The sequence below is a fragment of the Sorangium sp. So ce726 genome (assembly GCF_051521405.1).
Taxonomy (GTDB): Bacteria; Myxococcota_A; Polyangia; order Polyangiales; family Polyangiaceae; genus Sorangium.
This window is the reverse complement of sequence record NZ_CP150349.1, coordinates 6,506,545-6,564,215: the sequence shown is the minus strand read 5'-3', so window position 1 is coordinate 6,564,215 and position 57,671 is coordinate 6,506,545. Positions and strand designations below refer to the sequence as shown.

Annotated in this window: 44 protein-coding genes (2 of these 44 only partly in view); 14 read left to right on the top strand and 30 right to left on the bottom strand. The window is 72.6% G+C overall.

Annotated features, from left to right (window positions below):
• Positions 1–716: the 5' portion of a glucokinase gene (locus WME79_RS24415; RefSeq protein WP_437539487.1), read on the bottom strand. 376 nt of this gene lie to the left of the window's left edge; 716 of the gene's 1,092 nt are visible here — the first part of the coding sequence; the start codon lies at positions 714–716; its stop codon lies beyond the left edge, outside the window.
• Between the two features lie 153 nt (positions 717–869).
• On the opposite strand from WME79_RS24415, the gene WME79_RS24410 reads away from it, so the two are divergent.
• The 3 genes from WME79_RS24410 to WME79_RS24400 are packed head-to-tail and all read left to right on the top strand — an operon-like array spanning position 870 to position 5,709.
• Positions 870–2,915, top strand: coding sequence for a mechanosensitive ion channel family protein (locus WME79_RS24410; protein WP_437539485.1), 2,046 nt, complete (start codon positions 870–872; stop codon positions 2,913–2,915).
• Positions 2,912–4,249, top strand: coding sequence for a cation:proton antiporter (locus WME79_RS24405; protein ID WP_437539483.1), 1,338 nt, complete (start codon positions 2,912–2,914; stop codon positions 4,247–4,249). Before WME79_RS24410 ends, WME79_RS24405 begins: the two co-directional genes overlap by 4 nt.
• Positions 4,246–5,709 (top strand): cation:proton antiporter, encoded by a 1,464-nt coding sequence (locus tag WME79_RS24400; RefSeq protein ID WP_437539481.1) that lies wholly within the window; start codon positions 4,246–4,248, stop codon positions 5,707–5,709. Before WME79_RS24405 ends, WME79_RS24400 begins: the two co-directional genes overlap by 4 nt.
• A gap of 12 nt (positions 5,710–5,721) precedes the next feature.
• On the opposite strand, the gene WME79_RS24395 is transcribed toward WME79_RS24400, so the two are convergent.
• The 9 genes from WME79_RS24395 to WME79_RS24355 all read right to left on the bottom strand — a co-directional run bounded on the left by WME79_RS24395 (position 5,722) and on the right by WME79_RS24355 (position 21,476).
• Complete coding sequence (locus tag WME79_RS24395; RefSeq protein WP_437539479.1) at positions 5,722–6,372, bottom strand: hypothetical protein; 651 nt, start codon at positions 6,370–6,372, stop codon at positions 5,722–5,724.
• Positions 6,373–6,489: 117 nt separating this feature from the next.
• Entirely contained in the window at positions 6,490–7,395 is a 906-nt protein-coding gene (locus WME79_RS24390) for a TauD/TfdA dioxygenase family protein (RefSeq protein ID WP_437539477.1), read from the bottom strand.
• Between the two features lie 57 nt (positions 7,396–7,452).
• Entirely contained in the window at positions 7,453–8,433 is a 981-nt protein-coding gene (locus tag WME79_RS24385; protein ID WP_437539475.1) for a quinone oxidoreductase family protein, read from the bottom strand.
• Between the two features lie 198 nt (positions 8,434–8,631).
• Positions 8,632–9,900 (bottom strand): endolytic transglycosylase MltG, encoded by a 1,269-nt coding sequence (mltG, locus tag WME79_RS24380; RefSeq protein ID WP_437539473.1) that lies wholly within the window; start codon positions 9,898–9,900, stop codon positions 8,632–8,634.
• Between the two features lie 106 nt (positions 9,901–10,006).
• Positions 10,007–11,575 carry a vWA domain-containing protein gene (locus WME79_RS24375; protein ID WP_437539471.1) on the bottom strand — a complete coding sequence of 523 codons (1,569 nt, stop codon included), beginning with the start codon at positions 11,573–11,575 and terminating at the stop codon, positions 10,007–10,009.
• 45 nt (positions 11,576–11,620) lie between these two features.
• A complete protein-coding gene (locus tag WME79_RS24370; RefSeq protein ID WP_437539469.1) occupies positions 11,621–14,065 on the bottom strand; it encodes an NAD(P)-binding domain-containing protein in 2,445 nt (814 codons plus the stop codon).
• Complete coding sequence (locus WME79_RS24365; RefSeq protein WP_437539467.1) at positions 14,049–15,767, bottom strand: pre-peptidase C-terminal domain-containing protein; 1,719 nt, start codon at positions 15,765–15,767, stop codon at positions 14,049–14,051. The genes WME79_RS24370 and WME79_RS24365 overlap by 17 nt, the downstream gene beginning before the upstream one ends.
• Complete coding sequence (locus WME79_RS24360; RefSeq protein WP_437539465.1) at positions 15,749–18,826, bottom strand: vWA domain-containing protein; 3,078 nt, start codon at positions 18,824–18,826, stop codon at positions 15,749–15,751. The genes WME79_RS24365 and WME79_RS24360 overlap by 19 nt, the downstream gene beginning before the upstream one ends.
• A 292-nt stretch (positions 18,827–19,118) precedes the next feature.
• Positions 19,119–21,476, bottom strand: a complete 2,358-nt coding sequence (locus WME79_RS24355) for a cyclic nucleotide-binding domain-containing protein (RefSeq protein WP_437539464.1) — start codon at positions 21,474–21,476, stop codon at positions 19,119–19,121.
• Positions 21,477–21,955: 479 nt separating this feature from the next.
• On the opposite strand from WME79_RS24355, the gene WME79_RS24350 reads away from it, so the two are divergent.
• Positions 21,956–22,783, top strand: a complete 828-nt coding sequence (locus WME79_RS24350; protein WP_437539462.1) for a hypothetical protein — start codon at positions 21,956–21,958, stop codon at positions 22,781–22,783.
• 213 nt (positions 22,784–22,996) lie between these two features.
• Here WME79_RS24350 and WME79_RS24345 read toward each other — a convergent pair whose 3' ends face one another.
• Together WME79_RS24345 and WME79_RS24340 are read right to left on the bottom strand one after the other, a co-directional pair.
• Entirely contained in the window at positions 22,997–26,230 is a 3,234-nt protein-coding gene (locus WME79_RS24345) for a serine/threonine protein kinase (protein WP_437539460.1), read from the bottom strand.
• Positions 26,227–27,465, bottom strand: a complete 1,239-nt coding sequence (locus WME79_RS24340; RefSeq protein ID WP_437539458.1) for a serine/threonine protein kinase — start codon at positions 27,463–27,465, stop codon at positions 26,227–26,229. The genes WME79_RS24345 and WME79_RS24340 overlap by 4 nt, the downstream gene beginning before the upstream one ends.
• A gap of 230 nt (positions 27,466–27,695) precedes the next feature.
• On the opposite strand from WME79_RS24340, the gene WME79_RS24335 reads away from it, so the two are divergent.
• The 4 genes from WME79_RS24335 (at position 27,696) to WME79_RS24320 (ending at position 30,910) form a co-directional block, all read left to right on the top strand.
• Positions 27,696–28,289 (top strand): hypothetical protein, encoded by a 594-nt coding sequence (locus WME79_RS24335; protein WP_437539457.1) that lies wholly within the window; start codon positions 27,696–27,698, stop codon positions 28,287–28,289.
• Positions 28,290–28,383: 94 nt separating this feature from the next.
• The gene (locus tag WME79_RS24330) at positions 28,384–28,617 is read left to right on the top strand and encodes a hypothetical protein (protein ID WP_437539455.1); all 234 of its coding nucleotides are present in this window, start codon (positions 28,384–28,386) and stop codon (positions 28,615–28,617) included.
• A gap of 748 nt (positions 28,618–29,365) precedes the next feature.
• Positions 29,366–30,088 (top strand): DUF2914 domain-containing protein, encoded by a 723-nt coding sequence (locus tag WME79_RS24325; protein ID WP_437539453.1) that lies wholly within the window; start codon positions 29,366–29,368, stop codon positions 30,086–30,088.
• A 153-nt stretch (positions 30,089–30,241) separates the two neighbouring features.
• Positions 30,242–30,910 carry a hypothetical protein gene (locus tag WME79_RS24320; RefSeq protein ID WP_437539451.1) on the top strand — a complete coding sequence of 223 codons (669 nt, stop codon included), beginning with the start codon at positions 30,242–30,244 and terminating at the stop codon, positions 30,908–30,910.
• Positions 30,911–30,965: 55 nt separating this feature from the next.
• On the opposite strand, the gene WME79_RS24315 is transcribed toward WME79_RS24320, so the two are convergent.
• From WME79_RS24315 to WME79_RS24290, 6 genes are all read right to left on the bottom strand, one after another.
• Positions 30,966–32,009 carry a hypothetical protein gene (locus WME79_RS24315; protein ID WP_437539449.1) on the bottom strand — a complete coding sequence of 348 codons (1,044 nt, stop codon included), beginning with the start codon at positions 32,007–32,009 and terminating at the stop codon, positions 30,966–30,968.
• Positions 32,009–33,049, bottom strand: a complete 1,041-nt coding sequence (locus tag WME79_RS24310) for a hypothetical protein (protein WP_437539448.1) — start codon at positions 33,047–33,049, stop codon at positions 32,009–32,011. The genes WME79_RS24315 and WME79_RS24310 overlap by 1 nt, the downstream gene beginning before the upstream one ends.
• Complete coding sequence (locus WME79_RS24305; RefSeq protein WP_437539446.1) at positions 33,046–34,473, bottom strand: serine/threonine-protein kinase; 1,428 nt, start codon at positions 34,471–34,473, stop codon at positions 33,046–33,048. Before WME79_RS24305 ends, WME79_RS24310 begins: the two co-directional genes overlap by 4 nt.
• A 330-nt stretch (positions 34,474–34,803) precedes the next feature.
• Complete coding sequence (locus WME79_RS24300) at positions 34,804–35,661, bottom strand: 1-acyl-sn-glycerol-3-phosphate acyltransferase (protein ID WP_437539444.1); 858 nt, start codon at positions 35,659–35,661, stop codon at positions 34,804–34,806.
• 258 nt (positions 35,662–35,919) lie between these two features.
• Positions 35,920–36,774, bottom strand: coding sequence for a formylglycine-generating enzyme family protein (locus WME79_RS24295; RefSeq protein WP_437539442.1), 855 nt, complete (start codon positions 36,772–36,774; stop codon positions 35,920–35,922).
• Positions 36,775–37,154: 380 nt separating this feature from the next.
• A complete protein-coding gene (locus WME79_RS24290; RefSeq protein WP_437539440.1) occupies positions 37,155–38,654 on the bottom strand; it encodes a collagen-like triple helix repeat-containing protein in 1,500 nt (499 codons plus the stop codon).
• Between the two features lie 131 nt (positions 38,655–38,785).
• Here WME79_RS24290 and WME79_RS24285 point away from each other — a divergent pair, with 131 nt between their 5' ends.
• Positions 38,786–39,637, top strand: coding sequence for an MBL fold metallo-hydrolase (locus WME79_RS24285; RefSeq protein ID WP_437539438.1), 852 nt, complete (start codon positions 38,786–38,788; stop codon positions 39,635–39,637).
• A gap of 39 nt (positions 39,638–39,676) precedes the next feature.
• Here WME79_RS24285 and WME79_RS24280 read toward each other — a convergent pair whose 3' ends face one another.
• Positions 39,677–40,417: a DUF192 domain-containing protein gene (locus WME79_RS24280; RefSeq protein ID WP_437539436.1), complete on the bottom strand. Its 741-nt coding sequence runs from the start codon at positions 40,415–40,417 to the stop codon at positions 39,677–39,679.
• A 66-nt stretch (positions 40,418–40,483) separates the two neighbouring features.
• On the opposite strand from WME79_RS24280, the gene WME79_RS24275 reads away from it, so the two are divergent.
• A complete protein-coding gene (locus WME79_RS24275) occupies positions 40,484–41,281 on the top strand; it encodes a peptidylprolyl isomerase (protein WP_437539435.1) in 798 nt (265 codons plus the stop codon).
• Between the two features lie 67 nt (positions 41,282–41,348).
• Here WME79_RS24275 and WME79_RS24270 read toward each other — a convergent pair whose 3' ends face one another.
• Entirely contained in the window at positions 41,349–42,329 is a 981-nt protein-coding gene (locus tag WME79_RS24270; protein ID WP_437539433.1) for a lamin tail domain-containing protein, read from the bottom strand.
• A gap of 145 nt (positions 42,330–42,474) precedes the next feature.
• On the opposite strand from WME79_RS24270, the gene WME79_RS24265 reads away from it, so the two are divergent.
• Both WME79_RS24265 and WME79_RS24260 read left to right on the top strand, forming a co-directional pair.
• Complete coding sequence (locus WME79_RS24265; protein WP_437539431.1) at positions 42,475–43,026, top strand: hypothetical protein; 552 nt, start codon at positions 42,475–42,477, stop codon at positions 43,024–43,026.
• A complete protein-coding gene (locus WME79_RS24260) occupies positions 43,017–44,684 on the top strand; it encodes a putative metal-binding motif-containing protein (RefSeq protein ID WP_437539429.1) in 1,668 nt (555 codons plus the stop codon). Before WME79_RS24265 ends, WME79_RS24260 begins: the two co-directional genes overlap by 10 nt.
• Positions 44,685–44,739: 55 nt before the next feature.
• Here the strand turns inward: WME79_RS24260 and WME79_RS24255 are convergent, their stop codons facing one another.
• From WME79_RS24255 to truD, 8 genes are all read right to left on the bottom strand, one after another.
• The gene (locus WME79_RS24255) at positions 44,740–45,726 is read right to left on the bottom strand and encodes a hydroxymethylglutaryl-CoA lyase (RefSeq protein WP_437539428.1); all 987 of its coding nucleotides are present in this window, start codon (positions 45,724–45,726) and stop codon (positions 44,740–44,742) included.
• Positions 45,727–45,758: 32 nt separating this feature from the next.
• Positions 45,759–47,198, bottom strand: coding sequence for an amidophosphoribosyltransferase (purF, locus tag WME79_RS24250; protein WP_437539426.1), 1,440 nt, complete (start codon positions 47,196–47,198; stop codon positions 45,759–45,761).
• A 257-nt stretch (positions 47,199–47,455) separates the two neighbouring features.
• Complete coding sequence (locus WME79_RS24245) at positions 47,456–48,142, bottom strand: hypothetical protein (protein ID WP_437539424.1); 687 nt, start codon at positions 48,140–48,142, stop codon at positions 47,456–47,458.
• Positions 48,143–48,258: 116 nt separating this feature from the next.
• Complete coding sequence (locus WME79_RS24240; RefSeq protein WP_012236950.1) at positions 48,259–48,732, bottom strand: cyclic nucleotide-binding domain-containing protein; 474 nt, start codon at positions 48,730–48,732, stop codon at positions 48,259–48,261.
• 65 nt (positions 48,733–48,797) lie between these two features.
• Positions 48,798–49,817, bottom strand: a complete 1,020-nt coding sequence (locus tag WME79_RS24235; RefSeq protein WP_437539422.1) for an energy transducer TonB — start codon at positions 49,815–49,817, stop codon at positions 48,798–48,800.
• A gap of 19 nt (positions 49,818–49,836) precedes the next feature.
• Positions 49,837–50,340: an ExbD/TolR family protein gene (locus WME79_RS24230; protein WP_437539420.1), complete on the bottom strand. Its 504-nt coding sequence runs from the start codon at positions 50,338–50,340 to the stop codon at positions 49,837–49,839.
• Positions 50,340–51,107, bottom strand: a complete 768-nt coding sequence (locus tag WME79_RS24225; RefSeq protein WP_437539418.1) for a MotA/TolQ/ExbB proton channel family protein — start codon at positions 51,105–51,107, stop codon at positions 50,340–50,342. The genes WME79_RS24230 and WME79_RS24225 overlap by 1 nt, the downstream gene beginning before the upstream one ends.
• A gap of 57 nt (positions 51,108–51,164) precedes the next feature.
• The gene (gene truD / locus WME79_RS24220; RefSeq protein ID WP_437539417.1) at positions 51,165–52,427 is read right to left on the bottom strand and encodes a tRNA pseudouridine(13) synthase TruD; all 1,263 of its coding nucleotides are present in this window, start codon (positions 52,425–52,427) and stop codon (positions 51,165–51,167) included.
• Between the two features lie 12 nt (positions 52,428–52,439).
• Here truD and WME79_RS24215 point away from each other — a divergent pair, with 12 nt between their 5' ends.
• Entirely contained in the window at positions 52,440–53,369 is a 930-nt protein-coding gene (locus WME79_RS24215) for a formylglycine-generating enzyme family protein (protein WP_437539415.1), read from the top strand.
• 43 nt (positions 53,370–53,412) lie between these two features.
• On the opposite strand, the gene WME79_RS24210 is transcribed toward WME79_RS24215, so the two are convergent.
• Together WME79_RS24210 and WME79_RS24205 are read right to left on the bottom strand one after the other, a co-directional pair.
• On the bottom strand, positions 53,413–53,736 hold the full coding sequence (locus tag WME79_RS24210) for a hypothetical protein (protein WP_437539413.1): 324 nt from the start codon (positions 53,734–53,736) through the stop codon (positions 53,413–53,415).
• A 49-nt stretch (positions 53,737–53,785) separates the two neighbouring features.
• A complete protein-coding gene (locus tag WME79_RS24205; protein ID WP_437539411.1) occupies positions 53,786–55,345 on the bottom strand; it encodes an HAD-IG family 5'-nucleotidase in 1,560 nt (519 codons plus the stop codon).
• 511 nt (positions 55,346–55,856) lie between these two features.
• On the opposite strand from WME79_RS24205, the gene WME79_RS24200 reads away from it, so the two are divergent.
• On the top strand, positions 55,857–57,671 hold the 5' portion of the coding sequence (locus WME79_RS24200) for a response regulator (RefSeq protein WP_437539409.1). It continues 45 nt past the right edge of the window; 1,815 of the gene's 1,860 nt are visible here — the first part of the coding sequence; it begins with the start codon at positions 55,857–55,859; the stop codon falls past the right edge of the window.

Genomic DNA, 57,671 nt, shown 5'->3' with positions numbered 1-57,671 from the left:
TCGATCGCGCGCGGCACGCGGGCGGTGCGGGCGAAGAAGTCGAAGAGGGCGCCGAGCCCGTCGCCCGAGAGGACCCGCTCGTAGCTCACGTGGTCCGGGTGGCGCTCGGCGAGGAACTGCCACAGCTCGGCCTCGACCGCGGTGCGCGGGGCAAAGTCGGCGTGACCTCCCTCGGTCGGGAGCGTGACGTGGCGGGCGCCATCCCAGAGGAGCCGCGCCTCGCCGAGCCCCGTTCCGGCGGCGATGACGGCCAGGTTGTTCCCCTTCGGCCGCGGCCTTGGTTCCGTGAGCGGCTCGATCGACGCGCGGGGGACGTGCAGGCAGCCCGTGGCGCCGACGGCCAGGTCGTTCGCCAGGAGCACGCGCGCGATCTTGAGCCGGCGCGACAGCTCGCGCTCTGCGAGGCGCCAGGGCAGGTTCGTGACGGTCGCGACCTGGTCCTTGATGGGACCCGCGACGCCGAGCACGGCGACGGCGGGGTGGGGGGCGTCGCTGCGCACGAGGAAGGGGAGGGCGATCTCCTCGAAGCTCGCGTGCTCGCGGCTGCGGAAGACGGCCTCGGAGAAGGGCCGGCTGCCGGAGGCGCTGTAGAGCGCGAGCCGGGTGTTGGTGCCTCCGATGTCGCCGACGAGCAGCGATGGGGCCACCGATCTCTTGGTCCTTGCCACGCGGGCGCCCTGCCAGCGCCCTGCCTCGGCGGCAAGGCGATCCATCATCGAGCGAGCTCGGAGGGGTCGAGGTTTCCGGGCGGACTCGAGCGCGCGTGATCGCCTGGAGGCGACCACGCGTGGCTCGCGGGCTGTCTGCCGAGGCCGCCTCGCGTCCTGCGCCGCTTGACCGGCGGCCTGCCTCCGGCCGAGAGTGCCTGCGTGCAGCGGCTGTTCCCCGCGCTCCTGGTCGCGCTCGCCGGCCTCATCGCTCCCGCTGGCGCTGCGTTCGCTGGGCCGGCGCAGGCCGCGTCCGTGCCCTCGCAGGCCGCGTCCGCGCCGTCGAAGGCCGCGCTCGTGCCCTCGCAGGCCGCGCCCGCGCCGTCGAAGGCCGCGCCCGCGCCGTCGAAGGCCGCGCCCGCGCCGTCGAAGGCCGCGCCCGCGCCGTCGAAGGCCGCGCCCGCAGCGTCGCAGGCCGCGCCCGCGCCGTCGCAAGCCCCGCCCGCGCCCTCGCAGGTTGCGCCCGCTCCCTCGCAGCTCGCGCCACCGTCGGCCGCGTTCGAGCCCACGCAGCTCGCGCCCCCGCCGGATGCGGTGCAGCCGCCGCTCGTCCAGGTCTTGCCATCGCCCGAAGCGGCCGCGCCGGCGTCCGCGCAGGTCGTGCTGGCGCCCGCCCCGGTTGCGCGGCCTCCCGCGCCGCCGCCTGCGCCGGTCGCGCCGGCGTCCGCGCCGGTCGCGCCGCTGGCCCCGGCCGCTGCCGTTGACCAGCGCGAGCCGGCGGCTCCTGACCCCCAGCCTTCGCCCCCCGTGGTCGAGCAGCCCGAGGCGCGCGTCGAGCTGCTCGGCAGGACGGTCTTCGCCCTCCGCGTGCACCGGGGCAGCCTCTCTCCCCCGGAGCGCGCCCGTGAGGCGGCGCGCGTCCTGGAGGGCGCCGCCCAGGAGAAGGCGGTCCCCGAGGTCCGCATCGACGAGCAGGACGGCGTGGCGGTCGTCTACGTCGGCGATCGCCCGCTCGTCCACCTCGGTCCCGAGGACGCGGCGGCGGCGGGCCACACCACGGTCGCGGCCCACGCCGCCGCGGTCGCCGGCACGGTGCGCGACGTCCTCGCCAAGGAGCAGAGCCGGAGCCGCCTCGCGACGAGCGTCTTCTCGTTCTCGCTGCTCGTCTTTTCCGGGCTGATCGCGCTGCTCCTGCTCCGCAAGGTCGGCGAGCTCGTCGCGCGAGGGCGCGCCTGGGTCGCCGAGCACCCGGAGCGGCTCCCGGCGCTGCACGTCCGCGGCATCGAGATGCTCCGGCCCGCCGCGTCGCAGGGCGCGCTCTCGGTCGCGCTCGGCGCCGCCGGCGTCCTCGTGCGGCTGGGCATCGCCTACATCTGGATCCTCTTCGCGCTCTCTCTGTTCGCCTCCACGCGCGGCACCAGCGAGAAGCTCACCGGCTTCGTGCTCGCGCCCATGTCGGAGCTCATGGGGCGCATCGCGCGGAGCGTCCCGGTGCTCGTGCTCGCGATCCTCGCGACGCTCGCGGTCATCGTCCTCATCCGCTTCGTCGGGCTGTTCTTCGGGAGCGTGGGCCGGGGCGAGACGTCGCTCGGGTGGCTCCCGTCCGATCTCGCGGTCGCCACCGGCGTCCTGGTCCGCTTCGGCATCCTCGTGGCCGCGCTGCTCCTCGCGGCCCCGCTCATCACCGGCACCGACGAGGGGGCGCTCACGCGGATCGGCTTCGTCGTGCTCGCGGCGGCCGGGCTCGCCAGCACGCCGCTCATCGCGTCGGCGGCCGTCGGCCTCTCGGTCATCTACGGGCGGCGCCTGCGCGTCGGCGACATCGCCGACGTGGGCGGCCGCGCCGGGCGGGTCCGCGAGCTGACGCTGATCGAGGCGCGCCTCGAGGACGAGGACGGCTGCGTCGTGCGTGTGCCGCACCTGCTCAGCCTGTTCCACCCGACGCGCATCCGCGGCCGCCCTCCGGTCGTGGCCGTCGAGATCAGCGTCGACCCCGCCGCCGATCTCGATCGGGTGCGCGAGCTGCTCGTGAAGACGGGCTCGGGCCTCGGCAGCCGCGCCCGCGCCGCGCTCGTCGCGATCGACGAGGGGGGCGCTCATTTCCGGGCCACGATGGCCTGCGACGGCGACGACGTGCGCAGCCGCTGGCTCACCGCGGTGGCGCAGGCCCTCGCCGCCGCGGACATCCCGCTCGGGCGCGCGCCGGCGTCCTCCGGCGGCGCGCGGCGCGCCGCGCCCGCGCCGGTCGATCGGAGCGCCGCCTCGTGAACGCCGTCTGGCTCCTGATGGGGCTCCTCGTGCTGTCGTACCTCGGCAGCTCGCTCGTCGGCGGCCGCGTGCTCCGGGGCATCGGCCTCCCTTCCGGCGCCGAGTACGTCGTGCTCGGCTTCGTGCTGGGCCCCTCGGCGCTCGGGCTGCTCGAGCCCTCGTCCCTCGCCGCGTTCGAGCCCGTGGCGGGCGTCGCGCTCGGCTGGCTCGCGCTGGTCGTCGGCCTCGACTTCGGCTTCGTCGGCAGCCGCCGCGTGCGGCCGTCCCGCATGGCGCTCTGCGTGCTCATGAGCCTCCTGACCGGCGGCGCGGTGGCCGCCGCGGTCTGGTTCGCCGCGGCCTACGGCGCTCCCTCGCTCGATCGCGGCGACCGCGTGCTGCTCGCGGCGGGCGTGGGCGCCGTCTCCGCCGAGACGACGCGGCACGCGGTGCTGTGGGTCACGCAGCGCTACAGCGCGAGCGGCAAGCTCTCGGACCTCATCGCCGACATCGCCGACTGCGACGATCTCGGCCCGCTGCTCATGATGGGCGGCGCGTTCGCGCTCGTCCCGCAGGCGACGGCCCAGTGGCCGATCCCGTTCTGGGGGTGGACGGTCGTGACGGCGCTCATCGGCGTGGTGCTCGGGCTCATCGCGGTCGTGCTCCTCGGGAGCGATTTCCGCCTGATCCAGAGCTGGGGCGTGCTGCTCGGCACCTCGCTGCTGACGATGGGCACGAGCGCCCGGGTCGGCCTGTCGCCGCTCTTCGCGGCGTTCGCGATGGGCGTGACGATCGCCGCCATGTCGCGGCACCGCGACGAGATCGTCGCCATGGTCGCGCCGACCGAGCGGCCGGTCATCCTGCCAGCGCTCCTGCTCGCGGGCGCGCACGTGAACCCGAAGGCGGCGCCGTTCCTGCCCTGGATCGTGGCGATCGCGCTCGGGGCGAGGCTCGTGGGCAAGCTCGCGACAGGGCTCGTCTTCCGTGTCGTGTCGCCCGAAGCGCGCGAGACGTCGCCGTGGCTCGGCCTCGGGCTGCTCTCGTCCGGCGCGGTGGCGATGAGCGTCGGGCTCGCCTTCGCGCTGCGCTTTCCGGGCCCGGTCGGGCACACCGTCCTCTTCGCCGCGGCGGCCGCTGCCGTGTTCGGCGAGCTCGTCGGGCCGCAGGCGCTGCGCGCCACGCTCCGCAAGGCCGGCGAGCTCGCCGCGCCCGAGCGGGAGTCGCTCTTCTTCGGCCGCGGCCCGGCCCGCGCCGGGCGCGACGCCGCGCCGGGCGAGGGAGGCGAGAGGGGCGGCCCGCCGTCGCCCGCGGCGCAGCGTGGGGGAGGGATGAGGAATGAAGAGGTGTCACCGTGAGCGCCGCAGCACTCCCTGACGTCGAGCCCGCTTCGCCCGCCGGTCCGGCCGCGCCGGCCGATCCGGTCGCGCCCGCCGAGCAGCACGGCGCATCCTCCGCGCGCCACCACGGGTCGGCCCCCAAGGGGCCGCTGAACCACCTCACGCACGCCGTAGCGCTCGTCATCCTGTTCGGGCTGCTCTACGCCACGACGCGCGCGGTCCCTCACGAACACGGGCCCGCAGGGGCGGTCGCTTCGATCGGCTTCCTCCTGCTCGCGGGCACGCTCGCGAGCGAGCTCGTCGAGCCGCTCCGCCTGCCGCACATCTCGGGCTACATCCTCGCGGGCATCGTCGCCGGCCCGCATGTCCTGGAGCTCGTCGACCACCACGCCGTGGAGGAGATCTCGCGGGTCAACGCGCTGGCGCTGGCGCTCATCGCGCTCGCGGGCGGCGCCGAGCTGCGGATCGACGTCGTCAAGAAGAGCCTGAAGAGCATCCTCCTGCACAACCTCGTCCAGACGGCGCTCGTCTTCGTGGCGATGACGGGCGTCTTCTACGCGGCGCGCTCGCTGGTGCCTTTCGCCGCCGAGCTCTCGACCACGGCGGCGTTCGGCGTGGCCGTCCTGTGGGGCGTCATCGCGGTGACCCGCAGCCCGTCGGCCGTGCTCGGGATCCTCTCCCAGACGCGCGCGACCGGCCCCGTCGCGATGCACACGCTCGCGTTCGTGATGACGTCGGACATCATCGTCATCGTCGTGACGGCGGTCGCGCTCTCCACGGTGCGGCCGCTCCTCGAGCCGGGCACGACGATGTCCATGCACGAGATGGAGCTGCTCGGCCGCGAGATCCTGGGGAGCATCTCGATCGGCACGACGCTCGGCCTCGCGCTCGCCGCCTACATGCGGCTGATCGGCCGCCAGCTCATCCTGGTGTTCGTGGCGCTCGGCTTCGGCGCGACGGAGGTGCTGCGGTACCTCCGCTTCGACGCGCTGCTCGTGTTCGTGGTGGCCGGCTTCGTCGTGGCGAACCTGTCGAAGCAGGGCGAGAAGCTGGTGCACGCGGTCGAGGACGCCGCGAGCGTGGTGTTCGTCCTGTTCTTCGCGACGGCCGGCGCGCACCTCGACCTGCCGCTCTTGCGGCAGATGTGGCCTGTCGCGCTGCTCTTCGGCGCGTCGCGCGCCCTGGTGACGTGGGTCGCGAACCGCATCGGCAACCGGCTGGCGGACGATCCGCCGCTGTTGCGGAGGTGGTCGTGGTGCGGGCTGGTCTCGCAGGCCGGGCTGACGCTCGGGATCAGCCTGACCATCGAGCGCGCGTTCCCGAGCCTCGGCGCCGGCTTCCGCGCCCTCGTCGTCGGGTGCGTGGCGCTGAACGAGGTGTTCGGCCCGATCCTCTTCAAGTACGCGCTCGACCGCGCCGGCGAGACCGCGGTCGAGGCCTCGCGCGGGTCGCTGCCGAACCTCGGGCGCCACGGGTGAGCCGCGGCCCTGTCACGGGGTGAACCGGAGCGAGTAGCTCACCACGGTGGGGCCTTTCCTCGGCTTGAGGAAGTCGATCCGCTCGAAGACGCCGACCACACATTGCGTGAACGCCTTGCCCTTGAGCGCCGTCCGGGGCTTGCGCACCTCGGCCTTGCCGCCGTCCCTCTCGATCCGGAGATCGATGCCGAAGTCGCCGCCCTTGGTCGGGTCCTCGGCGAGCGCGAAGCAGCGGCGGAACTCGTCGAAGTGGGGCGCGACCGAGCGCTTGATCGGCTCCTTGGTGAAGTCGTCGTGCGGGCCGCCGCCGATGTGCATGCCGATGTTGGCGACCTTGACCTTCGGGAGCGGCCCGGCGTCGGCCGGCGCCGCAGGATCGGGCGCGGCGCTCGCGGCCGGGGCCGCGCTGGGAGCGGCCGTCGTCTCGGCGGCGGGCGCGGCGCTGGCGGCCGGAGCCGCGCTGGCGGCGGGGGCAGCGCTGGCGGTGGGAGCGGCGCTCGAGGCCGACGCGGCGGGGTCGGGGGGAGCGGACGGAGCGGTGGTCGCGGAGGCGGCCTGCGTCACTTCGGCCGGGGGCGCGGTGCGGGGCGAGCAGCTGGCGATAGCGGCAGCGAAGGCGAGGGGAGCGGAGAGCGCGAGGAGGAACGGAGCGGGACGGCGCATGATGGCGCGCGAATCTACACCGCGGCGCGCGCAGATCCAGGAAGCGGGGCGCGGCGCGACCAGGACCGAGGCGACGAGCGAGACGACGCGCTGATCTCTCGTGGATCCGAGGGGCGATCAGTAGGGCTGGTCGCCGACGATCCCGGCGCGCTCCATCTTGCGCACCGCAGGCCAGTAATCCTGGACCGCGTAGTGCTGGGTGCAGCGGTTGTCCCAGAGCGCGACGCTGTTCTTCCTCCAGCGGAAGCGGACCTGAACCTCGGGGATCGCCGCCTGGCTGATCAGGTAGCTCAGCAGGTGGCTCGCCCCGGGCGCGAAGTCCTGGCCGACGCGAACGTTGTCCGGCGTGTGGAAGTTGACGAAGTGCGTCGTGAAGCTGTTGACGAACAGGACTTTTTCGCCGGTCTCCGGGTGGGTGCGCACCACCGGGTGCTCCGCGTCGGGGTAGCTGGCCTTGAGCGCGTGGCGCTTCGTCATCGGCACGGCGGCGCCGAAGGTGGCCTCCATGCTGTGCCTGGCGCGCAGCCCGGCGATCTGCCGCTTGATGTGCTCGGGCAGTCGTCGGTACGCCTCGACCATGTTGACCCAGATGGTGTCGCCGCCGACGTCCGGTGTCTCGATGCAGCGCAGGACGCAGCCCATCGGCGGCGCTTCGCGCCATGTAGCGTCGCAATGATAGGAGTTCTCGTAGTGCTCCGGCGGGCTGTTCAGGTCCTTGTAGATGCGAACCAGCCCCGGATGATCGGGATCGCTGCCGGCGACAGGGTGGTCCTCGAGCTCGCCGAAGCGCCTCGCGAACGCGACGTGGTCGGCGCGGGTGATGTCCTGGTCGCGCAGGAACAGGACCCGATGCTTCAACAGCAGCGCCTTGATCTCGGCGAAGAGCGCGTCGTCGCGCGCGGCGTCGGCCAGGCTCACGCCGCGGAGCTCGGCGCCGATGGTGCAGGTGAGCGGCTCGACCTGGATCGATCCGCGCGTCACCGCGCGGGCGGCGCCCGACCCGGCAGTCGCTGATCTTGTCATGTCTGGTCCTCCTCGATGCCCTGGCGTCGGCGCAGCGATCTGCGGCCCAAACACGCGCTACACGACGAAGATCGACGAGCCCGTCGTCTTGCGCGACTCGAGATCCCGGTGCGCCTGCGCCGCGTCCTCCAGCCTGTAGCGCTGGTTGATCTCGATCCGGATCCGCCCCGCGGCGACGTGGCCGAAGAGCTCGCCTGCGAGCGCTCTCTTCTCCTCGGGATCGGCGATGTAGTCGGCGAGCGCGGGGCGCGTGACGAACACCGACCCTTTGGCCCCCAGCTGCGCCACGTCGAGCGGCGGCACGGGGCCCGAGGCCGCGCCCAGGCACACGAGCAGGCCGCGCCGCTTCAGCGAACCGAGCGACCCGGCGAACGTGTCTTTGCCGACGCCGTCATAGGCGACCGACACGCCGGCCCCGCCCGTCAGATCGCGCACGCGCCTGGCCACGTCGCCGCGGCCATAAATGACGATGTGATCGGCGCCGTGGGCGCGCGCGATCTCCCCCTTGGCCTCGGTCGACACCGCGCCGATCACCGTGAGCCCGAGGAGCTTTGCCCACTGCGAGACGATGAGGCCCACGCCGCCCGCCGCCGCGTGCAGCAAGATGCTGTCGCCGGCCTTCAAAGGCCAGATGCGGCGCATCAGGTACGCCGACGTGAGCCCCCGCATGGTCATCGCAGCGGCCGTCTCGTGGCTGATGCCCTCTGGCAGCCGGATCAGCGGTGCCGCGAGGACGATCCGCTCGGCGCAGTACGCCCCGAGCGTGTCCAGGAAGCCGGTGTACGTCACCCGGTCGCCCGGCGCGACGTTCGTGACTCCCTCGCCGACCGCCTCGACCACGCCGGAGGCCTCGACCCCGATGCCGCTGGGAAGCGGGACGGGATAGACCCCGGTGCGAAAGTAGGTATCGGCGAAGTTGAGCCCCACCGCGACGTGCCGGACCCGCGCTTGGCCGGGGCCCGGGCTGCCGACGACGACCTCCTCGGAGCGCAGCACCTCCGGGCCGCCGGTCTCGTGGAATCGGACTGCCTGTCCCATGAAACGTCCCCCCATTCCGCGCCGCCGCGCTCTCTCTCGTCCCCGGCGGCCAGGAACGCAAGGGCACCGCGTGGATGAGCACGGCCGAGGACGCAGCTGCGCTATCCCTCGGACGCGCTCGTCTCGTTCGACGGCTCCGTGTCGGTGCCTGAGGGCGCCGCCTCGCGCAGGCGAGCTCCCGTGTCGCGCCGCCCGCGCCTAGGGCGCCGTCGCGTCGCGGCGCTTTTGCACGGCGTCGTTGTGGTCGTCCAGGCTCTCGCTGAACCGATGGCGGCCGCCGCCCGCGGCCACGAAATAGAGGTACTTCGTCGCCGCGGGCGCCAGCACGGCCGCGATCGACGGCGCCCCGGGGTTGGCGATCGGCCCGGGCGGCAGCCCCGGGTGCGCGTAGGTGCTGTAGCGGTTCTTCGGATCCCGCACCACGGCGGGCGTGGGCTTGCCACCCCAGTCGGCGCACGACGGCGCCTCCTCGGGCCAGGCGACGCAGCCGTAGAGCGCCGTCGCGTCGGACTGCAGCTTGCGAGAGCGGAAGCTCGGATCGAGGAGCCGGTTCAGGAACACGCTCGCGATGAGCGGCCGCTCCTCCTCGACGACCGCCTCCTTCTCGATGATGGAGGCCAGCGTGAGCACCTCGCGGCGACCCCAGCCGAGCGTCGCCTGGAGCGCCGCGAGCCCGTCCTTGCCCTGCGCCGCGAGCGCGCTCCACCGCCGGTCGGACTCGGCGACGAGGCGCCGCGCCACGTCGCGCGCGTCGGAGTCCAGCGCGAGCTCGTACGTCGCCGGGAAGAGGTACCCCTCCGCGCTCTCCGCGCCCACGGCGCCGCCGCGCTCGATGCCGAGCGCGTCGAGGAGCGCGCCGTCGGCGGTGGCCGCGAGGAACGTCTTCCGGCCGGCGATGCGCAGCTTCTCCAGCCGGGCGGCGACGTCGAAGCGGCTGAAGCCCTCGGGGATCGTGAGCTTCGCCGTGGGGCGCCCCTCCGCGCGCGCGAGCAGCTGCCGGAGCTCCCGCGGCGTCGCGCCCTCGAAGAGCAGGTGAGGGCCCGGCACGAACGCCTCGGTGCCGCCCGTCGCGCCGAGGTAGAGCGCCATGGTGCGCTCGCTCTCGACGAGCCCCTCGGCCGCGAGGAGCGCGGCCGCCTCGCCCGCGTCGAGCCCGCCCGGCCAGTTGATCTCCACGACCCGGCCCCGGTCCGGCGCCCTCGCGCGCCCGAAGCCGAACACCAGCGCGAGGAGCGCCGCGCACGCCGCCAGGACCACGCCCGCGAGCCCGAGGAGCAACGCGCGCCCGCGCCCGGCCCGGGGCTGGGCAGGGCGCCGCGACACCGGCGCCCGCTGCCCCGCGCCGCGCGCGCGCCGCGCGGGGGTCGCCTTCCGGGTCGACGGCGGCTCGCGCGGCGCCGAGCCCTGCGCGCCGTCGCCACCCGTCCGGCGGTTTCCCGGCCGGCTCGCCCTAGGTCGAACGCCCACCGCCGGCAGTCAAAACCCGAAAGCTCGACGCGTGTCAACGCCCCGCGTCGCCGCGGGGCGGGGGCCGGAGCGCGCCGTCCGCGTCGTCCGCGCCGAGCGCCGCGCGTCAGCGCGCCAGATCGAAGGCCTCCGCCTCGTTGCGGCGGACGGCGCTCTTGCCCTGGCGGGACTGCGCCGGGGCGGGCCGCGGCGCCGCTGCCGCTGGGGCCTGCGCGAAGCCGCCCGGCTCCGCGGCGGCGGCCGGCGGCGGCGTGGCGAACGCCGGCGGTGTGGCGAAGTCCGTGCCCGCCCGCTCCAGCGCGGCGAGCTGGCCCTCGAAATCGGACGCCACGTCCTTCGCGCGGTTCGCAGGGGCGCTGCGCTTCGCCTTGTCGGCCTCCTTCTTGAGCGACTCCTGCTGCGCGTCGAGCTTGCTGCGCGCCTCGTCGAGCCGCCCCTGCTCGAACAGGAAGTTGGCCTGCTTCAGCGTCGCCGCCGTCTCGCTGCGCTGCACGCGCCCCGCGACGAGCGCGTCGAGCTCGCTCGCGTCGGCGTCGCGGTCCGCGATCGCGACGCCGAGCTTGCCCACGCACCGGGCGTCGGTCCTGGCGACGAGGTCCCTGTAGGTGAGGCCCACATCGGCGACGGGAGAGTCGCCGCGCCCATCGCTGCCGAGGCCGCCGAGGCGCACCTTGAGCAGGACCGTCTTCACCTCCCCCGCCGCGAACGCGCCGAGCGGCACGATGACCTGACCGCCGGCCCGCCGGAACGAGCGATCGAAGACCCGGTCGAGCTCCACGCCGGGCGCGAGGTCGATCGCGAGCTCCGCGCCGCTCGCGACGGACGCCGTGAGCTGCTCGGCCTCCGCCTCGAAGATGCGCGCGAGCGCGGCGTCGTTCTCGACGAAGTAGTGCCGGCCGTTCGAGTCGAGCGCGATCGCCGACAGGATCTTCTCGTTGTAATCGACGTCGACCCCGATGGTCGTGATGGCGACGCCGCGATCGCGCGCCCGCTGCGCCATCGCGCGGAAGCCGGGGACGTCGCGGACCCCGTGGTTGGCGTCGCCGTCGCTGAGGACGAGCATCCGGCTCACGCCGCCGCTCGTCTGGCCGAGCAGCGAGAGGCCCTCCTCGATGCCGCACGAGATGCACGTGTCGCCGCCGAGCGAGATGCCGCGGACGCTCGCGAGGATGCGGCCGCGCGTCTCCGGCCCGACGGTGGTGGGCGGCACGACCACGCTGGTCCTCGTGTCGAAGGTGACCACCGACACGACGTCGCCGTCGTTCAAGCGGCTCACGGCGGTCGTCGCCGCCTGCACGGCGTTGGTGAGGCGGGTGCCCTTCATCGAGCCGGAGCGATCGATGACGAGCGAGAGGTTCGCCTGCGCCTGCGACCTCGCGGGCGCCCCGTCACCGCGGACCTCGAACATCAGGAACGTCTCTTGCGCCGACCGAGGCAGGCGGGCGTGACCGACGCGCCCCTCCAGCATCAGCCTCGATCCGGTGGTGAAGCGGCTCGGATCGATCGCCGCCACGGCGCCGCCCGCCACCTCGGGGACCCGGCGGGGCGGCTCGGTGATCACCTCCGGGACCGCCGTCACGGAGCTCCCCCCGCCGGACGGGGCCAGGGAGTAGACGGAGAGACTCGTGAACATCATGCCGAGGGCGGAGAACAGGGCGACGTGGGTCGGCTTCATGGCTCCTCCAAAGAACGGCCTGGGCCCCCCGAGCTTACGATGGACTCACGGCGCGGGGACCGCGGGCGTGGTCCCTTGTACGTCGCCGAGCTCGGAACGATCTGACGGCTCCGCGGTCGGCCGGACACCGGCGGCGCGGAGGGCGCTCCACGGCGGGATGCTCCCGATCAGCACGAGCACGGCATCGCAGGGGTGCGCCCGGGCCCCCGACGGCGACGCGAGGGTCGCCACGAGCGCGCCGCCCGGATCTGCGGTCAGGGCGGAGACGTCGGTCTCGAACAGGAGCGAGAGGCGGGACGCCGCTGCAAGTCTGCGTAACTCCTCGATGTTTCGGGTCTTCCCGCGGCGGAACCCGGCGCCGCGGTAGACGACGGTGACGTCGGTGGCCGGCTGGCGCGACAGCGCGATCGCGGCTTCCATGGCGACATCGCCGAGGCCGACGATCAGCACGCGGCTGCCGGCGAGGCTCCGGGCGTCGGCGAGGTGGTAGTACACCCGACCTTCCACCTCGGCGGATAGCTCGAACGGAAGCCTGCGCGGCGAGCCGCGCTGGCCGATGGCGAGCAGCACGCGCCGCGCATGGCGCTCGGTTCGCGGTCCGCCGTCGCGCGGCTCGGTGACGACGACGAAGCCGGCCGTGGCCTGCGCCTCGGCGGACGCGCCTTTGCCGGCCGCGCGGGCGACCGACACCATGCGGGTGTCCTGCAGGATCGGGAGCCGCTCCTTGCGCACGATGCGGAGCCAGTGGGAGAGCAGCTCCTCCTTGGTCGACTCCTTCAGCCACAGCTTCCCGGTCATCGGCAGGTCGAGCGGCTGATCGAAGACCAGCTTGCCGCGAGGGAAGCTCTGGATGCTCTGCGCCACGCTGCCCTGCTCGATCACCTCGAACGAGAGGCCGAGCTCCTTGGCGCGCAGCGCGGCGCTGATCCCGGCGGGCCCTGCGCCCACGATGATCAGATCGAGCTCCTGACCGCTCGCGCCGCGCGGGCCGGCCTGCTGCAGGTCCTCCGCGATGCGCGTCGCGGCGTGCGCGCCCTGGTGGATGGCGTTCTTGATGAGGGGGAGCCCGGTGACGTCGCCGGCGAGGTGCAGGCCCGGCACGTCGAGGCTGCCGAGGTCGTCGCCGAGGCGCGGGCGATCGGCGATCGGCGCGCCGCCCTCGATAGTGAGCGACCCGTTGGGGCAGCGCTGCTCGCACAGGGTGAGGCCGCAGCACGCCTCCGGGCGGGCCACGACGGCGACGTACTTCTCGATGGCGAGCACGTCGTACGGGCACGCGTCGACGCACGCATAGCAGCCGAGGCAGGTGGTCGTGTCGATCCGGGGCAGGCGCACGCGCGCCGCGGGGCGGAGCATCGCGTCCTCGCCCCCGGCGTCGCGCGCCGCTCGCCGCGCGCGGCGCGCGCGCAGCGCGTGGCCGCCGCGTGCGCCCGCGAACGCGAGGGCGGCGGCGGCGAGGCCTGCGCCCATCCAGAGCAGGGCGGGCGCGCCGGGCGAGGCGCCGGCCTTCACGACGGGCAAGGCCGCGGCGGCGTCGCGCGCCGCGTCCCAGGCGAGGGCGCGGTCCTCGGTGTGCTGGCCGCTGCAGACGCCGGCGGGGCTGGTCTCGCCGCCTGCGCGACCGGCGTTGCGGCCGGCGGCGCGTGTGTCGCCGCCGGCGCGGCCGGTCGCGGCGTCCTCGGGGAGGGCAGGGCGGTGCTCGTCGAAGCAGGTGATCGGACGGGCGTCGCCGAGCGGCGCCTGCGCCGCGACGAGGCAGCGCGCGATGGGATCTCGCGGCGCGGCGAGGTCGTGGCACGGCGCGCAGCTCCCGGCCGTGACGATCGCGACGGTGGCCGGCTGGCCCGGGCGGAAGGCCGATCTCGGGAGCTCGACCTCGGCGCCGGGCGCGAAGCGCACCGGCGGCCTCGCTGGATCGAACACGACACCCTGATCGCCGCGGTGGATGGGGTGGCAGGTGGCGCAGCTCAGCGCACCGCTCGCGAGCAGCTGCCCGTGGCTCCTGCGGGTGGAGCCGTGGGCGCCGTGGCACCCCACGCAGACCTGATCGATGCGGGCGCCTGCAGCGGCTCCGCGCGAGGGCGCGGCTTCCCGGGCGGCGGCCTCTCGAGGCGCGGCGGGCGCCTGCTCGGCGTGGCACGACGCGCACGCGAGCTGCGCGCGCGCGTGGGGCAGCGAGAGCGGCCCCGGCGCCGCGTGCCCCCCTGGCGGCGGGAAGAGCAGCGCCGCTGCGCCCGTCGCGACGGCGCCGGCGAGCGTGGCCGGCAGCACGCCCCGGAAGCGGGTGACGTCGGAGGTCGCCTCGGCGCGGCGCGCGGCGCGCCCCCGCACGACCTCCCGCGGCTGGGCGGCGCGCTGGCGCGGATCGGAGAGATCGGCGCGGTAGAGCGTCCTCGTGGGATCGGGAGGTCGCGCCGCGTCGTCCGCGCCGCCGTCCGGCGGCCCCGCCGTCCGGCGGCCTCCGCCGGTCGGGCTAGAGGAGCGTGACATTCAATCGATAGAAGAAGGTCGCGTCGGGGACGAGCGACGCGGCGCGGACCTTCACATAGTACGTGCCCGCGGCGAGGTCGGTGAGCGACGCGTAGGAGCAATTGCCGACCCCTGAATCGTCGTCGGATGCGAGCACGGTGGTCCCGTCCTCCCCGAGGATCTCGATGTAGCTGTCGAGCTGCCCCTGCCGGCAACCATCGGTGCCGTTGTCGATGACGTTCGCGTGCAGCGTCGAGCGCGGCCCTGGCACGGTCACGGCGACCACGTCGACGTCGCCTGCCGGCGCGATCTCCGCGAGGAACGGGTCCGCATACGCATTGGCCTGCGCGGGGGCGCCGTTGGGCTCTGTCTCGTCGAGCTCGAAGCGGCAGGTGGCGCTGCATCCATCGAGGGGATCCGTGTTTCCGTCGTCGCACTGCTCGCCGGCGCTCATCGTGCCGTCCCCGCAGAGCTCGGAGACGAGCGTCACATCGAGGCGGTACGGGAACGTCTCCGCCAGGGAGCCGAGCACGGACGTGACGCGAACATAGTAGTCGCCCGCCGCGAGCGCCGGCGCGACGGCGCGGGCGCAAAGGCCGTTGTCCCCGCGGTCGCGTCGTACGATCAAGTTGCCGCTCTCATCGAGGATCTCGATGACGCTGTCGAGCCGGCCGGTCAGGCAGTCCGAGCTCGTGACAGCCGCGGTCTCCGCGGTGAGGACCGTCGGCCCGCTCGGCACGGTGACGCGCACGACATCCACGTCGTCGGCCGGATCGATCGCGGCGAAGAACGGCGCGTCGTAGGTGTTGGCGGAGGCGATCTCGCCGTTGTCCTCCTCCTCGGTCGGCTCGAGCTGGCAGCTATCGCTGCAGCCGTCGCCCGGCTGATCGAGGGGGGTGTCGCACTGCTCCGTCGGATCCTGGATGCCGTCGCCGCAGGCGGTCTGTCGACTTCGCACGACGATGTCGAACGCTCCTGCCTGGGTCGCATCCGCGCCGGTGACGACCACGTAGAATGCATCACCCTCGCGGACGGGCACGGTCAGCCGGTTCTCGATCCCCGCGCCGGCGCTGGGCCTGCCGCACTCGCCCACGACCGTGGGGTCGGCGCAGGCGCTGCGCAGCTCGGCGACGAGCTGCGCGTCCGTGCGTGGGGTCAGCACCACGTCGAGGAACCCGGTGGTCGTCGCCGTGAACGTGTAGGCGATGCCCGGGCTCCCCGACCAGCACTCGCTCTCGACAGCCGCGTGGCCAAAGGTATCGCCGGTCGCGGTCCCGGGATCCGGGAGCGCCACAGGCGCGGCGCACATGTCCGCGCAGGCCGCCTCACACTCCAGATCGCCGCAGTCGATGCTGTCGTCTCCGTCGTTGTCCCGCCCGTCCTGGCACGCCTCGACGCCCGAGCAGCTCGACGTGTCGACGGTGCACTCGGGGCTGCACCGGACGTCGCCGTCATCGAAGCCGAGGCTCTGGCAGGTCGTGCCCCTGAGATCGGGTCCGTCGCACGCCTCACCCTGCTCGGCGACCTCGTTCCCACAGTCGCCCGGGGGGGCGCCCCCGCTGCCCGCGCCCCCGTCGCCGCCTCCAGCCGCGCCGGCGCCGCTCGAGGCCGACGGGGGCCTCGGCCGCGACGCATCGTCATCTCCGCTGCACGCCGCGACCACCCCCGCAGCGCAGAGCAGCGCGGCCACCATGGTGCTTCGGCTCACTCGGTATCTGGACATGAATACGTGATCTCCCAGTCCTGCACCTGAACGCCGCCCCCTCCGCTGCTCGTCGGATTGAGCCTCATCCGGACCTCCAGGTACTCTGTTCGAGCGTCCGGCAGCTCTTGCAGCACGTCGAAGAGATCGATCGCGCACGCCGGCATCGAGGTCTCATCGCAGATCCGGGTGTCGGTCGGCACCGCGTGGGCGGTCGCCGCGAGCCTGACCGTCGCCGAGGCGAGGTCGGCGGGGTCATCCGCCGCTCTCACGAAGAACTCGACGCTCGAGTTGCCCGGGGTCGTCGTCCTGTACCTGAGGTATCCCCACTGGGTCTTGGTCCCCGGCGGACAGACGCCGTGGTACTGCTCCCACGCCGTGGTCATGGCCGTGACGCTCGTCGTCGTGCACGGCACGACGGCCCGGACCTTCCCGCCCGGGTTCTCGCGGACGGTGGAGCAGGTCGCCGGACAGAGCTTCACGTTCGTGTTCCCGGAATCGAAGTACCAGCCCCCCGCGCCGCAGCTGCCGACCCCGGCCCGGGGCGTGAGCGTCGTCTCCACGCCGGCGGCGTTCTCGTAAACGACGGACACCGACGCGGGATCCGAGACGCCCGCGATGGGGACGGTGACGTCACAGGGCAGCGCCTCTCCGCGGATCGAGAGCAGCGCATTGAGGAGGGTACCTTCCAGCGCCGAGCCAGCGCTGAGGTTGAACGCCTGTCCTCCGCCTTGGTCCGCGATGAGGTTGATGATCTCCGCGTTCGAGTTGCCGAAGCCCACCGCGTGCACGCGAACGCCGTGGTTCACGAAGGCGTTTCGTGCCAGGTTTCCGATCGCGTTGGGGACGGTGCCGCAGCTCGACGGGATGCCGTCGGTGACGAACACGACCGCGACCTCCTCCTCGGGATGGGTGTCCTTGTAGTTGTTCGCCCAGGCGGTGGCGCCGTCCAGCGCCGGGTACATCGGCGTTTCGCCGTTGGGCGTCGGGAAGTTGATGAAGGCCTGCATGAGCTTGATCTCTTGCTGGTCCCCCATCGCTGCAGACTCCTCGGTCAACCTGTCGGCTGCGGCGCCGTTGAACGGGACGAGCGGCAGCGCGCAGCCGCCGCCGCCGGCAGGCGGACAGGCAGGGGTCTCGTTGCACGGGCCCGGGTTGTCGAGTGGCCAGAACCGGAACGCGACACCGAGCCCCGCCGACGCCGGATCCTGGAAGAAGGACTTGAGCGCGTTCGTCGCCGGAATCCATCGATCCGCGCTCACGTCCACCCCCGACAGCGTCTGCCGCATCGAGGTGGATCGATCGAGCGCCACGAACAGGGTGACCGGCCTGACCAGCGACACGCTCGCCGTGGCAATGCAGGCGGGCGACTCGCACATGGCCGATTGATAGATGCTCCCGTTGTTGCCGCACCGGCACTCGGCGATATGCCCAGCGCCAGGAGGATTGACGATGAGCTCCACCCCGTCGGCGACGCCAGTGCAGCCCGCCACGCTGATGCACTCACCGGGGGCGATCGGCTGCGCTGTCGTGCAGGCGAGGGTGCCGCCGGTCGGGTTGCACGCGTTCAGGACCCGGCTCGGGGCGGACGATGGCAGCTGGTTTGCGGTGGAAGCGTAACGGTGGATGGCGATTCCCGCCGGGGCCGGGGTGGTGCCGCGGTTGCAGACCGGGATCGTCCCGCCGCAGGGCACGCCGATCGTGAGGTCCGGCTGGGTGCACGTGGTGTCCGTCTCGTTCGGCTGGTACGACTTGCAGAGGCCTTTTTGCGGGCAGGTCTCGCCGCAGACGCTCTCCACGAGGTCGACGCAGCTCTGTGACCACTCGCCTCCCGGCGCGCAGCAGCTCGGCGACACATCGCAGACCTGCGACACGCAGGTGTTGCAGCTCGCGTTCAACCGCGCGCCGGTGTAACACTTGTCGTGCGCGCACCCCGGATCGGTGTCGCAGGTGGAGCCGCACAACGACTCGGCCAGGGCGACGCAGCTCGCGTCCCAGCTCGGGGCAGGCGCGGTGCATGTCTTGGGGGCGCACTCCGTGGCGACATAGCCCACGCAGGTCGAGCTCCAGATCCCGGTGCAGCGGCCGCCCGACAGCTGGGTTCCCGCGGGACATATGCCGCCGGGCGCGGTGCAGCGGCCTGGGAAGGCGCAGGTGCTGCCCGCACCGATGATCGCAGTGCACTGCGCCGTCGTGGTGCACGTGATATCGCAGCAGCGCGGATGGTTCGCGCAGATGTTCGCGATGCACGCGTCGCCGCAGGTCGTTGTCATGTTGGTCGCGGCGCCGGGAGCCGCCTGGCAGGCGTCGTGACCGCAGTCGGCCGGGATGGTCGTGAAGGTGCAGCAGCTCGACCTCGCGTTGCAGACCTTCGTGGCGCAGCCGCTGCAGTTCGACAGCAGCGACAGGCCGGTCGCGCACGGGTCGTGAACGCACGCGCCCCTCGCGGGGTTGTCGCAGTACTGGTCGAACTGGCAGTCCTCGCTGGTCGTGCACGGCTGGTGCGTGCCCTCCCGCGCGACGGCCTCGGGCAGCTCGTTGATGTCGCCGACCGACCACGTGTACGTCGGGCCGGTCCCCGCGAGGGTGATGGGCCCCCCGTCCGGCGTCTCCTCGAACGACTGGCACGTCGGATCGCACGGGTTGGTCGCGCACAGGCCGCCGTCGGAGGCGTCGGAGTTGGCGAGCGGGCGGGGATACCCGCTCTCACCGCTCCCTCGCGGCGCCGAGCCGAACGGCGACCTCCGCATCGTCATCGTCCCGTCGCAGCTGCCGTAATGCCCGTCCTCGCAGCGCCGGATCCCGTCTAAGCACGTCAGCACACCTTCGTGCTCGCCGACGGTGACGTGACACTCCACCTCTTCGCCGTCGACGCACGGGTCGCCCGTTCCCGGCCCACCGTCGGGCCAGTCCGTCCCCGGTTGCGGCGGCTCACCGGCGTTGTTGCCTCCATGGCACGATCCGGCGATGAGGGCCGACGCGGTAAGCAACGTCACGAGCAGCAGCGCTCTCGGCGCCCACGCGCTGGCGGAGCCTGATCGGGAGAGCGCTCCCATCCACTTGGTCGAAGGACCAGCCATCGGCTTCTCTACCTTCCACTAGGGTGCTGTCGGGAAAATTGTACCTGGGCGCAGAAGGCAAAGTCCAGGCCTCTCGCCTGCGCGCTGCGTGATGCGCGAAAAGCGGTCGCGGCGAACACGTGCGCGCGTTGACGCGCGCGTCGCCGCGCCGGAGGAGACGCGCGCGGCGCACAAAGAAATGCCGTGCCTCGCAACCATTTCATAGCGAGTCCGGGGCGTGTCGGTGCTCTGTCGCGCGCCGCGGCAGCCGCGGTGTGGGGCGGCGTGCGCGCGCTCCCGGTCCGGCGCGCGCTCATCGAGGCACGCTCGCCGCCGTCATCGCGTGGAGCACGAGCAGCGCCGCGGCGACGCCGAAGGTGATGATGTGCGCCGGCAGCCCTCCGCGGAGCGCGGCGAGGAGCGCGCGCTGGGCCGGGAGCGCGCGCAGCTCCACGGCGAGGCGGATGAGCTCCGCCAGGCCGGCGAGCCGCTCGGCCCCGCGCCCTTCGAGGACCGCGTCGATGCGGGCGCGCAGCGCGCGCTCCTCCTCGCGCAGGCCGCGCCCCGAGGCGAGCAGCGCGAGCGGGCCGAGGGGACTCTGCAGGTAGGGCACGAGGACCTTCTCGACGATCTTCTTGACCAGGTCGCTGCGCCCGCTCACCTCGCGGTAGAAGCGGTCGAGCAGCTCGCGCCGGGCGGCGCTGAAATCCTCGGGCAGCGCTGCGGTGCGCTCGATCCTGGCGAGGCGCCGCGGCGCGAGCTGGTATGCGATCGCCGTGAAGGCGCCGGCCGCCGCGGTGGCCCAGAACACGAGGTGCAGCGCCGCGCCCAGCGTCGGGCGGCCGGACCGGGGCCACGGCGCGTGCGCGAGCGCGAGGCCGGCCGTGACGAGGCCGATCGCGAGGTGCCCGGCCAGCTGCGGGCGGAGCCGGCTCTTCACGGGCGCGGCATCGCCGCCCTCCACGGCCGTGCCGCCGCGCCGCCTGGGCCGCATCCACGCCCATCGCCCGGCGCGCTTGGGGACCGCGTAGAGCAGGAGCAGCGCCATGCCGACCGCGGCGGCGACGCCCGCCGAGAAGGCGGCGCCCTCGCCTGGGCGCGCGCCGCCACGCGCGTGCGCCGACAGCCCCGCCGCGCCGAGCCCGGCCGCCGCGAGCGCGCTGCCTGCGACGAGCGCCGCGCCGCTCCGTGGCGCCGCCGCGCGCTCCTGCTCGCGCCGCGCCCCGCCGAGCAGGTCGCGCACGTCGGCGATCTCCTCCGCCGGGTTGACGCGGAAGATCGAGCCGGTGGGACAGGCCTTCACGCACGCGGGGCCGTCGTAATCGCGGCAGAGATCGCACTTCACGGCGATGTCCGCGAAGTCTGCGCCTCCCGGGCGCGGCGCGGCGGCGGGGCGCGGCGCCATCGCGATGTTCTCCCACGGGCACGCCTTTGCGCAGGCGCCGCAGCCGGTGCAGAGCGCGTCCCGGATGAACACCTCTCCCCCGGTGTCCTTGCCAATGGCGCCGGTGGGGCACTCGATCATGCAGGCGGGGCTCTCGCAGTGCTGGCAGGAGTTTGGCAAGAGCAGGCTGCGCGGCGCCTCCTTCTGCGCGGCCGGCTCCGCGTCGTCCACCCGGGCGCGCACCTTGTCTCCGCGGCGCACGAGCCGTGAGACCCCGTGCACGTCGGCGCACGACCACGCGCAGTGTCCGCAGCGGGCGCACGTCTCGAGATCGATGACCAGGAGCGACCGCGCGACCTGAAGGCGATAGAGGTCCCTGAAGATGTGCGCCGTGTGATTGCGCGCATGGCCGGCGATGACCGCCTCCTGCCTTTCGTGGTGCTCGCCGGTGATGCGCCGGAGTCGGGGGATCAGATCAGGGTGCTTCCGCGCGAGCGCGGCGAACGTCTTCGACGGTACGGACAGGAGCGCCGTGGCGCCGCTGGCCACGGCGCTCGCCGCCCGGCAGCGGCCCTCGTCGAGCTCGACGTCTCCAAAGAAATCACCTCGGGTGAGGTACGCGCGCACATGAATCCGATCTCCGTCCTCGGTCTGAATTTGCACCATCCCCTCGGCGATGAGCCACAGCTCGGCGGCCGGATCGCCTGTGCGGTAGATGGCCTGACCGCGCTCGAAGCGCCGATGACTCACTGCGTCAAGCAGTATTTCGACGTCGTCTGAGTCCAGGTCACGCGTGAAGGCGAGGGTGCTGAGGAGGTCGCGTGTCGCGCTCCTCCGCAGCGCGCGCTCGAGCCTCTCGGCGATCTCGGTCTTGCCGGAGCGGCCGGCGGCGCGGCGGAACAGGTGGACCGGGATCTCGGCGAGCACGCTGGGGGCGAGCGCGACTGCGGTGGTCCTGCGCGACATCCCCACGACCGCCTCCTCGCCGACGACGTCGCCCGCGGCGGCCGTGCGCACCTCGGTATCGCGATCGTCTCCGCGGCGTGTCGCGCGCAGGGCGATGCGCCCGGAAGCGACCACGAAGAAGGCGTCGCCGGCGTCGCCCGCGCGATAGGCGGCCTCGTCCGGCGACAGGGAGCGGAGCCGCCCCGCCCCGGCGATCTCACGCCGGGCGCGCTCGTCGAGCCCTCGCAGCAAGGGGGCGTCGAACACCGCCGGCGGCCACGCCTTGGGGCGGTCAGACCCGGCGTCGCGCGCTCCGCCGTGGGTGTGGTCCGATGAGGGCATCAGCAGGTCTCCTGGTCGAAGGACGCAGCCCGCCGCTCCTCCCGACCCGCCCTCGCCGCGCGATCACGGCCCGAGCCGCCCCGCGGAGCGAGGTCGAAAGGAGCAGGGCAACGCGCGCAAGGCGCGCAAGGAGCACAACCGGCGCGAAGAACGCGGACGTGGATGTGGACGCGGAGCAGACGAGGCCGGCGTGTCATGGCGTCGGATACCGTCGCTCCACACCGTCGCGCATCCGCTGTCTTAAGGGACGACATGGTCTTACTTCACGTTCAAGAAGGTGCAGAAAAAGGACGAGCGTCCCGAAAATGCCTTGACACCCAAGCCGATTACAGTGAATATCCATCCTGCTAGACTCGGCATCTTCGGCGCCAGGGTTCGTTTGAGGGTTCGGCATGAAATGACTAGCATCTGTTCTTGAGTGCACATGCAATGTCATTCCAAATCAACGAGGTAGAAGTATGAGTAGGCGCACGACGAGTTTGGCTGTTGCTTCCCTGGCTGCCGCGTCTTTCATCACGCTCGCTTCGGCTTCCGCGAGCGCGAAGGGCCCCGAGGACTGGGCGCTCGAGTTCATCGACAACGCCGTCAGCAACGAGTGGGGCACGGACCCCGAGTGCTTCCTGAACTGGGACGACGAGGACCCGAACATTGCGTGGACCGGCATGACCAAGGGCGCGTGCTTCTTCACGCTGTCGCTGCAGAAGGCGATGGGGTACACCCAGCAGGACATCTCTTTGATGTGGGGCAAGAGGAGCCCGGGCTCCGATTACTATTACGCCCTCGTCAACGCGAGCCCGGCGGTCGGCGCGATTCCTACGGGGATCGAGACGTACTTCCGCCGCGTCACCCGGGCGATCGACATCCAGAAGGGCGATGTCTTCACCATCGGCGCCGTGGGGGACTGCGCCGCTGAAATGCCCACCAACTGCTACCCCGGCCACACGATGATCATCACCGGCGCGCCGGAGGAGATCCGCCCGCAGATCATGCCCATATACTCGGGGACGAAGCAGTACGCTGTGCCGATCGCGGACTCGACCGGCTCGAACCACGGGTGCACCGCGGGCAAGTACAAGGACAGCCGGTGGAGCGGGGCGTGCATGGGCGGCAAGATGGAGGCGGGCGCCGGGACGGGCTACGTGCGTGTGTACACCGACTCGCTCACGGGCATCCTGCTCGGCTACACGTGGAGCGTCACGGCGTCGACGTCGAGCTACTACTCCCCCTCCACGCGCCCCTACCGGATCGGTAGGCTGTTCAAGCTGCCCGCTCCGGTCCCGACCGATCCGCCCCCGCCTCCTGAATGACGAGCCGCCGCCGCCTCCTCTCTGATCGACGGCGACGCTCTTCTCATGATCACGGCGCGCTGAGCTCGTCAGCGCCTGACCAGCGAAGCCCTTACCCCGCAGGCCGGGGTAGGGGCTTGCCCCTTTTTGTCCGCCGGCGAGACGAGGTACCTGCCTCGTCCGTCGCGGCCATGGCGTCTGTTGCGTCCGTTCCTCCATCGCGGCGACCTCGGTTCAGGGGATCTCGACCTCGGCCCGCGCGAGCTCGACGATCTCGAGGCGTTCGAGCATCGCGTCGGTGACCAGCGGGCCGGTCGGCCGCAGGCCGCGCCGCGCCTGCTCCCGCTCGTACGCGGCGAAGGCGCGGATCAGGAACGGGGGAAACGCCCGGAAGAGCAGCCTCGCCTCGGCCCGGAGCGGGCCGCGCCGCTGGCCGGTGCGGAGATCGTAGGTGTACCGGATCGGCACGCCGGGCGGCACGGAGCGCGTATCGATGATCGCGTCCGGCCCTTTGACGGCGCCGCGGCTCGCGTCCAGCGCGCCGACCGGGAAATAGGTCTCGAGAAAGGCGTTCTGCCCCGACAGGTTCGAGCCGCAAGCGCCGGTGTCGAGGTCGTAATCGCCGTCCGCGAACCGGTCGGCGTGGTGCAGGCCCTGGCCGGGCCCGGCCTGGCAGGTGCCGTCTGCGGCCACGACGCCGATGCATCGGACACAGCGCAGAAAGCCGTTCTGAAAGTTGATGAGCCCCCGCCCCCGGAACGAGGTGCCGCCGAGCCGTGGAGGTGGAGTCCAGAGGGGGACATCAGGCCCGTCGCGCACGTCCGCGCCGAACAACCCGCCTGGAGCGCCTGCCAGCGTGAAGGGGCTGTTCGCGTCTGGATCGGTGGTCACCCGAGCGAACACTTTGTCTCTCAGATCCTCGTCGGCGCGGTCGATCCGGCCGACCTCGTAGACCATACGCCCCTCTCCATCCCTCACCACGAGGTGAACCCAGAACTCGCGCTCCTGGCTGAAGCCGGCCGGCACCTTGTGCCCGGCGCCGGTGTTCTCGATCTCGACGGGGATCTCGACGCGATCCCCGGCCTCGCCGGCGCGGCGCGCGGCGCCGAGCTCGAAGCGGAACGTGTGGCGGAGCAAGAGATCGCGGCGGAGGCGCGCGCCCGCCGGAATGCCGTGTACGTCGAGCGACGGCTCATCGATGAGCGCGTCGGGGAACTCGTCCGACAGCGGCACATCCACGCCGGAGAAGTAATGGGTCGCGACGTCCGCCAGAGCGGTGGAGTGATCCGCGATCCGGCTCCGCGGGCGCACGCCGGGCCTCCGCGGGGCGAAGCGCGTGCCGGGCGGGCACTCGGGATCTCCCGGCGACGCCTGCGCGGCGCCCGCCGCCGGGGCCGCCTCGCAGACGCCCGGGTAGGTGCTCATGTGGCAGTCCTGGCAGGTCGCCGCCGGGCGGCCCGCGCGCTCCTCGGACCTTGCCCAGTCCGACCACTCGCTGTAGGCATTGCGCAGCCGCTTGAAGTGCTCGCCCCGCGCCGCGGCGAGGCTGTCGCTGCCGAAGAGGCGCACGTCGTGGCACGCCCCGCAGAACTCGCTCGAGCGCAGGTACGCCCTCGCGCTCGCCGACGGCCGACCGTGCACCACGGGCTCGACAGCGCCCGCCGATCCCGCCGGCTGGAGCCCGGCGCGCGCGGCCGCGCCCTGACCCGAGGGGAGCAGCAGCTCCTCGGGTCGGAGGTCGTAGCCGCTGTTCGCGATCCCGAACAGGCCGCGGCCGTCCTCGGGGCGCGCAGCGAAGACGGCGCCCGTCACGAAGGACGTCCACGTCGGGTTGCCCTGGTACCCGGCGCGCCCGCGCGGGCCGACCGGGCCGTGCACCTGATGGCAGAAGCTGCAGGAGATCCCCTCCAGGCCGCGCCGGGTGAGCAGGTCGCGCACGGGGAGGCGCGCGCGGGGATCGCCGCCGGCGCGGCCGTCCCACGCGGGCATCGCGGCGTCGAGGTTCTCCGCCGGGCTGTGGCAGTTCACGCACCAGTGCTCGCCGCCCGAGCCGGTGACGGTGACGCCGCTCCGCCCGTTGCGGCAGGCGCGCGCGGGATCGGCCTTGCGCAGGATGCCCGCGCCGTTCGGGCAGTCGACGGTGCGCCCGACCTGCTCCTCGATGAGGCTCTCCAGCGCGTTGAAGAGCGGGCTCTTCACCGAGTGCGCCATCACCGAGCGGCGCCACTCCGCGGCCTGGCGGCCGTGGCACGCCGCGCAGTCCTCCGCCGCCGTCCGCGCCTGCGCGAGCGGCACGACCGGCGCGACGGCGACCGCGCGCGGCGCCGCTGGACCGGGCTCCCCCCGCGAGAGCGCGAGCGCGGCCGACGCGATCAGCGCGCCGGCGCCGAGCGGCGCGATCCGCCACAGCCGCGCCGCGGCGCCGGCTGGGCCGCGCGACGGGCGGCGGTTGCCCGCGTCGCCCGCGTTGCTCGCGTCGCCCAGGCGCGCGCGCTCGCGCGGCGCGGGGCCGGTCCTCACCGAGGTGGCCGCGCCAGCGCGACGGGGGGGCCGGGCGGCGTGCGCCGGAAGCGCCGGCGGGCGCTCGTCGAGGAACCCGCTCAGCGCATCGGCGATCTCCTCGGCGCGCGGCGGCCGCTCCGACGGGTCCGGATGGAGCAGCCGCAGCACGTAGCCCTGCAGGCCCGCGGGGAGCGAGGTCGCGACGCCCTCGATGAACGGCGGCGGCTCCGCGCGAGCGGCCTCGCCGAGCGCGTGCCGCAGGCCAGCGCCCGCGAACGGGTGCTCTCCCGCGAGCAGGCGGTAGAGCACGAGCCCGAGCGCGTACCGGTTCGCCGCGCTGTCCCAGATCGCGCCGTCGGCCTGCGCGGGCGGTGTCCAGAGCGGCGGGATCTCCGAGGACACCCGCGCGCCCTCGGCGCTGGACGCCGTGGCGGCGCCGCGGCTCGCCGACGCCCCGACGAGGGCGGCGACGAGCGCGCTCGCGGGCAGCGTCACGCGGCCCGCGTCGTCCACGAGGACCGCGTCGGGCGAGAGCGGGCCGGGGAACAGGCTGGCTCGCTCGCACGCGGCGAGCGCGCGGGCGACCTGGATGGCGAGCCCGAGCGCCTCCTGGAAGGGGACGGGCCCGCGCCGCGCGCGCATCCAATCCGAGAGGGGCGCGCCCGCGAGCCGCCGCGCGAGCCAGACGCGCGCGCCGTCCGGGCTCGCCGCGGCGGCGCGCTCGCCCTCGGCCGGCGAGGCGATGCCGCCGTCGATGAAGCCGCCGACGCCGGCGCTCCCGAGCGACAGGAGGCGCGCCGCGACGGCCTGGGGCTCGGGCCCTGCCGGAGCGTCCCGGTCCGCCGCGCCGAGCCGCCACAGCTCTTCTCCTGTGGCCGCGCCGCAGCGCCATCGCGCGGCGCAGCCCATGGCCGGGAGGGGCGCGCCTTCCGTGTAGCCCGCCTGTTCCGGCGACGCTCGCCTCACCGCGCCCCCTCCGGGGCGGCCGGCGCCGCGGTGCTGGCGGGCGGCTCCGGCGCGCCGTTCGTCGAGCGCAGCGCGCAGGTCCCGAGGCCCGCGAGCGCCGACAGGGTCGCGATGATCGCGATCGCGAGCCTGGTCGGGACGTCGCGCGGCCGGTCGATCTGCTCGACGAGCGCGATGGTGTCGGCGCGAGGCGCGTCCGCTCCGCCGGTGACGCGCGCGGCGCTGGGCGAGCTCGCGCGATCGTGGTCGTCGGCGCGGTGCGGCACGCTCGCGCGGTCGCGGTCGCGGTCACCGGCGCGGTGCGGTGTGCTCGCGCGGTCGCGGTCGCCGGTGCGTTGCGGCGCGCTCTCGCGGTCGTGATCGCTGGCGCGCTGCGGCGCGGCCGCGCGGAGGCGATCGCCGGTGCGGAGCGGCGCGCTCACCGCGGTCTGGAACGGCTCCAGCCGATCCACGATGTCCTGAGCGAGGTACGGCCGATCCTCGGGCGCCTTCTCGAGCAGCTGGAAGAGCAGCTGCTCGACGCCGCGGGGCAGCCCGCTCCGCACCTCGTCGCTGAGCGGCGGCGGCTCTGCCGTGCACTGCAGGTTGAGCAGCTCCCGCGGCGACGCCGACTGGAACGGCGGGCTGCCGGAGAGCGCCTCGTACAGGATGAGCCCCAGGCAGTAGAGATCCGAGCGGTGATCGATGGATCGCGCGTCGATCTGCTCGGGGCTCATGTACTGCAGGGTGCCGACGCTCTGCGTGTTGGTCTGGTTCATCGCCTCCACGACCTTGGCGATGCCGAAGTCCATCACCTTCACGCCGCCGTCCCGCTGCACCATGATGTTCTCGGGCTTGAGATCGCGGTGGATCACGGGCGGCTGCTGCCCGTGGGCCGCCGCGAGGGCGCTCGCCACGCTGGCCGCGATCCGCACCGCTTCCGGCCAGGGAAGGCGGCCCGCGGCGCCAAGGACGGACCGCAGCGTCTGGCCGTCCAGGTACTCGAGCACCATCACGAGCTCGCCGGAGGCCTCGATGCTGGCGAGGCTCCGGACGATGTTCGGGTGCTCGAGGTGCGCGAGGATCTGCATCTCGTTCAGGAAGAGCCGGCGTCCCTGCTCGCTCCGGGCGAGCTCGGGGCGGAGCACCTTCAGCGCGACGCGCCGGCGCGACAGGCGCTCCTCGCCCTCGTAGACCTTGCCCATCCCGCCCTCGCCGACGAGGCGTCGAACGAGGTACTCGCCGATCTGATCCATGCGCGCCGTCTCCTCTCCCTCTCCCTGGCCGGGGCGTCTCTTCTACGTGCGAGCAGGGCCGATGGCTTACACCTGAGCCCGCGCCCGGATCGCCGGCGGGCCCCGCCAGCGAGCGCAACGTCCCCCGCTCGGGCGCCTCGTCGCCCGAGGAGAGAGGATCGCGGTTCCCTGCCGCGCGGGGTATCGAAATCCTGCGCCTCGATGGAGGGCGCGGTGGTAGAACCGCCCCCATGCTCCCACGCCGGGTGTCGTTCGCTCGAGCAGCGATCGTGGCGCTCGCGATCTCGGCCTGCTCGAGGACCCCGGCGGAGCCGGAGCCGCCGCCGGCCGTCTCCAGCGCGCCAGCCGCCGCGCGGCTCGCGTGGGACGTTCCGGGGAGTTGGGCTGCGCTCGACGTGCCGCGCGCCGACCCGCGCAAGGCCCTCTACAAGGTCCCGAGGGCGGCGAACGACAAGGAGGACGCCGAGGTGCAGGTCCTCTCGTTCGGTCTGGGGAGCAAGGGAGACGTCGACGCGCGCTTCAACGAGTGGTTCGCGCAGTTCGATGGCGACGCCGGGGCGAAGGCCAAACGCGCGTCGTTCGAGGTGCGCGGCATGCCGGTCGAGCTGGTCGAGGTGGCCGGCACCTACAAGATCGCGCTCGGGCCGCAGTCCGGCGCCCGCAAGCGATCGCCTGTGGAGATGGTGAAGGACAACTACCGGCTCGTCGGCGCGGCGGTGAGGACGCCGGATCGCGGAAACTGGTTCTTCAGGATCGTCGGCCCTGACGAGACCGTGCAGTCGGCGCGGTCGGCGTTCCGGAGCATGATCGAGTCCGCACGGTGAGCGAGCGAGAGGCGGAGCGGCTGCGCGGCCGTGCGCGCTGCGAGCGAGGCGCGCGGCGCTCGCAGCGCGCCGAGCACATGATACGTTGCGCGCCATGGACGACCGAAAGCAAGAGGCGCGCACGCCGGCCGAGATCTTCCGTGTCGAGGCGGAGGCCGAGGCGGAGCAGAGCCGGCTCTGCGAGGAGAGCAAGCACCAGCTCGCCAACCGCTGCCCGGAGTGCGGCAGCCTCGGTAGCATGGAGCTGGTCGATGGGCTCATGCGCTGTATCGATTGCGACGAGGTGGTGGCCGCAACCCGCCAGCTTCCCGGCTTCGGCCGCCGCTGAATCCCTGTCGTGTCGCCGCGTGACCTCCCGCTGAAATCCCGATGAAATCCCAATAGATCCCAGTGGAAATGGAAACCGACGCCTGAGCCTCTGCCGGAAAGAACTCACCGGGCGTGGCGCTTTCCAGGTGATTTTCAGTCGAATCCGTGACTATTCTGCGAACATTGGCGTTCTCGCGCCCGGTTCAGTTTTCGCCCCAGACGCGGTGCACGGAAGTCCACGCAGGTCACCCGGCTGGGGCGTGAACAGCAGGACTGAAGTCTTGAAGGAGTTGGAGATGAAGCGGATCGCAGCGGAGAGCTCGGACCACCCGTCGCGGGAGACAAGTCAGGGATCCCGGGCGAGGACGGCACGAGGCGCGAGCGGGGGCCTGCTCATCCTGATGATCGAAGACAGCGCGATCACCAGCTTCGCTACGACGCCAGAGGGCGAGTCGACCAGCGGTCCGCGCCGGTCCCGTCCGAAGCACTGACCCGGAGCGCCGCGAGGCGCCTTGCGGACGTGCGCTCCCGCCGGAGCGCCGGCACATCGCGACGCGGTGCTGCCCCACATCAGGGATTCCCTGATGAAATCTCGGAACCTCGGGGTGGCGGCGCCCCGGACCCCACGTCCAGTGCGCGGCGACGATCTCCCGTGAGCTCGGCGCGAGCCGCGGGGTCGCTGGCTGTCGGGTTGCCGTTTTTTCGCCCCCTCTGCTGAATCGTGGCACCTCGTCGGTGTGGACACCCGGGGAACGACACGGAAGACCATGGTCCTGGCGCTCGTCGCCGCCGCTCTCGGCGGGGCGGGGCTCGGTTGCAGCGATCCGAGCGAGGCGATCGCGCGGATCTCCCGGGAAGAGCTTCCCGCGCTGAGCCGCGCGGCAGAGGGGAAGCCGCGCGGCGGGTCCGAGGGGCAGGCGAGCGCCGCCGCGGCGGGCGAGGCGCGATCGGACGCGGCGGTGCCGGGCCGGGTCGCCGCGAGCGGCGCTGCCGCGGAGGAGGGCCGCAGCGACGCAGAGCGCCTCGACGAGGCGGGCGCGTCGCCCGCCCGCGGCCCGGCGCGGGAGCGTCGCCGCAGGTCGGGTTCGGCTCAGGAGGCGCGTACCGCCGCGGGCGCGGCGCAGGGCGGCGTGGGAGAGGGCGCCGCTCGGGCGCCGGAGCTCCAGGTGGTGCGGCTCGTCGTCTCCAAGGGCATCGCCGGCCGCGAGCCGATCGAGCCGGCGACCTCGTTCGCGAGCGCGGAGATCGATCGCCTCTACGCCTTCGTCGAGCTCTCGAACAAGGACCAGGCCACATCGGAGATCAGCGTCGCCTTCACGCCGCCCGATGGCGGCGCGCCGCTGCGCATCCCCCTCGCGGTCGGCGCGCAGCGGCGTTTCCGTACGTGGGCTGCCACGCGGAAGGCGCGCGCGGCGGGGCTCTGGTCGGTGACGGTCAGCGACGCGGTGGGCAAGGAGCTCGCGCGCGCCTCGTTCACGATCACGAAGTAGGAGGCGCCCGTGGCTCGCATGTTGTGCTCGCGCTCTTCCGCTCTTCAGGGCGCTCGCCGCGCCGCCGTCATCGCCCTCGCGCTCGGTGCGGGAGGTTGCGTCTCCCGAACCGCGTCGGCGCCCGAGCTTGTCGGGACGCCACGCCCTCCTGCGATGGCCCCCGCCGCCGGCGCGCAGGTGGGGTGGTTCGGCTTCCTGGTGCCCGACGGTCCCGCGGCCCGGGTGCTGTCGCTGCACGTCCAGGAGAACGACGAGGTCGAGCCCCCCGACGCCGAGCCCTCCGACGACGAGCCGCCCGCGCGCGCTCCGGCGCCCGGCGCGACGCCGGCGGAGGCCGACGAGGAGCGCCGCTACGCGGTCCTGCCCGGCGTCGAGCTCGCGCCCGCCGTGGAGCAGAAGGTCGCGGAGATCGCGTCCGCCTACTTCCGGCGAACCGGAAAGGAGCTCGTGGTCACGAGCGGCACGCGGGATCCCGCGCGACAGGCCGAGGCGATGCACGAGCTCTTCCGGCATGGCGCCGATGTCCTCGGCCTCTACAAGGACAAGACGGCGGCGCGCGAGATCAAGAGCGCCTACGAGGAGGGGCGCTCGGCCGAGCACCCGCCGGAGGCCATGATCGCCGCCCTGGAGCGGGTGATCCGCGCCCAGATCGATCGCGGCGTGTTCATCTCGGCGCACCTCCGGGAGGGCGCCGTCGACATCCGGAACCGGGACATGACACCCGCGGAGAAGCGCGCCTTCCTCGAGGGGGTCGACGAGGTCGGGGGCGTGTTTGCGCTCGAGGAGTCGAGGCCGCCCCACTACCACCTGCAGATCGATTGAGCCCAGGAGGGCCCACCGGTCCGCGCAAGGCGGCCGCCAGGCTGGCGGCTGCGCGTCACTCGTCGTTGAAGCGGACGATCTCTCCCGAACCGGTGTTCGTCCAGTAGACGCCCGTCCCGTCCGCGGCGATGCCTGCCGGGCCACCTTGATTCGTCGCGATCACCTCCGGAGCGCCGGCGGCGCCGTCCTTGCGGAGCCGGTAGACGCTCTCTGCCTCCTTGACCGTGATGTAAAGGTAGTCCCCATAGGTCGCGATCCCGGTAGGAGGGCTCGGTAGTCCATCCTTGAGGAGGCGCACCGCGACGTCTCCGTCCGCTCCGCTCCGCGAATACCGCATGACGTTGTCTCCGGTGAGCCAGTAGAGGTTGGCTTCATCCAACACGAGCAGTCCCGGATCTGTGAGGTTCGAGAGGAGCTCCTCCTCGAGCGCATCGCTGCTCGTGTCGATGACGGAGAGCGTGTTCTCCGCCAGATCAGTCCAGTAGACGAGGGGGCCGTCGGTCGCGACGCCGCGCGGCTTGCCGCCCGCCGCCGTCAGGTCCCTTCGAGTGCCGCCTCGCTTGGGCACCCAGGTGATGCGGTCGGCGTTCGGCCGAGCGCTGTAGACGTTGTCGGCGCTCAGCGCGATCGCCTCTGCGGCGCCGCAGCTGCCCCACAGCACTTCTCCGCCAGCCGCGGGAACCGGCGCTGCTTTCGGTAGCTTCCACAGCTTGTCTCGCTCATCCCCGTCGGCGCTGACGCATTCGCCTTCGAAGGCGGCGTCGGTGCTCGACCAGTAGATGTGCGTCGCGTCCAGCGCGATCGCATCGGGCACCTCGCTGGAAGGCGCGAGCAGATCGACGACCTCCCAATCATCCTTGATCTGCCTCCGGAGCGCGCCGCCCGTGGAGCTGCCCTGCGCCCCGTCACTCCGCCCGTTGGTCCAGTAGATCGCCTCCTCGTCGAGCGCGATGGCGCGAGGTTCTGCCTGGTTCTGGGCGATCACGAGCAGCGGGATCACCTGGCGATCCTCGAGCCCCGCGATCTCCGCGCAGCCGTTGAGGCCCAGCGCGAGCGCGGCGAGCGCCAGCGTCACGGCAGAGCACTTCGAGCTTCGCATCACCACTGGCCTCCGAGCACCACGCGCCCCCCGTCCGATGCGACGCTGGGCGCGACCCACACGCGGTCGACCGTGGCAGCCTGCTCCGGCGAACGAGGGGACATCAGCACCATCGCGACGCCGGCCCCGAGGCACACCAGCCCGGCGCCGAGCGCGATGTTGGAGACCATCGCGGTCGTCCGGGCGCTCTCGTTCGCCTCGACGTCCGCGCGGCTGCAGCGGAAGCTGCCGCTGCACCCCTCCTCGACATCCCCGGCTTTCTGTATCGTCATCACCCCGAACACCGCCCCCACGCCGATCCCGGCGATCCCGACGCCGCCAGCGACGAAGCCGAGCGTGCGCATCGGGTTGCCGGTCGCCTCGGACTTCGCGGCCTCCGGACGGGCAGACGGCGGGCGCGGCGGGGCAGGGGGAGCCGCCTTCGCCTCCTGAACCGCGCCGTCGGCGAGCGTCGGAATGGTCACCCGCGTCGTGCTGGGCCCGGGGTCGAGCGTCACCCGCTGCGACCAGGGCTGCTTGCCCGGCGCCTTGGCCTCGATCGTCGCTGTGCCCGGATCCACGGGGATGCCCGAGCCCGTGGCTGCGGCGGCGCTCAGCTCCTTGCCGTTCAGCGTGATCATCATCGCAGGAGCCGCCTGCATCGCCTGCGTCGCGTCCAGGACGAGGCGCGTCAGCCTGGCCTCCAGCTCGGACGCGCGCTTGGCCGCGAACTGGGCGCGATCCTGCTGCCCGGCGCCCGTCGCGAGCGAGGTGGCTTCCGTGAACTCGGCCCATGCGCTGGCCGTCTTGCCCTCCTTCTCGTGGCAGACCGCCAGGTTCAGCAGCGTCCCGACCGTGGGATCCACGCGCTGGCTCTCCGCGAGCTTCGGACAGGCCTCCTGGAGCTTGCCCTCGTCCATGAGCCTCTTGCCGTCCTGGAACAGCCCCTCGGCGAGCGCCTTGTCTGCCGCGGTCGGCTGCGCCAGGAGCGGTGAGGTCAGGCTGGTCCCACAGAGCAGCGCGAGCCATGCGCCCGCGTGTCGCGCTCGTAACGATCTCAATGGCGGCTCCTCAGCATCTCGTCCTCGCTGATCGACCTCGGCGGTCTCGGCGGGTGCCCCGGCTTGAGCGGCGCTCCGGAGGCGGTCGCCTTCGGGCGCGCGTCGGCTGCAGCGCTGCCCGTGGGGGCCGCGCTCGGCGCAGGAACCGGCGGCGCCGCCGGGCTCGACGCCTCGGCCGTGGCGCTGGCGGTCGCGGCCGGAGCGCCCGGCGCTGCTGCGGGCGACTCGGGCCCGAGCGCGTCGACCGCGGCGCGCTCGGGCGGGTGTGACACGGCGGCGCTCGGCGCTTGCGACGCCACGCGCACGCTCGCGACCAGCCATACGCCCGCTCCGGCCGCGCTGGTCAGCAACACGGCCACGCCAGCGGCGACGAGCAGCCTGCGCCGCGAGCGGCGCCGGTTGCTCGTGTGCGACCATGACGCGCCGGACAGCCTGTCGCTGTCCTCGGCCGCCCGCGAGTTGAGCAACGTCTGGCCGGCCGGCGACGCCGCGCCGATCGCGCTCTGGATGCGCGAGGTCGAGAGCTTCGCGAAGCTCGACCCGAGCGGCTCGAGGGCCTGCGCGAGCTTGCCGACGTTGCCGTACCGCTCGCTCACGTCGCGCTCCAGGCACCGCGAGACGATCCGCTCCAGCGTGGCGGGCGCGTCGCTGCGCTTGTCGCGCAGCCGCGGCACCGGCTGGTGCAGGATGTTCGCCATCACCGCGGCGACCGTCTCGCCCTGGAATGGCGGCTCGCCCGTCACCAGCGTGTAGAGCAGCACACCGAACGACCAGACGTCGGCGCGCCCATCGACGGTCCTCGGCGCCATCATCTGCTCGGGCGACATGTACCCGGGCGAGCCCATCACCTGCTTCGTCGACGTGAGCCCCGGCTCCGCGGGCGAGTCGAGGCCTTGCCCCTTCGAGATGCCGAAATCGAGGACCTTGATGTGCCGTGTGCCGTCCGCGTGCTCGGCGAGGAACAGATTCGAAGGCTTGATGTCCCGGTGGACGACGCCCGCCGCGTGCGCCTCGGCCACGGCCTCGAGGGCCTGCAGTACGTAGTCGACAGCGTCCTGGATGGACAGCGGACCGTGGGTATCGATGACCTGCTGGAGATCGAGCCCGGTCAGGAACTCCATCACCATGAAGGGCACGCCGGTCTCGGTGGTGCCGACGTCGAACACGCGCGCGACGTGCTCGCCCGACAGGCGCGCCGCCGTCCGCGCCTCCCGCAGGAAGCGCGCGACGGCCTCCTGGTTCGCGAGGGCGTCCTGGCGCAGGATCTTGATGGCGACCTTCTGGTCGAGATCCTCGTTGCGCGCCGCCAGCACGACGCCCATTCCGCCGATGGCCACGACCCGCTCGACGCGGTACTTGGCTGCGATGAGCTCTCCCGGCTGGGCCAGCGGTGCGAGGAGCTGCGCGGTGCGATCGGGGGTCACGGCTGGCGTTCAAGCCTACATGAACGGACTCGGTTTTCCGAGCGCCGCGCGACGCCCAGCGCCCTTTGTCGCGCGCCCGCTGGTTTTGGAGCGTCGCGCGCTGCCCGCTCGGGCCATGGGCGCGCTCCGGACGTCACCGCACGTCGCCGCACGCCACCTCGCCGCCATTCTCCTGCGGTTCGCCCGTCAACCACGCGGCCCATCAACCACGCGGCCCATCAACCGCGCGGCCCATCAACCACGCGGCCCATCAACCGCGCGGCCCATCAACCGCGCGGCCCATCAACCACGCGGCCCATCAACCGCGCGGCCCATCAACCACGCGGCCCATCAACCACGCGGGAAGAGACCGTGCCTGCCCGCCGCGCGGAGCTCGTCCAGCCCGGTCTCCATACGCGCGACGATCCGCGCGAATGCGCGCTCGACCTCGTCCGGGTCGCTCGCGGCCTCTCTCGGGAGCCCGAGGTGCAGCGGGCGGAGCACCCTCGTGTGGATCTTCACCGGCAGGGGCACATGGGGGATCGGGATGCCGGCGATGAGCCCCCACGGCAAGGCGAGGCCGAGCGGCGCGACGTTCGAGCGCGCGAGCTCGGGGAGGCGGAGCCACCTGGCCAGCCTGCTCCCATCCGTGGCGATGTAGAGGGATTGGTGCGCGCCCACGCTCACGATCGGCACGATCGGCACGCCCTCGCGGATGGCGAGCCGGACGAAGCCGCGGCGCCGGCCGAATCGGATCGTGTACTGCGCCGAGGTGGGCTTGCACGCGTCGAGATCGCCGCCGGGGAAGACCAGGACCGCCGCGCCGCGGGCGAGCGCTCGCCGCCCGTTCTCCGGGCTCGCGGCGATGGCGCCGCAGGCGTTGAGCCAGGCGCCGGCCTTCGGGACGTTGAACGGGAGATCGTGCATCAGCCCGTAGGACAGCCGCGAGGGCCCATAAAGGCGCCAGAACGCCGTCATGTGGCAGTACATATCGGGCATTCCCGTCATCGCGTTGTGGTTGCTCACGGCGAGGAAGGGGCCGTCGGGCAGCTGCTCTTCGATCTCGGTCTCGCAGCGGAAGTAGTCGTCGTAGAGGAAGCCGAGCAGCGGGAGCACCCGGGCGATGAACGCCGGGTCGCGCGCGTCGAGATCGTCCGGGCGGGCGCGCCCGCGGCCCTTGAGCGCGAACGCCGCGATCGCGTCCTTCACATGGTCAAGGCTGGGGCGAGGCTCTCTCGGTAAGGTCAGCACCGTTCACGGTGCCCTAGCGTGCGGCCGAACCGAGGGGAAGCGGTTCGTTCAGGACGCCTGTCGCGAGGCCGCGGCGCGGGATCGCGTCCGTCACCCGCGGCGCGCCGCCTGCGGTCGCGCGTCTGTAGCGCGCCGCCTGCGGTCGCGCCGAACGTCTGCAGCGCGCCGCGCCCTCGATCCGCTGCGGTGTGGGTCGGAGCGTCGCCGCCGGGTCGCTCACTCGGTGTCGCGACAGCACCGGAAGCCGGTCTCGTAATAGCGGAACCCGTCCCCGTGCGCCGGGTTCGTGGAGCCGCACCGCGGCTTCGCGCCGCCGAAGCAGCCGGACCAGTAACAGCCCTTGAGGACGTGAGGATACTCGTTGACGTGGTATTGGGTGCGCACCACCCACTCCTCGACGTTCCCCGCCATGTCGTGGACGCCGAACGCGCTCGCGCACCCGGGTCGCGAGCCGCTCGGCTCGGCCTGGTACAGCGCCAGGACCTCGGCCAGCGCCTCGTCGGAAGGCCAGGAGCTGAGCGCGCCCTCGTCGGGCGCTCTCCACGTCTTGTTGTCGTTGCAGCGCTCCGCTTCGTGGGTGTTCCCGTACGGATAGACGAACGCCTCGGGGCCCTGGCACGCCGTGTCCCACTCGTCCTCGGTGCAGAGGCGCTTTCCGCGCTCCTCGCACCAGGCGCGCGCCGAGATGGCGCTCTCCATGACGAGCGGCAGGGCGCCTTCCACGTTCGGCGCCTCGAAGCGATCGATGCAGTATCCTTCGACCTCCGCCATGTCGGGCGGGCAGGGCGCAGGGGGCGTCGTGTCGAGGGGGAAGTCCTGCTCGTCGGTTCCGCCGCTGCCTCCCCCGACGCCGCCTTCTCCGGGGCCCCCGCCGTCTCCCGCGCCGCTGCCTCCGCCCGATGTCACGGAGACCGACGAGGACGACGAGGACGACACCGCCGCCGCGCCCCCGCCGCCTGGGGCGTCGTCCATGGCGGCGCCGAGACCGCCGTTGCAAGCAGCGCTGAAGAGGGCCACGAGCCCTAGCAGCGAGGTGAGCCGAGCGGCGAGGGGGAGAGCTCCAGAGCGCATTGCGGGCTCCTCATCGAACAACGTGTCAGAGCGGCGGTCGCGCGTCGAGCGTACGCCGCGCTTCCCGTGCTCTGCACCGTGGTTCATGGCGTCAGATCGTCCTCGACATCGACCTTCGTCCTCCGCCTTCTCCCTCATCGATCCTCGCAGCGCTCGGACGGAGTCCACCCGCAGGGGACGGCAACGCGCGACAGCGGTGCTCGGAAGCGACAGCGCCGGGAAAAAGCATATCAAGCGTCGAGCCGTGACGGGGGTACCTTGAACGCCAGGAAGAGAATATTTCACGGCTTGTTCGCTTCATTGGTGCCGTACCGATCTCTCCTCCCGGGATTCGGGTTCTGGGTTCCCGGTCGCGGGACCTGGCGCGGCTGAGCGACGCGCTAGAAGCGGAGCTTACAGCGGAGGATCGCGCTCGGCGTGACACGCGCGGCGGTCAGCCGGCTCGCGCGCGCGTCGACGCGGACCTGGACCGCCACCGAGCCCGCGAGCGCGCGGCTCACCAGGTCGCGCGCGAGCAGCCCCACGGCGCCGGTCAGGTGCGACATCGCGGCAGAGCCGGCCAGGAGCGAGCATGGGATGGATCCAGATAGATCCATCGCGATCGCGGCGTCCGCGCCGTTGCGCTCGACGGTGCCCGTTCCTTTGAGCTTCAGCGCGCCGGCGGCGACCTCCACGCCGCTCAGCGCGACGCGCTGGCGGTCCGCAGAGAGGCTCGCGTCCGCCTTGACGGTCGTGGTGTTGCCGAAGAGGAGCCCGTCGAGCTCCTTGGGGTGGGGCAGGGTGAAGCCCTTCACCGTGAGCGCGATCGGCCCTTCGAGCGGCGCCGTGGACAGGGCGGCCCGGTCCGCCCCGTCCGCGAGCCGCAGCTCGAGCGTTCCGGCGACGACCATCGTCGAGGCGCCGACGTCGACGCCGAGGAGCGCGCCCACGGCGGAGAGCGGCGTCGGCGTGAGCTCGATCGAGGCGCTCGGCGAGGGGCGCGGCCGGAGCTCGGCCCTGAGCGGCGCGGAGACGAGGTCCTCGCCGCCGAAGCCCAGGGAGATCGACGCTGCGCCGATGGACCAGGCGATGTCGGTGCGCGCGATCTCCTTGCCGGCGACGAGCACCCGAGCCTGCTTCAGGGTGCCGATCTCCGGCCGCGGCGCGCCGGGCGGCGCGGCGGCGCCCTCGACCGGCGCGGCCGTGCGCCGCTCGAGGGCGCCGTCGGCCAGCACGAGCACCTCCGGTCCGCCTTCGCGATCCCGGAGACCCAGGCGGACGCGGCCCGTGGTGAGCGGCAGCGCCGCCGCGCGCGGGCCGTACTGCGCGACCCACGCCGGCAGATCCTCGAGGGCGTCGGTCCCCACGAGGGTGAGCTCGACGCCTTCTGTCGCGATCCGCGCAGGCGAGAGCCCGCGCAGCTCGATGGTGGCGCGCGCGACCTTGCCCGAGATCCCGCGCACCCCGAGGAGAGAGAAGCGGCCGTCGCGCAGGCGGATAGAGCGGAGATCGACGTCGACCACGCCAGGATCGAGCGCAACGCCGCGCGCACGGGCCTCGGCGACGATGCGCCGGCGGAGCGCGGGCGGACCGAGCACGACGAGCGCGGCGACGGCGGCCGCGACGACGGCGACGACCACGAGCGCCGCGATCAGGGCGCGGCGGCGCCGTTTGCCGCGCGCGCCTTGCGGCGCGCCGCCGTTCTCGCCAGGGGCATGCGGCGCGCCGTTCTCGCCAGGGGCATGCGGCGCGCCGTTCTCGCCAGGGGCATGCGGCGCGCCGTTCTCGCCAGGGGCACGCGGCGCACCGTCGCTCTCACCGATGGCGCGCGGCGCGGCGAGCGGCACCTCCGCGTCGGTGTCGGGGGAAGAGGCAGAGGAGGGGCGAGGGGAGGGCGCCACGAAGTGGAATCCCTGTAGCGTCGTTCGAGCGCCGTCGCGAGCGCTTCGCGCGGCTCAGCGCGCTTGCAGCCGAGCCCTCGCCTGCGCTACGGGTCACAGAGCCGCCTGTAGTCCGGTCCCCGGAGCCCGGTATGAAGATCACCATCATCGCGAGCGGGAGCGGAGGCAACGCCACGCTGTTTGCTTCCCGCGGCACGCGGGTCCTCGTGGACGCGGGCGTCGGGCCCAGGGTGCTCGAGCAGTGCCTCTCGGCGGCGGCCGCGGGCGGCGCGGACGGCAGGCTGCTGCCCGACGCGATCGTCATCACCCACGCGCACGCCGACCATGTCGGCGTGGCCGCCAGGTACAACAAGAAGCACAAGATCCCGATCTACGCCTCGGAGGCGACCGCGCGCGCGGCGGAGCTCGGCGATCCAGAGCGCGTCCGGGGCTTCTCGTCGCGCGAGCCGTTCGCGGTTGGCGCGCTCACCTTCTCGCCGAGGCCGCTGCCGCACGACGCGGCGCAGGTCGCGCTCGTCGTCGACGACGGCGCGCGGCGGGCCGCGCTCGTGACGGATCTCGGCGAGGTCCCTCCGGGGCTCCTGGAGCACGTCGCCGGCTGCGATGTGGTGATGCTCGAGTCGAACTACGACGCGGAGCTGCTCGACGCCGGCCCGTACCCGCCGCACCTCAAGCGCAGGATCCGCTCGGCGCGGGGCCACCTGTCGAACGCGCAGGCGTGCGAGCTGCTCGCGGCGCTGCCCGGCGGCACGCACACGGTCGCGCTGATGCACCTCTCCGAGGTCAACAACCGCCCGGATCTCGCGCTCGACGCCGCCCGTGACGCGCTCGCCGGCCGGCGCACGCGCCTCGTCGCCGCGCCGCCTCGGGGGCCGCTCGTCCTCGACACGGCGGCGCCGCCGGCCCTTCCGCCCGGCGCGGCGCGCTCATCGCTCGGGCCGCCGGCTCCCCCGCGCCAGCTCGGTCTGTTCACGGGGATATAGATCGACGCTCCGGCCGAGGAGCCGCCGCTCGGGCGGGCGTCAGATCCCCTCGATCCGCACCTTCTGGCCCGCGACGACGCCGTGGCGCCGCGCCCAGCCGGCGTTCAGCTCGAGGACGTACGTCGACGGACATCCGACGTCGAAGGTCGAGTCGGTGAGCGTCGGGGTGTTCTCCTCGATACCGACGATCGTACCGTCGCTGTCGATGAACAGCATGTCGAGCGGGATGCACGTGTTGTGCATCCAGAACGAGTGATTGTTCCGCTGCTGGAAGACGAAGATCATCCCGCGGTTCTCCCCCATGCTCGTCCTGTACATGAGGCCGCGCATGCGCTCTTGCTCTCTCCTGGCGATCTCGACGGTGACATCGGGGGCCTTGGCCTCGAGGAAGGTCACCTTGCCGGTCGCGAGCTGGAACGGGCCGGTCGGGTCGTCGGGGCACGCCGGATCCGGGCCGGTGAGCTTCGGGGACGGCCGTTCCGGCGTCGACGGCGTCGGCTGGATGCAGCGGCCGGCGTCCCGCTCCCCCGTCGAGGCGGGCGGCGTCCCGGTCGAGGCGGGTGGCGTCCCGGTCGAGGAGGGCGGCGCAACGTCGCCCACGTTGCTGCTGGGCGTGAGCGGGAGCGGCTCGTCGACGCGGCGCTCGCACGCGCCAAGGGCGATCCCGAACAGCAGCGCGCCCAGGGCGGGAACGAGCGAGCCGAGCGCGGCGGGGATGGCGAGCGAGGCGGACGTGGTGGACGTGAACGGACGGGTCGCGAGGGCGCAGCGCGAGCTCATGCCGCTTCCTACCACGGCGACGCTCGTCCTTGACCGCTGGACCGCAACGCGGGAAATCGTCGCACGATGAACGCTCGAACCCTCGCCATTCAGTCCATCGCCACCCTCGCCACGCTCTCGGCCCTCGCGGGATGTTCGAAGACCCCGGAGCCCACGGCCGAAGAGGCGCCGAAGCCGAAGACCACGCCTGCGTCGACGGGGCTGGCTGGAGGCAAGGCGGAGACGGCAGAGAAGGAGCGCCCTCAGCCGCAGAAGCGCAAGGTCACCGCGAAGCCGGTCGCCGAGGTCAAGCCCAGCGAGGACGACCCGGTCAAGGGCAAGTGGACGCTCGACGACGCCACCAAGGGGCTCCCGCCGGGCAAGGCGTTGACCGCGTCGATCGAGACCGATCTGGGCACGCTGTCCTGCAAGCTGCTGGACGACAAGGCGCCGATCACCGTCGCCAATTTCGTCGGCCTGGCGCGAGGGATCAGGCCCTGGAAGACGCCGGAGGGGACATGGGAGAAGAAGCCCGCTTACGACGGGACCATCTTCCACCGCATCATCAAGGGATTCATGATCCAGGGCGGCGACGCGAAGAAGAACGGCACCGGCGAGGCCGGTTACGTCATCCCCGACGAGGTCTGGGAGGACGGCAGCCACGATCGCGCAGGGCTCCTGTGCATGGCGAACCGCGGCAAGAACACGAACTCCGCGCAGTTCTTCATCACCGACGCGGCGGCGTTCCACCTCGACAACGGCTACACCATCTTCGGTGAGTGCGGGCCCGAGGAGCTGGTCCACAAGCTGGCCGGCGTCGAGGTCAAGGGCGAACGCCCCGTCACCCCGCCGGTCATCAAGAAGGTGACGATCACCCGGCAGTGATCGTGTCGAGGCGCCCCGCGCCGAGCCCGGGCCCCCGCGCGAGGAGCCGAGCTCGGAGCGGGCGCGCTCACGGGCAGTCGTTCTCTTCGCCGGGCGTCGGCGTGGACGCCACGGTGAAGCTGATGTCGAGCCACTCGCTCGTCTCGTCGTGCCCGGTGAGGCCGTTGCCCTCGGTCAAGAGCTCGCCGAACTCGAGATCGCTACAGCGGACCATGCTCGCTCCGCTATCGGCGGCTGCGGCCGGCCGCTGGCTGCTGCGCGCGGTGTCATCGGCATAACCGGTCTTGCCCGTCTTGTACGCCATCGCCGAGTTGCCCAGCTCCTGGCCCCAGATGACGTAATCGACGTCCTTGACCGGGCTGCGCTCCGTGCCGTCCCACTCGAAGAGGATCACCATCTCTCCGCCGTCGGTGAGCAGCGCGCCGGATTGCGCCCCGAGGGCGCCGTTCGTGGGCGCGATCATGGGCGGCACGTCCTCCCCCTCGCAGGGGATGGGCGACTCGTCCAGGGCGAAGTCGGCGCACCGCTGGAATTCGAGCTCGAAGCCCTCATCGCTCGCCAGCACGAGGCGTCCGCCCGCCGCGATCATGGTCCCGGGGGGGAACTGGACGAGGAAGTCCGTCCCTGTGCTGCCGGTCGGCGCCCACGCGGTACCCGTGGTGATGGCATAATAAACGCTGTTGTCCGAAAGGTAGTAGTTGGTGAGGTCGATCTCGGTATCGGTCGGGTTCCAGATCTCGATGAACTCGGCCGCTCCGGGTTTGACGGCGAGCTCCGAGATCAGCAGGTGGCCGGCGGGCTCACCGGGGACCACGCCGCCGCCACCGCCGTCTCCGCCGCCAGCACCGCCAGCGCCGCCTTCGCCGCCTTCCCCGCCGCCGCCGGCCTCACCGCCGCCGCCGCCTTCGCCGGAGCTGCTCGAGGTGGTGCTGGAGGAGCTCGCTCCACCGCCTCCCGTCTCGTCGTCACCGCCGCACGCCATGAGGGGGGCGAGCGCCAGAGGGGGAGCTGCGAGGAGTGCGATGGTGAGCAGGTTGCGCGTGTGCATTGTTGAGAGATACATCAGAGCGCCGGCCAACAGGCAAGTGGGATTGCAGCCTGGGGGAAACGATCCACCGCTCGTCGTGGCGTCAGGACTCTGCCATCTCTGCCAAATGCATGGCGGGCGCGCGAGGAATCGATAGCATGGCGACATGCGACGGTGCTCCTCGCTCCTCCTGACACTCCTCTGCGTACCGCTCCCTGGGCTCGGTCTCGCTGTCGGTTGCGGCCAGACAGTCATCGTGGACGATCCGTCCGCAGACGGCGGGGCCGGCGGCGAAGCCGGCGCTCCGCCCGTTCCGACCGGCGGGGGGGGCGGCTCGGACCCCGGGAAGGATCCGCTCGAAGAGTACGAAGACCCCGGCTGTCCTGACACCGAGCCGCCGATCACCGATTTCGCGTGCGATCCGTACGATCAGTCGAGCGGCTTTTGCGCCCCGGGAGAGGGGTGCTTCATCTACGTGCAGTATCCGGACGAGCCGTGCGGGCAGGAGATTTACGGCGCGTACTGCGCGCCGTCCGGTCCAGGCCGACAGGGCGATCCGTGCAGCGGCGGCAGCCAGTGCGGCGCCGGGTTCGCCTGCGTGGTGACCGGCTCGGGCACCCAGTGCGTCGAGCTCTGCGCGCTCAGCGGCGACGACAACTGTGATCCAGGGTTCGTGTGCGAGCCGATCGACGTCGCGGGGATGGGCGGATGTCTGTGACGACGTACGCCCTGGGTCGGCGCGCGCGCCGGAAGGCGGCGCTGGCGGCGGCCCTGCTCGGGACGGTTCTTGGCGGCGGGTCGCTCTCAGGGGGGTGCGGGGCGCGGACCGGGCTGAACATCCCGCCGCCCGCGCCGGAGTGCGAGGTGGACGCCGACTGCCCCGGCATCAAGGATCTCTGCAAGCCTGTGTTCTGCCAGCTCTTCGAGGCGGAGCAGCCCGACGGCGGCGCGGCGCCCTCGCCCGAGGGCGCGGCCCCGCGGCGCGGCGGGGAGTGCGTCGCGCTGGAGCCGGTGGATTGCGACGACAGCGATCCCTGCACCAAGGACACGTGCGAGAGCGCGACCGGAGCGTGCATCTACGGGCCGTCGACGCTCGACATCGACGGCGACGGCTTCCGCGCGGCGCTGCCCGGCACGATCCCTGGCGAGCCGCTCGCGTGCGGCGACGACTGCGACGACGCGAGCGCCGCGGCCTTCCCTGGGGGGATCGAGATCTGCGATGGCGTCGACAACGACTGCGACGGCACCGTCGACAACGGGGCCCGCTTCGTGCCGCTCGACACCGACGCGACCCGCATCTCGGGCGATATCGCGCCGGCCGGCTCTGGCGGGCTCGCCTGGAGCGGGACGTCGTACGCGTCGCTCTACACCGGGACCACGCAGGGCTTCAACGTGTACCGCTCGATGATCAGCGTCGACGGGCAGCCGCTCGCGCCGGGCGAGGAGGTCATCACGCCGAAGAACGGCGACGCCTCCGGCGGGCCGATCGTGTGGGTCGGCGATCGGTACGGCGCCGCCTGGCAGGACCGGCGCGACGGCGACTACGAGGTGTACTTCTCCCTGCTCGACGAGGCCGGCCAGAAGGTGGAGGGGGGCGATCGGCGGCTCTCGAAGGCGCCTGGCTTCTCCGTCAACGTGACGCTCACCTGGAACGACGCGGAGTTCATCCCCGTCTGGCAGGACGAGCGCAACGGCCTCTTCGATCTGTTCGCGCAGCGCATCGACATCGACGGCAACCTGATCGGCGAGAACGTCCAGCTCACGGAGTCGTCGAACGGCTTTGGCAACGAGGCGCCCTCCGCCGCGGCCGGCCAGGGCGGCATCGGGGTCGCGTGGTCCACGGGCGACGCGGCCACGCACTTCATCCAGTTCCGGACGTTCACCGCCGAGCTCGATCCGCGCTCGGAGGTCGTCACGCTGACGACCGGCGAGACCGACGCGGTCTATCCGACGGTGGTCTGGAACCGCGATCGCTACGTCATCGCGTGGTTTGACAAGTCGGCGAGCCTCAAGGCCATCTATGCGGCGGCGGTCTCGGAGGACGGCCAGCTCCTCACGCCGCCCACGCCCATCTCGGACCCTGGGCCCTTCCACTCCAGGTACCCGTTCCTGCGCCCGCTCGGCGATCGGCTGCTCGCGATCTACTCGGACGACCGCGATCAGAACGACGGCTACGAGCTCTACGCGGTCACGGTCAACCCGGATCTCGTGCCGATCAGCGCGGAGCAGCGGCTCACCTTCGCGCCCCGCGACAGCATCAGCCCGGTCGCGACGTTCGGGCCGGAGGGCGACGTGGGCATCCTCTTCCGCGACGATCGCGAGGGCGGCGAGCACCACGTCTTCTTCACGCGCCTCGGGTGCATCGCGGGCGACTGACGGCGGCCTCGCGGGCCGGGCGCGGCGCGTCGCTCGACGCCGCGCTGGTCCCCGCTCAGTCCCGGGTCGGCTGGCGGCGCAGCCGGAACGGGCCGGCGCGGTGGACCTTGCCCGGGAGCGGGCGGCCGATGACCTGCTCGGCGACGTTCCCCGCCTCGATCAGCTTGTCGAGATCGACGCCGGTCCGGACGCCCATCCCGTGGAGCATGAACACGAGGTCCTCCGTCGCCATGTTGCCCGCCGCGCCCGGCGCGTAGGGACAGCCGCCGACGCCCGCCACCGACGCGTCGAAGTCGCGCACCCCGAGCTCCAGGCCGACCAGGATGTTCGCGAGCGCCGTGCCGCGCGTGTCGTGCAGGTGCAGCGCGAACCGCTCGGGCGGCATCGCGTCGAGGAAGCGGCGGACGATGTCGTGCGTCTGCCGCGGGGTGCCGATGCCGATCGTGTCGCCGAGGGAGACCTGGTAGCAGCCGAGGTCGATGAGCCGCTCCGCGATGCGCACGACCCGGGCAGGGTCGACGTCGCCCTCGTACGGGCAGCCCCACACGGTCGAGACGTAGGCGCGCACGGCGAGGCCCGCCTCGCGCGCCGGAGGGACGATCTCTGAGAACACCGAGAGCGTGTCGTCGATCGACTTGTTGATGTTGGCGCGGTTGTGCGCCTCGCTCGCGCTCAGGAAGACGGCGATCTCGCGCAGGCCCACCGCGAGCGCGCGCTCGAGGCCGCGCGCGTTCGGGCACAGGGCGCTGAAGGTCACGCCCCGCTCGGCCGGGAGCGTCCGCGCGAGCTCCTCGGCGTCGGCGAGCTGCGGGACCCACTTCGGAGAGACGAAGCTCGTGATCTCGATCCTGCGGAGACCGGCGCCGACGAGCGCCGCGATGAGCCGCCGCTTGCCCTCGATCGGGATCATCGCCGCCTCGTTCTGGAGCCCGTCCCGCGGGCTCACCTCGAAGATCGAGACCTCGTCGGCGACGCGGGCGAAGAGCGGCGCCGAGGCGGCGGCGCGATCCGCGCGCTCGCGATCGGCGGTGCCCTCGGTCATCGGAGGACCCTCGGCGCCGGAGCGGGGCAGCGTCAACCGCTCACCATCCGTAGCTGCCGGTTCGGCGCGGCCGGCGTGAAGGCGATCGGGTAGCTCCCGGAGAAGCACGCGTGGCAGTAGCTCTCCGCCGACGGCCGCGCGCCCGCGGCGTCCGCGGCGCGCACCTCGAGAGAGCGCACGCTCTCGACGAGGCCCTCCAGCGACAGGTACCCGACGCTGTCGGCCGTCAGGTAGCTGGCGATCTCGTCCACCGAGTGGCTCGAGGCGATGAGCTCCGACCGCGTCGGCGTGTCGATGCCGTAGTAGCAGGGCCAGCGCGTGGGCGGGCTCGAGATGCGGACGTGCACCTCGCGCGCGCCGGCGTCGCGGATCATCTTGACGATCTTCCGGCTCGTCGTCCCGCGGACGATCGAGTCGTCGATGACGACGACCCGCTTGCCCTCGATCACCGCCCGGTTCGGGTTGAGCTTGAGCCGGACGCCGAAGTGCCGGATCGACTGCTGCGGCTCGATGAACGTGCGGCCGACGTAGTGGCTGCGGATGAGCCCCATCTCGAAGGGGGCGCGCGCGCGGTCGGCGAAGCCGATCGCCGCCGGCACGCCCGAGTCGGGCACGGGGATCACGACGAGATCGTCTCCGGGCTCGATCGGCTGCTCGGCGGCGAGGCGCCGGCCGAACGCCTTGCGGACCTCGTAGACGCTCACGCCCTGGATGGTCGAGTCGGGCCGGGCGAAGTAGACGTGCTCGAAGATGCAGAGCTTGCGCTGCTCCTGCGCGAAGGGGAACTCGGAGCGCACGCCGTCGGCGCTGATGATCAGCATCTCGCCCGGCGCGATGTCGCGCACCTTGCGCGCGCCGATGAGGTCGAACGCCGTCGACTCGCTCGCGACCACGTGGGCGACGCCGCTCCCGCTCGCCATCTCGCCCAGGCAGAGCGGCCGGATCGCGCGCGGATCGCGCACGGCGATGAGCTCGCGCTCCGTCAGGAAGAGCAGCGAGTACGCGCCCTCCACCTGCATGAGCGCCTCCGCGATGCGATCGCGCAGCTCTTCCTTCTTGCTCATCGCGATGAGGTGGACGATCGACTCGGTGTCGCTCGCGGTCTGGTAGATCGAGCCGCGCGCCTCGAGCCGATCACGCAGGGCCTCATGGTTCGTGAGGTTGCCGTTGTGCGCGACCGCCAGCGAGCCGCGCGCGTAGTCGACCCCGAGCGGCTGCGCGTTCTTCAGGTGCGAGCCGCCCGCGGTGGAGTAGCGGACGTGGCCGATGGCGCGATCGCCGGGCAGCGTCGAGAGATCGGTCGGAGAGAAGCCGGACTGCACCCGCCCCATGGCGCGGTGACCGAAGAGGCGCTCCCCGTCGCTGCTGACGATACCCGCCGATTCCTGCCCTCGATGCTGGAGCGCGTGCAAACCGAGGTAGGCCATGTTGGCCGCCTCGGGGTGGCCAAAGATTCCGAACACACCGCACATGCCGCCTATCTAGTACGAAAACGGTGCATGACCCACCGTCATGGCGATCTGTCGTCAATGATGAGGCGGCCGAGCGCCGGCGCAGGCTGGAAGTGGACGCTGGTGCGAGATCGGAGCGCAGGCAGGCCTCGAGGCCGCTCCTGCTGAAAGGTAAGTCGGCTAACGAACGTCCGACGAGCATGGCGACGAGGTTTCGCCGGATTCCGTCGTGCCCCGCTGCTGGACGAGCGCCTTGCGCGTCGTTCAGGCGGCTCCCGTCATTTCGGGATGTTCCAGAGTTTCTCGATGATCTTGGTCTCCATGGCGTCGCCGTGACACGTGCCGCACTCCATGTCCTCCTTGTTCGCCCGAGAAAGCTTGTGCTCGTACTCCTCCTCCATGAACGCCTGCAGGGCCTTCTTGTCCTTGCGGTTCAGGACGTGCTCGTTCCCGGCGTGGCAGCTGTCGCAGAAGAGGGTTCCGCCGCTCTCGCTGCGGAGCGGCACCACGAAGTTGCGCCACATCTCGCGGGCGATCTTCATGTCCCGCGTCTCTTTCTTGAAGTCGCCCTCGACGTGGCAGCCCTCGCAGGTGTCGTAGCCGAGCGCCTTCTGGAGCAGCGGCATCACCTTCTTCTTCTGCCCCGCCGGGAGCTTCTCGAGTTCGGGGATCTTCTTGAGGTTGATCCCGATCTTCTTCAGATCCGCCTCGAACTTGGTCGCCTGGAGCGGCGTCGACTTGGCGGGAGCCTCGTGCTCCTCCTCGTGCTCGTGCGCCTCCTCGGCCTTCTCCGGCTTCGCGGGCTTCGCGCCCTCGGCGTCGGCGGTCGCCTTGCCCTGGTCCGGGCTCGACTCGCCGTCGAAGTCGTTCTTGTCGGCCGCCGTCTCGGGCGGCGGCGTGCTGGAGCCACAGGCTCCTGCGAAGGCGCCCATCCAGAGCGCGAGGGCGAGCGCTGCGTGCTTCATTCTGGCTGCCATAGTCCTCCAAGGAACGTTGAGTTCGAGCCGAACGCCGCCCTCCGTGCGGCAGGCCGCGCCGCGCAGGCGCGCTCCCACGGTCGCCGGGCGATCTGGCCGGCACTCTACTCGAATTTGCCTGAGACGGAGAGGAACGTGAGCTTGTTGTTCGTCTCGCGGAGCCGCTGGACGAGCATCCGGACGACGTTCCAGAGGACCTCGTACGCGAGCTCCTTGTGCAGGAAGAGCAGGTCCTCGAACGCGTCCTTCGACACGGTGAGCAACCGGCAGCGCTCGTGGACGCGCGCGTCGGCGGAGCGGGGGGCCTCGTCAAGCAGCGCCATCTCGCCGAACACGGCGCCCGGGCCGAGCACCGCGAGCGCTTCCTCGCCGATGCCGGCGATCTCGCGGCTGATGCGCACCTTGCCTTCGAGCAGGATGTAGAGCTTGTCGCCCGGATCCCCGTGCTGAAAGATCTTGGTGCCGAGGGCGTGCGTCTCTTCGCTCGCGACGCGCGAGATGAGCTCCAGCGCGGCCGGGGTGAGGCCCTTGAAGAGAGGGACCTTCGAGAGCTGCTCGATCCGTTCGGGGACGATCACAAGCCGCCGACGAGGATAACCGAGGCGAAGGGCGCGGAGCGAATTTAAAGGGAGCTCGCGGGGAGCTAGCGCGTGAACGTCACCGTGATGGGCGGCGTCGTGGCGGCAATCGAAGCGCCCGAGCGATCTTTGCCGGGGTTGTAGCGACGGCCGAGCGCGCACATGCGCGCGGAGCGACCGAAGCCGTGTCCGGGATCACTGACGACCTTCACCGAGAGCGGGCTGCCGTCGGGGCGCACAGTGACCATGAGGACGACCTTCGCCTGGTCGATCTGGTCGACGTCGGCCTCCGGAGGGAAAGGACAGTTCCAGTTGCTGCTGCCGATCAGCCCGGGCGGTGCGGAGCGGTCCGGCCCTGCGGGGGGCGGGGGCGGGACGGGGTCGCCCGTGCCCTTGCCGCCGACGACGCCTCCGACCTTGGCGTTCGGGTTGAACGTGGGGGTCTTCGCCGTGCCCGCGCCGGCCACCTGGCCGTAGCCGACGCCCTGCCCCTCGCCGCTCGCGATCCCGCGATCGGTCATGTCGAGGACCTCGTCTGGATCCGGCTCCTTCGTCAGGACCTTCGCGGCCTCGGCGGCGGCGGGCGGTGGCTCGTACGGGTCGTCCTTGGGCGGGGTGTTCGCCTGGGGAGGCGGCGCGACCTTGGGGACGGGCTCGGGCTCAGGCGCGGGCGGAGGCGGCTCCGGCTCCGGTGGCTTGGGCTCCTCGACCTTCGGCGGCGGTGGGATGTCGACCTCGTAGATCGCCCAGAGGTAGTCGTGGATGCCGGTGCGCATCTCCTCGACCACGTGCCGCATGTCGCGCAGCGACCCCGAGACGATGGCCCGGGCCGAGGCCGCGCCGTGGCTCGTGACCGCCAGCGTGACCCCGAGAAAGGCGCCCACGCGCGACGCGCGGCCGCCGAGGGCGAGCACCGCGGCGAGCGGATCCGCGCCGCGCCGCCGATCGACGGCGCGGCCCGGCGCCGGCGAGGCGAGGGCGGTCGAGGGATCGAGGGCTCCCCCGGGCTCAGCGCCGTCGCGCCTGCCTCGGCGGCGCCCATCGTGGACCGCCCCCGCGGCGCGATCGCTCGTCACCTGGCTCATAAGGTCTCGCTCGGCGCGCTCACGGCGCGGGGCTCGGGGTTGCCGGCGCGGGGGCTGCCGGGGCAGGGGCGGCAGGGGCACCCGCCGCCGCACCGGGAGCCGCGCCGGGCTCGGGCGCGATCGGCGTCACGCCGAACGCGATCTTGGAGACGCCGGCCTGCTTCAGCAGATCGAGCGCGCGGATCACCCGGCCGTGCGGGACCGTCGTGTCGGCGCGGATCACGGCGCGGAGCTCCGGGTTCTTCGCCTGGGCCTCGCGCGCGATCGGCAGGATGGCGTCCTCGCTCGCGAGCTTCTTGCCGTCGGCGAGCGTGTCGCCGTTCGCGTGCAGCTCGAGCCCGAAGATGAGCTGCACCTCCTGCCCCTGCGCCGCCTTCGGCAGGTCGAGGGGGAGCGACTGCGAGACGATGATCTTCGCCGTCACCATGAAGATGATGAGGAGGACGAGGGTGATGTCGACGAGCGGCGTGACGTTGATGCCGCTGATCATCTCGTCATCGTCGTTGCGGCTCGTGGCGGCCATCAGCGCTCCTCCTCGCCCGCGCCGCCCTTCTTGTGATCCTCCTGCCGCGAGGCCCTCGCGGCCTTGCCGCGCGGCTGCTCGACGGCGGCGGCGGGCGCGGCCCCGGCGAACGCCGGATCGATCTTGAGGTGCGCGAGCAGGACGCGCGTCAGCGCCTCGGTGTTGGCGAGCGTCGACTTGATCATGCGCTGGAAGAAGTTGTTCGCGGCGACCGCCGGGATGGCGACCGCGAGGCCGACCGCGGTCGCGACGAGCGCCTCGGCGATGCTCGACATGACCGCCTGCGGCGCCATGGCCTGCGACGTGGCCTGCGCCACGGGCGTCTTCGCCGCCTGCCCGAGCGCATCGAAGGCGCCGACGACGCCGATGACGGTGCCGAACAGCCCGATGAACGGCGCGTTGTTGCCGAGCGTGCCCAGGTAGGCGAGGCGCCGCTCCAGCTTCATGCGCTGGAGCGCCGATGCGCCGGCCATCGCCTCCTCGGCCGCCTCGGGCCCCTGGTGCGCCACCGCGAGGCCGGCCACGACGACCGCCGCCTCGGCCGAGGGCGAGGCGTCCATCCGCCGCCGCGCCGCCTCGATCGAGTCGTCGAGGGACGTCTTGAGATCCCGCGCGAGGACGGTGAGATCGTCGCGGAGCGACCAGAAGAACCAGGCGCGCTCCAGGATGATGGCGACCGAGACGACGCTGAGGGCGATCATCAACCACATGACCCAGGCGGCCCCGAATCCGACCATGATGCGCTGCAGCCACTCGACGAGGTTCATCTTGTTCCTTGGTGCCTTTCCGATGGGGGTGGGTGGGAGCCGCGCTTCGAAGACGATCTACGGATCGACGGCGGGCTGCCCTTCCTCGACTTCGTCCTCCTCCGGAGGAGGGGCGCTCGCCGCCCCCGGCCTGCCGATGGAGGGCCGGGGGGCGGAGGCGTCGACGAGCCGGAAGACTCGCCCAAGGACGGTCGTCGCGTAGCCGCCCTTCGGTAGCACAAACGAGACGACGATTCCGTGCCGTACATCCGGATTGTCCGCAGCTCCTGGCGTGGTGGCGCACACCGGCGCCTCCCCGGCGGCCGCCTCCACGGCGGACACCTCGAGGCCGTCCACCTCCAGGCGCAGCGGGCGCCGCGTGCCTTCTCCGGCGTGGGCAAACGCGTCGAGCCTGCGTGGGTCGCCGATCGCCGCCGTGAGCACCTCGCGCTCCAGCGCGCCCGGGGCGCCCTCGGGCCAGCGCATCTTCCGGCCGAACATCGGGCCCGTCGCCGAGATCGCGAGCGCGGCGGCGCGCGCCTCGGCGTCCGCGAGCTCGGGGCCCTCGAGCGGCACGAGGAACAGCCCGCCGCTGTCGTGCTTCTTGGCGAGATCGCCGGGGAGCACGGCGCTCCAGGTGCCGTCCGCCTCGCGGCGCGCGAGCACCTCGTTGAACCAGAGCGACTGGAGCGCCGAGAAGAGCAGCCGTTGCTCCCGCTTGTCGCGGGGCCCGCGCTCCCGGCCCGCGATCCACGCGAGCGCGCGCTCGGGGTTGTCGCCGTTCCTCCCGAACCGCTGGGGCCCGAACGCGTTCGGCACGCCGGCGCGGCCGATCTCGGCGAGGAGGCGCTCGGCGAGCGGGAGCGCCGCGGGATCGATGCCCCGGAGCGTGATCCGGAACCGGTTGCCGAGGAGGTGCCCCGGCTTGAGCTTGTTGTCGTGCCGGGCGACCGCCAGGACTTCGATGCCGGGCAGCTCGGCCTTCTCGAGCAGGGGCGCTGGATCCTGCGCGAGGGGGAGCTGGAACGATGCGGTCTGCGTTGTGATCGCGTGCCGGTCCTTCATGCCCGCGAAGCCGGCGCTGCCCGGGTCGGCCCCGAGCGCGAGCGCGATGGCCCGGACCGCGTCGAGCGTGGTGCGCCCCGTCTTGCGGAAGGTCACGAACACGTGCTCGCCGCGGCCGCTCGGCGCGTAGGCGGGGAGCTCCTCGACGACGAAGTCGGCGGGGGAGCTGCGGAGCAGGGCCGTGGGAAGAGCGCCGGGCGAGCCCGCGGGCGCGGGGAGGTCGACGGGCGAGCCCGCGGCCGTGGCGCCCGCGGCGGGCGGGGCGGTGGCTGTCATGGGAGCGCCAGCGTGACCGAAATCGCCCGCTCGTCCAGCGCCAGCAGCGCGCGCGCGTCCGGGCCCGCCTCCGCCAGCTGCGGCGATTTGCCCACCGCGCCGGGGATCGGCTATGGCCAGGAGCTCGCCCCGGGCCTGAGCCTCTCCGCGATGCGACCGCCTCTCCCGCCTCACCCCCTCGCGCGCCGGCCCGTCCTGTCGCTCGCGCGCTCGCCGGTCTTCGCCGCGGGCGTCGCGGCGCTCGGCCTCGCGGTCCTCGGGCTACCGAGCCCCCGGACGGCGGCCGCCGCGCGCGCCGCGTGCCCCGCGGGAATGGCCTCGGTGCGTGGGACGTTCTGCATCGATCGCTTCGAGGCGAGCACCGTCGAGCTGCTCTCCGGCGGCGGAAAGCGCCGCCACTCGCCGTTCGAGCCGGTCGGCACGCTGAAGGTGAAGGCGGTGAGCCGGCGCGGCGTGAAGCCGCAGGCGTACATCAGCCGGGATCAGGCCGAGGCGGCCTGCCAGAACGCCGGAAAGCGGCTCTGCACGGACGACGAGTGGGTCACCGCGTGCAGGGGCAAGCGCGCCACGGTGTTCCCTTACGGGCGCGAGCGGGAGCGTGGCGCCTGCAACGATACCGGCGTCTCGTCGTTCAACCGCTACTTCGGCCAGGGGGGCGAGGCCCCACAATCGGCGTTCACGTGGGCCAACATGAACGACGCCCGCCTGAACCAGCTCCCGGGCACGCTGGCGCCCTCGGGCGCGTTCCGCCGCTGCAAGAGCAGCTTCGGCGTCCACGACATGGTGGGCAACCTGCACGAGTGGACGAGCGCGCCGCGCGGGACCTTCCGCGGCGGCTACTACCTCGACAGCGCCAAGCACGGCGACGGCTGCGAGTACAAGACCACCGCGCACTCGCGCGGGTACCACGACTATTCGACCGGCTTCCGCTGCTGCAAGTAACGCGGCGCAGGCGCGCACGCAGGCCGCGCGCTGCGCCCCCAGGCTACTTGGGGATGGGGGGGCGTCCGCCGCCGGCGCTGCCGGACATGGGCCCCACCGTCGTGCATTCCTCGTCGCCGATGTCGACCGTGGTGACGTCGTAGCAGCAGAGCTCGCCGTCGAAATCCGCCTCGCTGTCGATGGACTCGATGGAGCTCACGCAGCCAGGGTTCTCGAAGAACACGCGCGCCTCGTCGCTCGACGGGCACGCCCCTTCGAGCTCGGACCAGTGAAAGCAGGCCCGCTTGCCGCAGCCGGCGGCGCCGGCGAGGAAGAGGGCGGGGGCGACGAGCGCGACGAACAGCGGGCGGGGGCGGGCGATGCTCATGGCGATCTCCTCATGCGGCGCCCGCGCACCGGCGCGGAGGCCTCGGCGATCAGAGCTCGTGCGGCATCAGGTCGCGCGGGCTCCGATAGTACTGCAGCGGCGAGTAGGCGAGCAGGTTCGAGACGCGGGACGTGTAGATGCAGGCGTACTCCTCGACCTGATCGCCGAAGCTGGACGTCTCGTTCGCCTCCTTGAGCAGCGAGCCCCAGTAGGGGTGGAAGCGGCGGGCGATCTCGCGCTCCAGCTTGCCGACCTCCACGTCGACGGCCCGGAGCTGGCCGCGGATGCGCTCGACCGCGCGCTTGGTGCGGCCCCGCTCGGCCTCGTAGAACGGCGTCGCGTAGTCGATCTGGACGTGCTCGCCGTTCGCCTCCGCGAGCAGCGGCGCTCCGCCCCCGTTGGCCGCGCCGTTCCTCTTCTGCTGCTCCTCTTCGATCTTGCGGGTGAGGTCCTTGTAGCGCTGCTGGTAGAAGCGCAGCTGGTCCTCGAGCTCCTCGCGGCGCCCCTCGAGCAGGGCGCTCTCCAGGTGCTCGCGGCGGCACGACTCGTGGGCGGCGACCTCCGCCTCCATCTCCTGGATGATCATCGCCGTGCGCCACGCGCTCTCCTTCTTGGAGCGGAGGATGTCGCCGTAGATGTGATCGCCGACGTAGAGGACCCGGTCGCCGGAGATGTTCAGGAACTTCTCGAAGTCGTGGAGGTTGCCGCCCTCGTAGATGGCGCCGCGCTCGAGCGGGGCCGTGGCGGGGCGGGGCTCGGCGCCGTCGCGGATGAGGAGCGGGCGGCGCTCCTGGAAGAACGCCGGCTTCTGCGCGGCGACGACGATGACGTCGAAGTAGTGCCGGAAGCTCGGGTACTCCGGCATCGCGTCCCCGAGCAGGTACGTCATCATCTTCTCGGTGAACGGCCAGCGCGAGTTCGTGAGCAAGAAGAGCTTCTTGCCCGCCGAGCGGAACTTGTGGAGCGTCTGCGCCAGGTTCGGGTCGCGCTCGACGAAGCGCGGCAGGTCGGACAGGACGACGTCGAGGATGGTGCCGTCCCGGTGCGCCTCGTCGATGCACTCGCGGATGTCGGTGAACAGCCGCGCGTAGTCGAGCGCGACGCCGCGCTCCTCGAGGGCGTCGACGATGCCGGCGTAGAGCGTGGCCTCGCTCAGCGCGTAGAGCGTGTCGATCCAGTGGTAGCGGGCGGTGTTCGGCCGGATCTTGCGGTGCTGGTAGAGCGACCGGAGCTCGTCCTTCGTGAGCTCCCGGAGGCCGTGGTACCCGCGCTGGACCACCTTGAACCGGTCCATCTTGAGCACGTGGCCGAAGCGCTTGTCGATCAGCAAGCCGCGGATCGGGAAGTGGATCGGGTAGCGGAGGCGCCGCAGGAGCTCCTCGGGGTAGCCTCGCGCGGCGAGCTTCGTGACGGTCCCCTGGATCGAGAGGTTGTCCATCTCGGTCTGGTTGTAGATCGCCAGGGTGTAGTCCATGTCGAAGCCGACCCAGTCGATCCCCGCCAGCTTGAGGTTGCGGTTGACGAAGACGCGCCGGGTCCGTGGGATGCGCGTGGGTTCGGTCTGGGGATAGAGCCCTCCGAGGGGGAGCTCGAGCTGCTCGAAGAACACAGTGGGTCGACTATGGTATCCCACCCGGGGGGGCGTACAAAGGGCGCCACGGCGACGAACGCGCGTCTCGCTCTGCGCGGGGGGCGTTGCGTGGCGCTGCGCAGCGTCGCGTACGGTTGCACGGCGTGCGAGTGACCCCCGAGCGACAATGCCCCCCGGGTCGTCCGCCCGGCGCGGCCCGGCGCGGCCCGGCGCCGCCCGTCGGGGCCGTCGTTCGAGTGAGCGCGCAGGGATCCGTCGCCCCCGAGCAATCTTCCGCCCTCGGCGCGCGCTCGGGCGCGTCGCGCTCCCGCCGCCGAGCCCCCGCCGTGGCGCGGGGCGCGGGAGCTGACGGACGCTGAGACTGCGTGAATGGCGCGTTAATGGCGCGTGCTTGGCGCGCGCACGGCGCGGAGCGGTCGTCCCGGCGCGCACGGCGAGCTTCTCTCCGGGGCATTGTAAGCAGTACACTTGAAGCTCCGGCGTCGTGGGGCCCGCGTGGGGCGGGTGACCACGGCGTGGCGGGGCGTCGATGGTAGGCAAAGAGCAGCGCCGGAGCGGTCCAGAGAGCAGCCCCGGCACGAGGAGCAGCGAGTCCGCGGAGCGCGCGCTCACGCCGCAGGAGCCAACCGCGCGGCCATGGGCGCTCGTCCCTGAAGAGGGTGAGGCGAGCGCGGTCGCGCAGATGCGGCACGAGATCCAGACGCTGCTCAGCGGGATCGTCGGATTCAGCAGCCTCTTGCTCGACAGCGAGCTCGATCCGGAGCAGCGCGCCTGGGCGCGGCGCATCCGGAGCAGCGGCGACGCGGTGCTCTCGATGGTCGACGATCTCATCTCGCTCGGCCAGCCGGACGGCCGCGGGCTGCACGTCGATCACGCCGACTTCGATCTGCGCCGGGCGATCGAGGACGCGGCGGAGCTGCTCGGCGATCGCGCGCATGACGAGGGGACCGAGCTCGTGCTCGACGTCGAGCCGGACGTGCCGTCGGCGGTGCGCGGCGACGCCGCGCGGCTGCGGCAGATCCTGACGAACGTCGTGGCGACCGCGATCGGCGCGGCGCCCCGCGGCGAGGTGCTGGTGCGCGCCGCGCTGGACGCGGCCCGCCACGACGAGGCGAAAGGCAGGCTCGACGGTGCGCCTGAGCGATCGCGCGCGCGGGTGCGCTTCGATGTCCACCTCGCGGGCGGGGCAGGGCGCGCGGACGGCGCGGCGGCGCCGGGGGCAGCGGGCGCGCCGGGCGGGGGAGCGCGGCCCGCGTCCGGGCGGGATCTCGGCGTGACGTCCGGTATGGCCGTCGCGAAGCGCCTGGTCGTCGCGATGGGCGGCGAGCTCTGCGAGCCCGCGGACATCGACGCCCGCCGGCATGGGATCTCGTTCGCGCTGCCGTTCGAGCGGCGCGCGCGCGGCGCGGAGCGCGCGCTCATCCCGCGCATCGACCTGCCCGGGAAGCGGGTGCTCGTGGTCGACGACAGCGGCTCGGTGCGTCAGGTGGTGCGAAGGCTGATCGAGGAGCTCGGGCTCGCTTGCCGCACCTCGGGCAGCGGCGCCGCCGCCCTGGCGGCGCTGCGCGAGGCGGCGGACGCCGGCGCCGCCTACGACATGGTGCTGATCGACCTCGAGCTGGCCGATCTCGACGGCCTGATGCTGCTCCAGCGCATCAAGGCAGACCCCGCGATCGCGCCCGTTCGCGTCGGCCTCATGACCTACCCCGGCAGGGAGGCGCCCAGCCGCGCCGAGGTCGACTCCATGCTCATCAAGCCGATCCGGCGCGCGCAGCTGCACTCGAGCCTGCGGCTGCTCGCAGGGCTGCCGCCGGAGCACGTGTCCGCCGGGGCGCGCGCGCACCCGCCGAAGTCGCCGCGAGCGACGGCCTCATCGAAGCCGCCGAGGCAGGACGAGGCCGACCGCGGGCGGCGGCCTCCCGGCGCGACGTCGCGGTCCGGCGCGTACGAGGCCGCCCACCCCGACGGCGCGCCGCCGAGCGTGGAGCTCGCTCCGCCGACCCTGGTCACGCCCTCGCCGCCGTCGACATCGAAGCGCGGCGAGCCCGCCTCCTCGCGGCCGCGGGGCGGGCTGCGCGCTGTCGAGCCCGACGTCGTCACCGAGGTGATCGAGCTCTTCCTCACGGAGGCCCCGACCCGGGTGGCCTCGATGCGCGAGGCCGCGGCGCAGGGCGCGCTCGGCGAGCTCGAGCGGCTCGCGTGGGCGCTCTACGAGAGCGCCGACGCGCTCACTGCCTTCAGCCTGAAGGAGCTCTGCGCGCGGCTCGATCGCGAGGCGCGCGCGGGGACGCTCGAGAGCGCGACGGAGGCGGTGCGGGCCATCGGCCGGGAGGTCGAGCGCGTG

Excerpts from the sequence above, each read along its gene's own strand:
- WME79_RS24295 (WP_437539442.1), bottom strand. The coding sequence starts at position 36,774 with ATGCGCTCTGGAGCTCTCCCCCTCGCCGCTCGGCTCACCTCGCTGCTA.
- WME79_RS24395 (WP_437539479.1), bottom strand. The coding sequence starts at position 6,372 with ATGCGCCGTCCCGCTCCGTTCCTCCTCGCGCTCTCCGCTCCCCTCGCC.
- WME79_RS24275 (WP_437539435.1), top strand. The coding sequence starts at position 40,484 with ATGAACGCTCGAACCCTCGCCATTCAGTCCATCGCCACCCTCGCCACG.
- WME79_RS24260 (WP_437539429.1), top strand. The coding sequence starts at position 43,017 with ATGTCTGTGACGACGTACGCCCTGGGTCGGCGCGCGCGCCGGAAGGCG.
- WME79_RS24285 (WP_437539438.1), top strand. The coding sequence starts at position 38,786 with ATGAAGATCACCATCATCGCGAGCGGGAGCGGAGGCAACGCCACGCTG.
- WME79_RS24325 (WP_437539453.1), top strand. The coding sequence starts at position 29,366 with ATGGTCCTGGCGCTCGTCGCCGCCGCTCTCGGCGGGGCGGGGCTCGGT.
- WME79_RS24375 (WP_437539471.1), bottom strand. The coding sequence starts at position 11,575 with ATGAAGCCGACCCACGTCGCCCTGTTCTCCGCCCTCGGCATGATGTTC.
- WME79_RS24255 (WP_437539428.1), bottom strand. The coding sequence starts at position 45,726 with ATGACCGAGGGCACCGCCGATCGCGAGCGCGCGGATCGCGCCGCCGCC.
- WME79_RS24265 (WP_437539431.1), top strand. The coding sequence starts at position 42,475 with ATGCGACGGTGCTCCTCGCTCCTCCTGACACTCCTCTGCGTACCGCTC.
- WME79_RS24210 (WP_437539413.1), bottom strand. The coding sequence starts at position 53,736 with ATGAGCATCGCCCGCCCCCGCCCGCTGTTCGTCGCGCTCGTCGCCCCC.
- WME79_RS24340 (WP_437539458.1), bottom strand. The coding sequence starts at position 27,465 with ATGGATCAGATCGGCGAGTACCTCGTTCGACGCCTCGTCGGCGAGGGC.
- WME79_RS24320 (WP_437539451.1), top strand. The coding sequence starts at position 30,242 with ATGGCCCCCGCCGCCGGCGCGCAGGTGGGGTGGTTCGGCTTCCTGGTG.
- WME79_RS24385 (WP_437539475.1), bottom strand. The coding sequence starts at position 8,433 with ATGGGACAGGCAGTCCGATTCCACGAGACCGGCGGCCCGGAGGTGCTG.
- WME79_RS24335 (WP_437539457.1), top strand. The coding sequence starts at position 27,696 with ATGCTCCCACGCCGGGTGTCGTTCGCTCGAGCAGCGATCGTGGCGCTC.
- WME79_RS24315 (WP_437539449.1), bottom strand. The coding sequence starts at position 32,009 with ATGCGAAGCTCGAAGTGCTCTGCCGTGACGCTGGCGCTCGCCGCGCTC.
- WME79_RS24230 (WP_437539420.1), bottom strand. The coding sequence starts at position 50,340 with ATGGCCGCCACGAGCCGCAACGACGATGACGAGATGATCAGCGGCATC.
- WME79_RS24365 (WP_437539467.1), bottom strand. The coding sequence starts at position 15,767 with ATGTCCAGATACCGAGTGAGCCGAAGCACCATGGTGGCCGCGCTGCTC.
- WME79_RS24280 (WP_437539436.1), bottom strand. The coding sequence starts at position 40,417 with ATGAGCTCGCGCTGCGCCCTCGCGACCCGTCCGTTCACGTCCACCACG.
- WME79_RS24245 (WP_437539424.1), bottom strand. The coding sequence starts at position 48,142 with ATGAAGCACGCAGCGCTCGCCCTCGCGCTCTGGATGGGCGCCTTCGCA.
- WME79_RS24390 (WP_437539477.1), bottom strand. The coding sequence starts at position 7,395 with ATGACAAGATCAGCGACTGCCGGGTCGGGCGCCGCCCGCGCGGTGACG.
- WME79_RS24270 (WP_437539433.1), bottom strand. The coding sequence starts at position 42,329 with ATGCACACGCGCAACCTGCTCACCATCGCACTCCTCGCAGCTCCCCCT.
- truD (WP_437539417.1), bottom strand. The coding sequence starts at position 52,427 with ATGACAGCCACCGCCCCGCCCGCCGCGGGCGCCACGGCCGCGGGCTCG.
- WME79_RS24370 (WP_437539469.1), bottom strand. The coding sequence starts at position 14,065 with ATGTCACGCTCCTCTAGCCCGACCGGCGGAGGCCGCCGGACGGCGGGG.
- WME79_RS24330 (WP_437539455.1), top strand. The coding sequence starts at position 28,384 with ATGGACGACCGAAAGCAAGAGGCGCGCACGCCGGCCGAGATCTTCCGT.
- WME79_RS24360 (WP_437539465.1), bottom strand. The coding sequence starts at position 18,826 with ATGGCTGGTCCTTCGACCAAGTGGATGGGAGCGCTCTCCCGATCAGGC.
- WME79_RS24235 (WP_437539422.1), bottom strand. The coding sequence starts at position 49,817 with ATGAGCCAGGTGACGAGCGATCGCGCCGCGGGGGCGGTCCACGATGGG.
- WME79_RS24355 (WP_437539464.1), bottom strand. The coding sequence starts at position 21,476 with ATGCCCTCATCGGACCACACCCACGGCGGAGCGCGCGACGCCGGGTCT.
- WME79_RS24225 (WP_437539418.1), bottom strand. The coding sequence starts at position 51,107 with ATGAACCTCGTCGAGTGGCTGCAGCGCATCATGGTCGGATTCGGGGCC.
- purF (WP_437539426.1), bottom strand. The coding sequence starts at position 47,198 with ATGTGCGGTGTGTTCGGAATCTTTGGCCACCCCGAGGCGGCCAACATG.